Genomic DNA, 57,671 nt, shown 5'->3' with positions numbered 1-57,671 from the left:
ACCATTGTCGAAGCGCTCTAACGGCTGTACGCATGGGTGCTCATATCCGTCGCGGTAGAACGTCACACGCAGGAACTCCACGCTAACCACCGTTACCCGGTGGCCGTGTGAGTCTTTGTAGCGCTGTCCTGGTTGAGGCTTACCTGTTGGCTTAGTCATAGTCAGCCCCCAGGCGCTTGGTTAACCAGCGTTGCGATAGGCGCATTAACTCAGCCTTACGCGGCTCGTAGTCCATCCCCATATCAATCAGAGTGATGTTGGTGCTTTCCATGTAGGAGAGGTGTTCAAGCTGTTCGGCGTTCATGCTGTCGCGTGGTTCGCCGTCAATGCCGTTTATCTGCGCCCACTGTTTGGCCGTAAGACCGCCCAGCACAATCTTGGCGATCATATTGCTTTCGTTGTTGTAGTGGTGCTGTAGCGTCTGCTTGCCCTGTTCGGCGCGGGCAGCATCCAGCGCGGCGCACATTGGTTTAAATAGGTTAGCGGCACCTATGCGGGCTTTAAGTTGGCGGCGGAAGCGTGCTGCCACTTCTGGAGCACTGCGTTGTAATTCTTCTTCACACTGGATAAAGTAACGGCGAACGGCGCGCCCCTGCTCGTTGCGCTCTACCATTGCCAGTTCTTTAGCCATGCTCAGAGTAATTAGGTAATCATGTTCGATCTGTTGTCTGCCTTTTGTGCTCGCCCGTTTTGGCGCGCTCAAATTTTCAACCAACACGTAATCGATAGTAGCTATAAAACCATATTGGCTAACACGTCCTTTAATCCAGTTGGTGAAATCACGGCCCACACCCAGCGTTTTATGTAATGCCTTTGCACTCACAGTATTACTTTCACGCCCACCTATCCGACCGTAAAAAACCGGCACTAAAATAGAAAACTCATTACTATTAATAACTCTATGACTTTCTTTAGGGTGAGTTTGGCCCCAGCCAGTACTGGCCGATTTTTCAATTCCCATTGGTTATCCCTCGTTAAAGTTATTGATTGCTGCCGATGAGCACTGAGTAGAATTCACCGGAACAGCACGCAACAATGAACACCTGTTTTTCTTTATCAGGCGACCTCCTTGCGGGATTCAGCAATTCGTTGATTGACCCATTCGTCAATCTCACTTTCAACAAAGGCAATGGCCCGAGGACCTAATTTTACAGAGGCAGGAAATTTATTCTGCGACATGAGGCGATAGATCCAGGCTTTGCTGTAGCCAGTACGGCGCTGGACTTCGGTAAGGCGAATAAGAGTATTTGTCATGTTTACCTCGTAACGTCTATTGTGGTTTACGAGATAAATGATTACATAAAAAAATGCTTTTATTTCATACCCTCAGGCATGAGGTAGTTTTGGTAAGGGGAACACCCTCAGGTCTGAGGGCGCCATGGTGACTAAATCGCCAAATAACCCTGAGGGCTAGTCCGATCCTACCCTGAGGGTTAACAGTCAAAGCTAGTGTTAACCCTTAGGGCTAGAGGTAAGTCATCCACGTTTGATCGGGCAAGCAACCATTTCAATGGCCTTAGCCTGAATGTTAGAAAAACCTTTATCCTCGAGCTCTTGGATGATTGCCGATTGATTCCCTCGCGTTGCCCTATCATTTTCCTGGTCATATTTACTCCACTCACTATTCCGTATCTCTATAGCCAATAGCAACGGATCATCACTCCTATACTTTCCTAGAAGTGAAGGAGTAGACTCTTTAAGCTTTTTGTTTTGCTCTTTTAAAATTTCATTCTCTTGCATTAGTTTTTCTAACAAAACTGTTTCTTCGACGCAGCTAGACTCGTCATACTCAAGCCGAATACTTTCTTTAATCTCATCTAGAGGAATATGTAAAAAAACACCAGTACCCTCTAAAAAATCCGACAAATCGCCCCTTCTAAACCCATAGCTATCGAAGAGTTCTGCTTTTACATTTTCGCTATTACCCCAGCCACCAGCCATATTCTATTCTCCAAATCAAAATGGGATATCGTCATCAAAATCCATTGGTGGCTCTGATGAAGTTACAGTCACTAAACCGGTAGGTATTTTTTTAACAGCAGTATCCACTTTGATAATTGGTACGGTACCCTCTTCCAAAACAATGTCGATGAGGCTATCAAAGTCAGGATCATCGTTCCATTGAGTAGATTCAATATCCCCACGTCTGTTTCGCCAAACAAACTCAGGCGGCTGTTTGCTTTTTGTCAACCACGAAAGCCACTTTGCTATTTCAATATCAGTTACATGAGGTTGAAGAACTCGAATTCTCTCAAATAACTCCCTGACTGAAATGAACTCACGATCTTTTGCTTCTAGATCAGCAAGAATATTCAGATTTTTTTCCATTCGCCACCTCACGCCCTCTAATTTTTGGCGGCTATGCCAACCCGTAGAGGTGTACGGGGTTTCGGGAGCTACCCTAGACATAGCCTATTCTTTACTCGTCTAGATAAGTCTACTGCGGTCTATTAGCACTGTCTATACACCCAGTCATGCACGTTGTCCAAATGTGGTTTGCACAACATTCCCGCCCCGCTCCAGGCTCTCCATATAATCGGCGTACCACTGAAGCATACCCCGGCGACCATCCAGGTATTGGGCGTGATTGTAGGTTCCCCGGATGCTGTTCTTATCGACGTGGGCCAGTTGGGTTTCAATCCAAGCAGTGTTATAGCCCTGTTCGTGTAGGATGGTACTCATGGTATGGCGAAAGCCGTGACCGGTCGCTCTACCGTGATAGCCAATACGCTTTATCACTTGGTTAATGCTGGCCTCGCTCATCGGTTTGGTGCTGTCATTCCGCCCAGGGAAAACCAGCTTAAAGCGCCCTGTCATTTCTTCGAGCTGGCGAAGCAGAATCAAAACCTGCTCAGAAAGAGGCACCAAATGTGGACGGCGCATTTTCATTCTGCTCTTAGGGACTTCCCAAAGCCCCTTGTCCAGATCGAACTCAGCCCATTCAGCAGCGCGTAGTTCAATGGTGCGAACACCTGTCAGCAGCAATAGCCGGGTCGCAATTTTTGTTATTGGGCTGCCAGTGTACTCATTGAGGCATTGGAGAAACTCAGGGAACTCTGTCGCAACCAGGTGGGGGTAATGTGTATGCTTCTGAATGGCGAGCGCTCCAGCTAATTCGCTGGCTGGGTTGTTCTCGGCCCTACCGGTGACGATCGCATAACGGAACGTCTGGCTACAGGCTTGGCGAATTTTGCGCATCTTGTCGAGAACACCACGTTTCTCTAACTTGCGCAGCGCCTCTAAAACTTCAAGGGGTTTGATATCGGCAACGGGTCGTTTCCCGATGAAGGGAAAGATGTCTTTTTCGAAGGACTCCATCAGATCTTCAGCATAGCCCTTTGACCAGCTCGGCACTTTGTAGGCGTGCCACTCTCTGGCCAGTGCTTCAAAGGTGTTTTCAACGCTCACCTTCTTAGCCTGTTTCTCCGACTTCTTCTCTTCACCAGGATCGCCACCAGCAGCCAACAGGCGTTTGGCTTCATCACGCTTGGCTCTGGCATCAGCGAGCGGCACGTCTGGATACACGCCTATGGCTAAAAGCTTTTCTTTTCCAGCCACGCGATACTTCAGACGCCAGTAACGGGCCCCGGTCGGATTAACGAGCAAATACAAACCACCACCATCAGAAAGCTTGTAGGGCTTGTCCTTAGGCTTGGCGGTGTCTACTTGGCGGGCATTTAACTTCATTGGGGGTACCCCACTTCATTGAACCTGGACATACCACCAGATATACCCCCACATGCATGTAGATTTCAGTAGAACTAGGTAGACGTTGGGATACGGTGATATCAGCTGTATCAGGCATTATAGAGGGTTTTAGTAGATTTGAGTAGACGTTGGGAGAAGTAAAAATGGTACGCCCTACAGGGCTCGAACCTGTGACCTACGGCTTAGAAGGCCGTTGCTCTATCCAACTGAGCTAAGGGCGCATTGAAATGCGGATGCGGCAACCGAGGTTGCGGAGTTGGATTATACGGTCAGAGGTTATTGAGTCAATGCCTTTTGACTCTGTGGTGGCGGCAGAGGTGTCTTATGGCGATTTTTCGCACACAAAAGCTATGATAAGTCACCCTAACGCGATGATCTGGCTACGCTAATCCCCTGCCACAATACCGTCTCATCAACCCCCTGTGGTTCAACCGCGGGTGCCAATAGGCGTGGGTTTGGCCTCTGCCCTGCTTTTTGCGACATACAGGCACGTGCCGATCGCACCACGGCGTTGATATCCCCCCAATCGGCCTGCGGGGCATTTAGCACATTACAGGTCTGCGCCAGCATTGCCCTCGGCAATTCACTGGCTGCCAAGGTATTCATCGATGCCTGACAAAGTGGCGTAGCAAACAGCAATGCCAGCAACAAAGGAGCATTACGCATCATTGGTGGCCCCTTTTGTACCACTGCGCCATACGCTGGCTCCAGGAAGAACGGCTCTCCTTCGGCTTACAAAGCCGATGCAGCGCCTGCAACACCACCACCTGCGCCGGATGCAGGGAGGAATCAAACACCGTTTCACCAATATGCCGCTGTTCATCTGCTGGATGTCCACCAGGTTGATGCAATGGATAGAGCCGAGTAATCGCCTTCATGATCCTGCCTCCATAGACCCCAAACGTCAGGGGCAATGGGTAAAGCCTAAAAGACTGGAGGTAAAAAAAGCGTAGAGGATCATTCCGTTGGTGTAAAAAATGTATAAACCGCTACGCAATCGTGTGCTTATTCTCTGCATTAACCCGATCGAAAGCCTGACAGCGCGCCTCTCTTCTGCCAAAATAGCGCCATCCCCCGCTTTTCTTAAATGATGGATTTCCTCACTGATGGCAGCAAAGATTATTGATGGCAAAACGATTGCGCAGCAGGTTAGAAACGAAGTAGCTGAGCAAGTGAAACAACGTCTGGCGGCCGGCAAACGTGCGCCGGGCCTGGCGGTGGTACTGGTTGGTGAGAATCCGGCTTCGCAGATTTATGTCGCCAGCAAGCGCAAGGCCTGTGAGGAAGTGGGCTTTATTTCCCGCTCTTACGATCTGCCCGCCTCCACCACCGAGCCTGAACTGCTGGCGCTGATCGACAAATTAAACGCCGATAAAGAAATTGACGGCATTCTGGTGCAGCTCCCCTTGCCAGCAGGCATTGATAATGTGAAGGTGCTGGAGCGCATCAGCCCGGATAAAGACGTAGACGGTTTCCATCCTTACAACGTCGGCCGCCTGTGTCAGCGCGCACCTAAACTGCGCCCTTGTACCCCACGCGGCATTGTCACCCTGTTGGAACGCTATAACATCGATACCTATGGCCTGAACGCCGTGGTGGTGGGTGCCTCCAACATCGTTGGTCGCCCGATGAGTATGGAGCTGTTGCTGGCCGGGTGTACCACCACCGTCACGCACCGCTTTACCAAAAATCTGCGTCACCACGTCGAAAATGCCGATCTGTTGATCGTTGCCGTGGGCAAACCTGGGTTTATCCCAGGAGATTGGATCAAACCGGGTGCGATCGTGATCGATGTCGGCATCAACCGCTTGGAAAGTGGTAAAGTAGTCGGCGACGTAGACTTCGAAGCCGCAAGCGAACGTGCGGCCTTCATTACTCCGGTTCCAGGTGGCGTCGGCCCGATGACCGTTGCTACACTGATCCAAAATACCTTGCAAGCCTGCGAGGAATTTCACGACGTTCAACCTAACTAAGTTAAGGCAGTATGGAAATTTTTAATCTGGAAAGTCACCCTCATGTCGAACTGTGCGATCTGCTGAAGTTCCAGGGCTGGTGTGACAGCGGCGGTGCCGCGAAAGAAGTGATCGCCGAAGGGCAGGTCAAAGTAAACGGTCAGGTCGAAACGCGTAAGCGCTGCAAGATCGTTGATGGCCAGAAGGTCAGCTACAAAGGCATGAACGTCACGGTTAAAGCCTGATTGTTCAAGCGCCAGCAAAAAAATGCCGGGTCGGCTAAGCTACCCGGCATTTTTGATCCACTCAAACCCGCTAATGCTCCAATGCGACGAAGCACACGTGTTGCATAGCGCGCAGTGAGCCATACAGTTCGTCCAGGGTCGTCCTTTTCCTTACCGTCAGCTTAAAGTTAACTTCAATCTTGTGTTTTTTGACGTCACGTATGGTCATTGCATCAATCAGGTTTCTCTGCTGATTAAGCTGGGCCATCAAGCTGGCTAGCCCTGCCTGCTCATCAAGTATCAGCCGTACTTTGACCTTCCCAAGATATTGATTCCTCGATTGCAGCAGGAAAATATAGGGGCTGATCTTTATCGCCAGTAAAAACAGTGTGGTAGCCAAGAGTGCGTGCAAATAAAAACTGGCTCCACAGGCTATCCCCACTCCCGCCGATGCCCACACGATCGCGGCGGTCGTCAGGCCGGAAATGGCGTCATCACGCCGGTGCAAAATCACCCCTGCGCCCAGGAAGCCCACCCCACTGATAATTTGTGCGGCCAACCGCATGGGATCGCTGCGAATATTGACGGAGATCTCGGCGTAATACTCTGCAGACTGAATCGACACCACCGTTAATACGCAGCTGGCGACGGCAATGATCACGCAGGTTTTAAACCCAACAGGCTTGCCCTTGGATTCACGTTCCAGACCAATCACGCCCCCCAGAACAAACGCCGCGACTATCTTGCCTACCGTCGCCAGATGGAGCGGCCCCAACCCGCCCAGCACCGATAACCAGCTGTCCATGTTGCTTCCTATTGCTTCGCGGGTTTCATTGCCGCCGGTGTTTTCTGTTTAGAAAGATCGTCCTTGAAGAAAATAAAGAAGAAGACCGAGACAACGCCGGCGATAATCGCCGAGAACAGCCAGAAGCTTTCCCACTGCGGTAACGCCTGTGGCCCCTGCTCCGTCACCGTGCTGTTGAAGATCTGGCCGCAAATGGTGGACGCGAACAGCAAGCCAAAACCATTGGAGACGATAAAGCGCAGACTCTGGGCCTGGGCTTTGATTTCGGGCCGTGCTTTACGGTCAACATAGATATCCCCCACCGTAAAGAAGAAGTCCCAGCAGAAGCCTTGCAACATCAGGCCAATCAGGACAAACGTCATGTTGGCGTCAAGCGCAGCCTGGGAGAACAGCACCGAGCGGATGATCCAGCACACCGCGCCCATCATCAACGTCACCTTGAAGCCCGCTTTCAGTAGGAAGAACGAAAGCAGGAACATAAACACCACTTCGCAGGCGATCCCTACCTGCATCATGGAGGCGGCGTTATCAAACCCGAGCGCTTTGAGGAATACCGGAATATAGGCGGAATAGGCCGTTTTGGGGATCATCAACACAAAGATGCTCAGCATCAGAATGGAGAAGTTACGATCTTTAAATAGCGACAGCGCATCCAGGCACAGCAGATCGCGCAGGGTGAAGGTGCTGCCCTTGGCCTTCGGCGGTGTATCCGGCAAAGTAAAGCAGTACAGCCCCAATGCCACCCCAGCGGCCGAAGCAATGTACCAGGTCATGGTATCGCCGGAATATCCCATCTGCCCGATGATGAAACCTATCGCCATAAAACCGAAGGTGCCAAACACGCGGATCACCGGGAAGTACTTCACGCCGTTGATATGGCTAAAGCTGATGCTGTTGGCCAGCGCGGTAGTCGGATAGAACAGCAACCCGACCAGGAAGATCATCACCAGCGTCATGGTGGTGTCCTGCGCCTCGATAAACTGCGGCACACAAAGGATCACCCCGGCGTTGATCAGGTGCAAAATCGCCATGACTTTCTGCGAAGCAAAGAAGCGGTCTGCAACCATGCCGATAAACAGCGGCGAGAGTATGGTTGCCAATCCCAGCAGCGCATAAGATGAACCGATAATGGCTGCCATGCCGTAGGTGCTCAGCACCAGGCCCATGGTCATATTCCAGGCACCCTGCATGAAATACTGCACAAACATCATGATCAGCAGGCGAGGAGTCTTGTTAAAGTCCATGAGTTCTCCCCCTATGCCACGTTAACGGTCAGGCCGTCATACGCAACGGTGATGTTTTTATCGCGGCAGGCCGCCACCAACTCCTCATGCAGCAACTTGCCGCTGTGAGAAATATGCGACACCACGATCTGGCTGCCGGAATGCAAACACTCCATCGCACGCAGTTTCTCTTGGGCGGCAAACACGGTTTCCAGGCTCATATGATTGTCGGTACGATCGTCGCCGTTGAAACCGTAGGTGCATTCCAGCACCACCAAATCCAACACTTTGCCCTGTAGCCACTGCCAGGTGAGTTCCGGGAACCAGCCCGAATCATGGCCATAGAAAATCGTCTTGCCGTCTTTTTCGATCACATACACGTAGCAAAGCTCCCACTTGGCGTGGTTGGCCAGCAGCGGTGTGATCTTGTAGCCATGGCTTTCTACGGTGACAAAAGGCACCAGGCAGTGGAAACCAAAGCGCTGTTTGCTGTAGCCCGGCAATACCGCAGCACAGCCGTTGATCGCTCGATCGTTACCAAAAATCTCCAATGGATGGTCGATATTGAAACCGTAACCCTCCATGCGGCTAAATAGCTCACCGACGTTGAAATGGTCTGGATGAGTGTGAGTAAACAGCAGGTCGGTGATACCACTTGCGTCCAGCCCATCACGCAACAGCTGTTGGCTGAACTCCGGGGCGACGTCGATCAACATCACATCATCAATAATCGCCGAAGAGTGGGTACGCAGATCTTTCCCCTTGAGAAAACGGGCCTGTTGGCAATGTTCACAGCGGCAAAACGGATTGGGGATCCCTTCAGAGGCAGCCGATCCCAGGAAATGTATTTTCATTTTTTATCCTTTTTATTCAGTACATTACTGACCTATTACTCCTATCTCCTTCGTTAATGTGGTCGACGAAATTGATTTTGGAACGTGTCAATCATAATCCTGAGACCAAAAAACGGTTAACACTGCAATACATATTGGTGATCGGCTTCAAATATTTAATTTAATATTTATAAAAATCAACAAACTAAAAATAACCATTGGTAATTATTACGTTTTTCATCAATTTTGTGACACTGGATTAATTAAGGACAAACAACAACCAATTAATGATGGAACGATCCAAATTTTACGCTTGAAGAGAAATCGAGATAGCGAAGCGCCCAAGCCGGTGTTAGCATCAAAACAGGCGGCTCAAAGCGGTGGGAAAATGGCAACTATCAAGGATATAGCGAAGCTGGCGGGGGTATCACACGGCACCGCTTCCAACGTGCTCAACGGGCGCGGCAATGTCAGCGTTGAAAAGATCGAGGCGGTCAAACAGGCTGCCCAGCAAATGGGTTATCAGATCAATGCCCAGGCGCAGTCGCTACGCGCCAGCAAAAGCAGTGGCGTTGCGCTGATCCTGCCCGATATCAACAGCGAGCAGTATCACCAGCTCTACCGTGGGCTTCAGCAATCATTACGATCTTCTTTCCCGGGCGATCTGGATTTGTACGTCACTAACGATCTGCCCTCTGCCGAAAGGGATATCTTGCAGACGCTGGCCGCAAAATCCTACCAAACCATCGTTACGGTCTCCTGCCTTGCCGACAGCGAAAGCTATTATCAGACGCTCCGGCTGCCAGCGGAGCAGATCCTGTTTGTCTATCGCCATCCAGCGCAGGCCAAGGTCACATTCAACCTGAACTTTTGCCAGGCGGGCCAGGCCATTGCCAGCGAGATCGCCCGCGAACAACCCACGCACGTTGGCGTGCTTTGTGAGCCCCTCGCTTATACCAACGGCCAGTGTTTTGTCGAGGCATTGAAAGATACGCTGGCACAGTTAAGCCCATCAACCCAGTTAACGGTCGTTCCGTCACCGGCCAGTGAATGTCACACCGCCGCTTTTGCTTTTTTTGCTGGCCAGCCACCACAAGTCCTGATTGCTCAAGACAGCGAAAAAGCCCGTTGCCTGACGCAGGCGGCCTATCTGGGTAGCGCAGCCCCCTGCCCGCCGATCTGGCAACTCAGCGATAACGAACCCGCCGTGGTAGCCAATCAGTACCACTATCAGATGGATTACGCCCGGCTGGGCCTGGAAATTGCCCGATATATCTGCGGATTGGCAACACTGGCCGATGAGCAGATACTGGATAGCCGTGGCTTTGCTCTCGACGTTCAACCCATGTCCGCCGTTTCCGAACAGGGTGAAACGCTGAACATGCTGATCTTGCCTAGCCCCTCGACCGATGCGCTGAAGAAGCTGTTGCCACATTTCTATCGTCAGACCGGTATCAAGGTGAATCTCGCGGTTTATCCTTATGATGAAGTGTTTGAGATCCTCTCGAATCTGCATCTGCATCCTTATTACGATTTGCTGCGTATCGATATGGCCTGCCTCCCCTGGTTTGCGGCAAAGGCCCTCACGCCGTTGGCAGAGATCGCGCCAGCACTACCAGAACTGCTGGAAAACTTCTCGGCAGAGGTTGGCCATCATTTCAGCCAGATTGACGGCAAAGCCTATGCGTTGCCGTTTGATGCCAGCACCCAGTTGCTGTTCTATCGCCGAGATCTGTTCGAAGACCCCACGGTCAAACGCATGTTCTATGAGAAATCGGGCAAAGAGCTGAAGATCCCGACCAGTTTCGCCGAGTTTGATGACATTACGGCCTTTTTCACGGCGACTCATCAATCCGGCAACCCGCAACGTCCGATAGGTTCATCAACGACTCTCGGGAGTTCCGGGTTAATTGCTACCGAATATCTACTGCGCTATTACGCGTTAGGTGGGCGGCTAGTGCACCAAGACAAACCGGTCCAACTAGAGGCAACCTTGGCCATCGAAGCGTTGCGGCAATATCAGCAACAGCTTACCGTCACCACCAATCTCAACAGTGAATGGTGGAATGCTGCGGTGGCCCAGTTTGAGCAAGGCCAGTTGGCGATGCTGATCATGTATATGAATCTGTTCAACGACGTCGCCCACAGCCCTCTATCACCGGCGATTGGTTACGCGCCAGTTCCGGGCAACATGCCGCAGATGGGCGGTGGCTCGTTAGGCATGTCTCGTTTCAGTGATAAGAAAGCGCAGGTAGAGCAGTTCTTCCGTTGGCTGTATTCGGCTGAAATTACCGAGCATCTGGTGCTGTTGGGCGGTAACAGCGCCCACCGCAGCATCTATCAGAACCAGCGCATTCTGCATCTCTATCCGTGGTTTAACCTGCTGCGAGATAATCCTAGTATCGGCATCCGTGAATCTCGGGGTTTACAGGGCGAGTTGTTTAACCTGCGCCATGCGGAGATCATTATCGGCCAGGGCGTGACCAACGTCGTGAACAAGATAATGGATCCGCAGCCAGCTATTGATTACATCAACCAGCGCCTGCTCAGCGAAGCCCATGCTTAAGGCATAAAAAAACCGGGAAGCCACAGCAACCCGGTTTCATTAACTTAATAAGTTCTTAGTTTACTTACGACGCCAGCTAGTCCCTTGCGGGCCATCTTCCAGCACGATATTCATCTCGTTCAACCGATCGCGAGCGGCATCTGCCAGCGCCCAGTCTTTGGCGGCACGTGCGTCGTTACGCTGTTTGATCAACGCTTCAATCTCTGCCACTTCCGAGTCGTCCGCTTGCGCGCCACCTTGCAGGAACTGTTCTGGCTCCTGTTGCAGCAGGCCCAATACCTTGGCCAGTTTACGCAGCTCTGCCGCCAACCCATTTGCCGCCGCCATGTCTTCGCTCTTCAGACGGTTTACTTCACGCGCTAAATCGAACAACGCGGAATAAGCTTCTGGGGTGTTGAAGTCGTCGTCCATAGCTTCACGGAAGCGCGCTTCAAACGCTTCACCGCCAGCAGGTTGCGCATTGGCATCGGTGCCACGCAGTGCGGTGTACAAACGTTCCAGCGAGGCGCGCGCCTGCTTGAGGTTATCTTCGCTGTAGTTCAGTTGGCTACGGTAGTGGCCAGACATCAGGAAGTAACGCACGGTTTCGGCGTCGTAGTAGCCCAGCACGTCGCGGATGGTAAAGAAGTTGTTCAATGACTTGGACATCTTCTCTCTGTCGATCATTACCATCCCGGAGTGCATCCAGTAGTTGACGTACGGACCATCATGCGCACAGCTGGATTGGGCAATCTCGTTCTCGTGGTGCGGGAACATCAGATCTGAACCACCGCCGTGGATGTCAAAATGGGTGCCTAGCTGTTTGCAGTTCATGGCTGAGCATTCGATATGCCAGCCCGGGCGGCCTGGGCCCCACGGCGATTCCCAGCTTGGTTCGCCCGGCTTGGACATCTTCCACAGCACGAAATCCATCGGGTTGCGTTTCACGTCGTCGATTTCCACACGTGCACCGGCTTGCAGCTGCTCCAGATCCTGGCGGGACAGCAGGCCGTATTGCGGATCGCTATCGATGGAGAACATCACGTCGCCGTTGCTGGCCACATAGGCATGATCGCGCGCCAACAGGCGTTGGGTGATCTCGATGATTTCTTCGATATGGTGGGTGGCACGCGGTTCCTGATCCGGGCGTTCGATCAGCAGCGAATCAAAATCGGCGTGCATCTCTGCCAGCATACGCGTGGTCAGTTGATCGCAGGTTTCGCCGTTTTCTGCCGCGCGGCGGATGATTTTATCATCCACGTCGGTCACGTTACGCACGTAGTTCAGCGAATAGCCGAGGTAACGCAGGTAGCGCGCGACTACGTCGAAAGCAACAAAAGTACGCCCGTGGCCGATATGACACAGGTCATAAATGGTTACCCCGCACACGTACATACCGACTTTACCGGCATGAATGGGCTTAAATTCCTCTTTTTGACGACTCAGGGTATTAAATATCTTTAGCATCAGGGCTGTCCGTGGTGTGCGTGATAACAAACATATCCGCATATTGAAACCCGAAGGCTGCTCTATTGCAAGGTCAAGCCCAAGGATTGCTGAATTGATCGGCAGAAAATTGCGTGAGATCGGAATTAACCCAATCCAGACTAAGATAACAACACGTGTATTTCTGCCGCGGAACTACCACCCTAGCCACTGCTGACTGATTAATTGAGATATGTTATAAAGTCGGTCTGATTGCTCACACGCCTTCCTATGTGACAGCTCATTTCATCTTGCTAGGACTAAAACTATGGTTACTTTCCACACCAATCACGGCGATATCGTTATCAAGACCTTTGCTGACAAGGCACCGGTTACCGTTGAAAACTTCCTGAACTACTGCCGTGAAGGCTTCTACAACAACACCATCTTCCACCGTGTCATCAACGGCTTTATGGTTCAGGGCGGTGGTTTTGAACCTGGTATGCATCAGAAAGACACCAAAGCAACCATCAAGAACGAAGCTAACAACGGCCTGAAAAACACCCGTGGCACCCTGGCAATGGCTCGTACCAACGATCCACACTCTGCCACCGCCCAGTTCTTCATCAACGTGGTGGATAACGACTTCCTGAACTTCCGTGCTGAAAACTCCCAGGGTTGGGGTTACTGCGTATTTGCCGAAGTGGCAGAAGGTATGGACGTGGTCGAGAAGATCAAAGCGGTAAAAACTGGCCGCAGCGGCATGCACCAGGATGTACCGGTTGAAGATGTCGTGATCACCAGCGTTACCGTCAGCGAGTAATCGCGGCTGCATGAGCACGCTGTTCATCGCAGACCTGCATCTATGCGCACAGGAACCGGCAATTACTGCCGGTTTTCTGCGTTTTTTGCAGCGAGAAGCCGTTCACGCCGACGCATTATACATTCTGGGCGATCTGTTCGAAGCCTGGATTGGTGATGACGACCCCGAGCCGTTGCATAGCGAAATTGCCGCCGCACTCAAGGCGTTGCACCAGGCCGGAGTCCCCTGCTACTTCATTCACGGCAACCGCGATTTCCTGTTGGGTAAGCGCTTTGCCAAGCAGAGCGGTATGATCCTGCTACCTGAAGAGCAGGTCGTTGAGCTGTATGGCCGCAAGATCCTGATCCTGCATGGCGATACCCTATGCACCGACGATCAGGCCTATCAAGAATTCCGCAACAAAGTTCATAACACCTGGATCCAACGTGCTTTTCTCGCGCTCCCTCTACGCTGGCGCTTGAAGATCGCCGCTAAAATGCGTGCGCGCAGCCAACAAAGCAACCAATACAAATCCACCGCGATTATGGACGTCAACCCGCAGGCCGTTGAGCAGGCCATGTTGCGCCACAACGTCCACTGGATGATCCACGGCCACACCCATCGCCCGGCAATCCATCCGCTGGCATTACCTGACGGTGAAGCCCATCGCGCGGTGTTAGGAGCCTGGCATACACAAGGCTCAATGATTAAAGTCACGGCAGATGCCGTCGAACTGATCGAGTTCCCCTTCTAGGTCGTTTTCACGCTTTTGATGGCAAAAACCGTCGACGCAACCGTTTTCCTCGTCCTTTACCCATGGTATGCTCTACGCCCTCATACGGCCTGCCAGCCGACGTTTGTCCACATCACAGGAGCCATGCACTCATGGGAGCCACCGCTACTTCAGCCGCCAACGCTGGGGTTAAAATCGCAATCGTAATGGGTTCAAAAAGTGACTGGGCCACAATGCAGTCCGCGGCAGAAGTTCTGACCACGCTGGATGTCCCGTTCCATGTCGAAGTTGTCTCCGCCCACCGCACGCCGGATAAACTATTCAGCTTTGCCGAACATGCCAAGGCCATGGGTTTTGACGTGATCATCGCCGGTGCCGGTGGTGCTGCGCATCTGCCGGGCATGTTGGCGGCCAAAACGCTGGTTCCGGTGCTGGGTGTGCCGGTACAAAGCGCCGCGTTAAGCGGTGTCGATAGCCTGTATTCCATTGTGCAAATGCCACGTGGCATTCCGGTGGGTACGCTCGCCATCGGCAAAGCCGGTGCGGCCAACGCCGGGTTGCTGGCAGCACAAATTCTGGCACTGCACGATGCCGGGCTGGCACAGCGGTTGGCACAATGGCGTCAGGCCCAGACCGACGAGGTGCTGAACCACCCGGACCCACGGGAGGACGCATGAAGCCGGTTTGCGTACTGGGTAACGGCCAGTTAGGACGTATGCTGCGCCAGGCCGGTGAACCACTGGGAATTGCGGTTTATCCCGTCGGCCTGGATGCCGAGCCGGAAGCGGTGCCCTATCAAAATGCGGTGATCACCGCAGAGATCGAACGCTGGCCAGAAACCGCCCTGACCCGCGAATTGGCGACGCACAATAACTTCGTCAACCGCGATATCTTCCCGCGTTTGGCCGATCGCCTCACACAGAAACAACTGCTCGATCAACTTCATCTTGCCACCGCCCCTTGGCAATTGCTGGCAAATGCTGTCGAATGGCCGCAGGTATTTGCCACCTTGGGTGAGTTGGCGATCGTTAAACGCCGCGTGGGTGGGTATGACGGCCGTGGCCAGTGGCGTTTGCGCCCGGGCCAAGAGGCGGAGTTACCGGCGGATAACTATGGCGAATGCATCGTTGAGCAGGGGATTAATTTCTCTGGCGAAGTGTCGTTGGTGGGCGCTCGTGGTCACGATGGCCAGTCGGTATTCTATCCGCTGACTCACAACCTGCACGAAGAAGGCATTCTGCGTACTAGCGTAGCGCTGCCACAGCCCAATCAGGCGTTGCAGCAGCAGGCCGAGCAGATGTTGGCTGCGATCCTTGATGAGTTGAACTACGTAGGCGTGATGGCGATGGAGTGCTTTATCGTCGGCGACAGCCTGCTGATCAACGAGTTGGCTCCGCGTGTCCACAACAGTGGCCACTGGACGCAGAACGGCGCTTCTATCAGCCAGTTTGAGCTGCATTTGCGTGCCATCCTGGGGCTGCCGCTGCCTAAGCCGGTGGTGAATACGCCTTCGGTGATGGTCAACCTGATCGGCACGGCGGTGAATCAGCAATGGCTGGGCCTACCGCTGGTGCATTTGCACTGGTATGAGAAAGAGGTGCGTGAGGGGCGTAAAGTGGGTCACCTGAATCTCAACGATCCCGACGCAGCTTCTTTGCAACAGGCGTTGCAGGCATTAGCGCCGCTGCTGCCAGCCGAGTACCAAAGTGGCTTGGCCTGGGCGCAGCAAAAGCTGGGATAATCAGTTAAAACCGCAAATTGAGGGTTCAGCCACACTGAACCCTTTTTATTAGACGTTTAACCTTCGTAGCTGCGGAACAGCGCCCTGCCGCGCAGCAGGCGTACACCTAGCCAGCCGCCACACAGCGAGAGCAGCAAGGCACTCAGCAACGGTAACGCCCACCACAGCACCGGTGTAGGTGCCCACGGGAAGTCGAATACCTTGGTTTGCAACAGCCACAGTGCCGCTTCTGCCCCCACCGCCGCCGCGATGCCGGCCACCAGCCCCAGCAACGCAAACTCGCACCACAGCGTACCGCGCAACAGGCGTTTGCCTGCGCCTAGCGTGCGATAAACCACCAGTTCCTGCCTACGCTGCCGCATCCCTACCTGTACCTGTGCCAGTAACAGCAGACCACCGCAGATCACCACCAGCACCACCATCACCTCCAGCGCCCTGCTCACCTGCTGCAACACGCCGCCGACCTGCTTGAGGATCGAACCGATATCCAGCAGGCTCAGCGTTGGGAACTGGCGGTTAAGCTGGGTTAGCACCTTGCCGTCGCCGTCATAGCGGAAGCTGGTCAGCCAGGTTTGTGGCTGGCCGTCCAATGCACCCGGCGGGAAGATAAAGTAAAAGTTCGGCTTCAGGCTTTCCCAATCTACCTGCCGCAGGCTGGTAACTTTGGCGCTGAACGATTGGGTATCGCCGCTGAACGTCAAGGTATCGCCCAGTTGGATCTTGAGCCTGCCGGCGATCCCTTCATCCATTGAGACCTCGCCGGTTTTCGGCGGCCAGGTGCCTGCCGTCAGCGGGTTGTGGTCCGGCAGATCGCTTTGCCAGGTCAGATTCAGTTCACGGTTCACCGCCTCACCACCGGGATCGTCTTCATGCACCCGCTCCGTCGCCACCTGCTGGTTAATTTCTGACAGGCGCACACGTACGATGGGATAGAAGGTTTCCTCATGCAGTTGATGCTGTTGCAAGAAGGCTTTCACCTGCGGAACCTGTGCCGTGGTCATATTCAGCAGGAAATAGTTCGGGCTGTCTGGCGGTAACTGCTGTTGCCAACGATCGAGCAGATCGCCACGCAAGACCAGCAACAGTGCCAGCAACATGAACGACAGCGAGAATGCCGCTAGCTGGCTGATCGTCACCCAAGGCTGATGCAACAGGCGGTTCACCGCCAACCGCAGCGCCAGATTCTTAAGAGTGATGCGCCGCAGCAGCAACAGGCTGCCCCAGCCAATTCCCCCTAGCAGCAAGGCCAGCACCACCATACCGGCCAGAATGGCCCACAGTAGGGTACTTGCCCCCATTAACACCGTCAGTAGCCCGATTACAATCACCGCAGTGGCTGGCAGGAAGTAACGCAGCGGCCAGACGTTGGCTACCACATCCCGGCGCAGTACGCGCAGCGGCTGAGTCGCCAGCAGTTGCCGGTACGGGCGCAATCCAACCAGCAGCGAAATCATGACCAGAGCCCCCATCGCCCACAGCCACGGCCAGCCCCCGGCGGCGGGGAGTTCCCCCGGCAACACCGGTGCCAGCAAGCGGATCAGCACCGCTTCAAACCCGAGACCAATCATGCTACCGCAGATTCCCGCCAGCAGTAACACCGCCAGCCACTGGCCAATAATCAGCTTGCTGAGCGCCTTTCTGCCAGCGCCCAGGGTTTTCAGCACTGCAATCAGGTCATAGCGGCTGCGGCAATAATGGCTCATCGCCACCGCCACAGCGGCGATCGACAGCAGCAAGGTCAGCAGCGCCGAAAGCAGCAGGAACTGTTGAGAACGCTGTAGCGATTTACCCAGCGCGCTGCCGGACTCCTCTAATCCATACCAGCGCTGATCGGGTTTGAGCTGCGGTTTGAGGCGTTCTTCATAACGTTGAATATCGGTTGGCGCACCGGCAAACATATAACGGTAGGTCAGGCGACTGCCCGGCTGTACCGCTCCGGTTTTATCCACATCCGCCAGGTTGATGATAATGCCAGGCGCAGTCTGGAACGGATTGAAGCCAGAATCCGGCTCCTGCACAACTTCACCGGCTATGCGTAACGTGGTATCCCCCACATCCAGATTATCGCCGACCTTGATATCCAATAATGCCAACAGGCGCGGAGCCACCAACACGCTGCCTGGCACAGGTTTGAGATTGGCTGGCAGGGTTTCCAACTGCCCATACAGCGGATAGGCCGCATCGGTAGCCTTGACGTTGGCCAGTAGCGGACGATCCCCGGCGTAGGTCATGGTGGTAAAAGAGAGCTGGCGGCTAACTTTCAGCCCCTGTTGTTGGGCATCGAGCAGCCAGCCTTCCGGCACCGGACGCGCGGTACGCAATACCCGATCCCCGGCGATAAAGTCGCGGCTTTGCTGGCTCAAGCCTTTGTCCATGCGATCGCTGATGCTGCCCAGTGCCAACACGCAGGCGACCGACAGCGTCAGCGCCAGCCAGACGATCAGCAGCGAAGGCGAACGCCATTCACGCCAGAACCAACGCCAAATCATGCTTCCTCCCACAGCTTGCCTTCACGCAAGCGCAGCCGCCGCTGACAGCGCGCCGCCAGGGTCTCGTCATGGGTGACCAGGATCAGTGTGGTGGCGAAATCGCGGTTGAGGGAGAACAACAGATCGGCAATGCGCTCACCGGTCTGGCGATCGAGGTTGCCGGTAGGTTCATCGGCGAACAGCACCCGTGGGCGGCCACTGAACGCCCGTGCCAGTGCCACACGCTGTTGCTCCCCGCCGGAAAGTTGTGCTGGCAGATGGCTAAGACGCTTGCCTAACCCCAGCTGTTCCAGCAGTTGCACCGCTTGGTCCCGGCTTTGACGATCGCTTTCACCACGCAGCAGTGCAGGGAGTTGTACGTTTTCCAACGCGTTCAAGGTGGGGACCAGCATGAAAGACTGGAACACAAAACCGACGTTTTTTGCCCGCAGCGCAGCGCGCCCTTCTTCATTCAGTGCGGTCAGCGACTCCCCCAGCAGGCTAACTTCTCCTTCGCTGCCGTCGTCCAGCCCGGCAAGGATGCCCAACAAGGTCGATTTACCTGAACCGGACTCGCCGATCAGCGCAATTGTCTGTGCGGGTTTGACAACCAGCTCGACTCCGGTAAGGATGGTAAGCTGATGCTCACCCTGACCAACGTGTTTACTAAGATGATGAACTTCAAGAACGTTTTCCGCTGGCATCTTCCCTTCCTTTTGCTGTTGGGATTATTCAGTTTACGTGCTGTCGCGGCCGATACCTTGTTGATTTTAGGCGACAGTTTAAGTGCTGGCTATCGGTTGCCGATAGCGCAAGCCTGGGCAACTCGCCTGGCCGATGAGTGGCAGAAACAACCTGGCCACCCGATCGTGGTCAATGCCAGTATCAGCGGTGACACCGCCGCTCAGGGGCTGGCACGCTTGCCCGAGCTGTTGAAACAACATCAACCCCGCTGGGTGCTGATCGAACTGGGTGCCAACGATGGTCTGCGCGGCTTCCCGGCTGCGGATATTGAGCGCGATCTCAACCAGATTATCACGCTGGTTTTGCAGGCGGGGGCCAAACCGCTGCTGATGCAAATTCATATTCCGCCAAACTATGGCCGCCGCTACACCGAGGCCTTCGGTGAGATCTATCCGGCGTTGGCCAAGCAGTTCAACATTCCGCTGCTGCCGTTTTACATGGAACAGGTGGTGATCAAACCGGAATGGATGCAGGATGACGGTTTGCACCCCAATCAGGATGCCCAGCCGTTTATCGCCACCTGGATGGCGCAACAGCTGGAACCACTAGTTAAACATGAGTCTAACTGAATAGGGTTAGCTACTAGGTAAAGTTATGCAAAAAGCGGTATTGATAACCGGCTGTTCCAGCGGGATAGGATTGATTGCAGCGCAAGATCTGCGTAACCGTGGCTATCGTGTGCTGGCCGCCTGCCGTAAGCCGGAAGACGTGGAAAACATGTGCCAGCTTGGGCTGGAAGGCATTGAACTGGATCTGGACGATAGCGCCAGCGTAGAACGCGCCGCCGCACAGGTGATCGAGCTGACCAACGGGCGGCTGTACGGTCTGTTCAACAATGCCGGTTTCGGCGTTTACGGCCCACTCAGCTCGGTTTCACGCCAACAGCTGGAACGGCAATTCTCCGCCAACCTGTTTGGCACCCACCAGCTCACCCAGTTGCTGCTGCCAGCCATGCTGCCGCACGGTGAAGGGCGTATTATTCAGACCAGTTCAGTGATGGGGTTAATCTCCAGCGCCGGGCGTGGGGCCTATGCCGCCAGCAAATTTGCGCTGGAAGCCTGGTCGGACGCGTTGCGTATGGAACTGCACGGCAGCGGCATTCAGGTCAGCCTGATCGAGCCAGGCCCGCTGACGACCCATTTCACCCAGAACGTCAATCAGGCGCAGAGCGATAAACCGGTGCACAACCCGAGTATTGCCAAGCGTTTGACGCTGCCCGCCGAAGCGGTGTTACCGAAGCTGCGCCATGCGCTGGAAAGCCCCAAAGCCAAGCTGCGCTACCCGGTCACCCTGCTGGCGCATACCATGAGCATCCTGCGCCGCCTGTTGCCAGGCCGCGCGCTGGACTGGTTATTGCGCAGTAATGGTTAAGCAAACGGGGGCTAAGGGTTGAAGCGCGCCGCTTTGCCCCCATCTAGAATAGATTGGCTCCGCAAGATCAGATTAGAGAGAAACCATGCTAGCTCAAGCCGTTGTTGATATTAACGAAACTAACCTGCACCAAACGCTGGAACAGTCCATGTCCCAGCCGGTGCTGTTCTACTTCTGGTCGGATCGCAGCCAGCACTGTCTGCAACTCACCCCGATACTGGATAAACTGGCGGCGGAATACGCAGGTCAGTTCGTTCTGGCGAAGGTGGATTGCGATGCCGAGCAAGCGATCGCCGCCCAGTTTGGTCTGCGCTCCCTGCCAACCGTTTATCTGTTCAAGGATGGTCAGCCGGTTGATGGTTTCCAAGGGCCGCAGCCGGAAGAAATGATCCGCGAATTCCTGCAGCGTTTCCTGCCAAAAGCCGAAGACCTCAAGCTGGCAGAAGCCACTGAACTGTTGCAGGAAGACCGTGCTGCAGAGGCACTGCCTTTGCTGAAAGACGCCTGGAGCCTCAGCAATCAGCGCAGCGATATCGGCCTGACGCTGGCGGAAACCCAGATCGCCCTGAACAAGACGGATGATGCCGAAGCGGTGCTGGCGACCATCCCATTACAGGATCGCGATACCCGTTACCTCGGCCTGGTCGCGCAGATTGAGCTGATGAAGCAGGCCGCCGATACGCCGGAAATTCAGCAGTTGCAGCAGCAGGTTCAGCAACAGCCGGAAAACGTCGAACTTGCCGTGCAGCTAGCCTTGCAACTGCATCAGGTTGGCCGTAACGAAGAGGCGCTGGAATTGCTGATGGGTCATCTGAAAAAGGATTTGGCGGCGGCTAACGGTAGCGCCCGCAAGACCTTGATGGATATTCTGGCCGCACTGGGGACTGGCGATGCGCTGGCCGCCAAGTATCGCCGCCAGCTGTATTCACTGCTGTATTAATCGTACATGGGCGCAGCCGCACGGTTGCGCCCTGCATCAAACATCAAGCCTCCTGCGCCGGTTTCCCCTCTTTGACGAACAACATGGCGATAAAACCCACCACCGTGATCATCGCGGCAAAATAGAAGCCCGCATTCAACGTTCCCGTGCTGTCGGCAATGAAGCCGGTCACGTAAGGCGCAAAGATCGACGCCGCCATGCCAAAGAAGTTATACAGCCCGAAAGCGGTACTGAGCGCGGCACGAGGTGCGTTGTCTGCTACCAGGGCGATCAGTACCGGGTTGAGGCTGATTTTGCCGATAAACCCATACAGCACCAATACGCCAATCAACGCCGCTTCACTGGTGGAATAAACGATGCCGAAGATCGCCAACAGTGAGAAAGGCAGCATAAACAGCACCACCGGTTTTCTGCGGCCCAGCTTGTCGGAGATATAGCTGCAAATCAGCGTCCCGAGCACCGAGATCCACGGTACGATAGAGGCGATACTGGCTGCGTGCACAATATCCATGCCGCGTTCTTTTTGCAGATAATACGGCAGCCAGGTAATGATCACGAAGAAGCCATAGATCGAGCAAAAGATGGTGATGTAGGCCATCAGCAGGTTACGGTTTTTAAACAGATCCAGGAAACTGAATTCGCTCTTTGCTGCCGCCGCTACCGGAGCATCGCTGGCACTTTGCGGCGCTTTTTCCCGAATGAAAAACAGCATCAGCAGCGCCACAATCAATACCGGGACCGCCATCGCCAGGAACGGCATCTTCCACGAAGTATGAAAGTGTTCGATCATAAAGCTGGAAAGGTAATACCCCAGCGCGATACCGAACGACATCCCGCTGCCGATCACCGCACTGCCCAAGGTGATCCATTTCTTGGGGATGGCCTCGGATGAAAGCGCATACTGCGGGCCATAATAGACGCCTTGCGAAGCACCGGTCAGCATCCACAGCACGATGAAAATCAGAAAGTTGGATGAGATACTGACGGCAGCGATAAACAGCGCAAACAGCATAAAGCCGCTGACCAGAATGCGTTTTCTCCCCAAGCGGTCACCCAATAGCCCCGCAGGCACCTGTAAAATGGTGTAGGTCAGAAAGAACAGGCTGCTGATTAAGCCCAGATGGCTTTTTGACAGCCCGAACTCGGTTTGGATCTGCGGCATGATGGGGCTAAGTACCGAACGCCCGGCATAGATAACGACCCAGCCGAGGAAGAAGATCACTACGGTTTTAATCCAATAGGGCATTCGCTCTGTTTTTATAGTTTGCATATTCATTTTCCCTTGGTTGATGGGCCGCTCGGCCCATCCAGTATTACGGCGTAATTAATGTCCCTGCGGTGCCTGCCAGTACCGACTCGATATCTTGCAGGGCACCGATATGTGCCACCTTACCGCTGCGCTGCACAAAGCGGCTGACCGCCATGATTTTTGGCCCCATCGAACCATCGGCTACGGCCATCGGGGCCAGTTCTTTGGTGGTGGCAGAACGAATGGCTTTTTGCTGCGGGGTGCCCCAGTGCTGATACACCGCATCAGCATCAGTGAGGATCACCAGGTGATCGGCGTCCAGGGCTTCGGCCAGTAACGCAGAGGCCAGATCCTTGTCGATCACCGCTTCGCTACCGATCATTCCCTGTGCGCTGGCCACCATCGGAACACCGCCACCGCCGTTGCAAATCACGATGTGGTTTTTCGCCAGTAGCAGATTGATCGCTTCAATATCGATGATCTTTTTCGGTTCAGGGGAAGGCACCACCCGGCGCAGGTATTTCCCATCCAGCTTCATGCTCCAGCCATACTTTTTTTCCAGCTCGGCTTGCTGTTGCGGCTCATAAACCGGCCCGATAAATTTGCTGGGTTCCCGATACGCCGGATCTTCGCTGTCTACCAAGACGCGAGTCAGCAACGTGGACACCGGCTGAGCAGGATGGAACGCCCCTAGCTGCTGGGCCAGCATATAGCCGATCATGCCCTGGCTTTCCGCCACCAGAATATCCAGCGGATAAGGGGGAACATCGCGATAGGCCAGGTTTTGCAGCGCCAACAACCCCACTTGTGGGCCGTTACCGTGCACGATGGCGATGCGGTATTTCTTGGCCAGCTTGCCAATGGCATCGGCAATTAACGCAATGCTCTGATACTGATTCTCTGCAGATAACACCGCGCCACGCTTTAACAGGGCGTTGCCCCCCAAGGCAATAACTAACGTTTCCATTCAGGTACCCATTTTTCAAGTAATAGCAGCCCATACCGAACGGCATTCGGCATGGTTTTCCGCTGATAAATTAATAAAGACGATTGATTGCCATCGCGCCCAACCAGACGCCCAATAGCGTGTCCGCACCGGAAAAATGCCCGGTTGCCAACATGTCGTTGATGGCTGCGGGTAATTCTTGTGGTCTGAGTAAGGCGCGTGCCAGGAGTTGTACCGGGGTGGAGAAGATCCCCTGCTCGGCAAACTGCAAATAGTGGACGCTGACCAAGGTGGTCAACTGGCTTAAGGGTTGGCTGGCGGCAAAAAAGGACGACAACCTTGCGACATCCACGCGGCTATCGAGATGAGCCGCCAGCAACATGCCCAGCACCGTGTCATCATTGCTTGGCGTCAAGCCAGGGCCTTTGCCAAGCACGGCGCTCCAGTCTACTTTCTGCCCCAACAACCAGGCGGTAAAGTGCTGCCGTAGTTCGCGAATTTCCAGACAATGCGGCTGGTCAACGAGGTTGTCCAGGCGGCCAAACAGGCCGGTCTGGGCATCAACATCGGCCAGCGCGGTAGCCAATGGCGGCAACGCAATTTCTCCGCTCACCTTCAGACAGAGATCCAAGCACCTCCCCTGGCGGTAGATGGCAATATCCTCCAGTTCGATCCCCGCCGGTGAAAGCTGGCAATGCTGGGCCGCAGGCAGGCTGTCAAAGATTTCGTCGAAGTCATCGTCGCCAATTTCCCAGCCCATTGGGCTAAGCCCACGCCCTTCACGGTGCAACGTCAGTAGCCGATCGTTAGGCGAGAGGAAGTTGATGGCATTGTTGAAACGCCCCACGCAGCGTAACGGGCCGTAATCTTGCGTGGCATAGCGGCTAATGGCTAACGCGGTGATGTCCATAACTTGCTCCCTAGCCCGGAGTCTCCTCCGGGCTAACCGGTTGTTACGCGCTGATACCCAGCTTTTCTGCCAGTGCTTCGATGGCTTTTTCAAAGCAGCCCAATGGAGCACGCACGGTACCGGCACCAATCTGCCCAACCCCGGCTTCACGGTGGGCAATCCCAGTGTTGATCAACGGAGTAATGCCGGTTTCCACCACCCGGCGGGCGTCCAGCCCCAGGCAAGCGCCCTGGAAGTCCCAGGTTGGGATTTGCAGCATCATGTTGCGTTCCAGGTAAATCTCGGCCATCTCTTCGGAGATATCGGTCGCGGCACTCATGCCACCGGCGGCACCGACAAAGCGTGTCACACCAGGCGCGGCGACCATGGCCGCACCGCCAATGCCGAAGGTTTCGGTAATGGCGCTGTCGCCAATATCCGGGTTGGCGTCAGCCTGGCTATAGCCGGAGAAGAACAGGCCTTCCGGCGTATTGACCGGCGCGGTAAACCATTGGTCGCCCATGCCGCTGATCTTGACGCCAAAGTTTTTGCCGTTACGGGTCATCACCGTCACGATGGTGCCTTGCTTAATCTCGGCCCCGGCGTCCATGGCCGCCTTGCAATAGGCCATCGCCAGGTTGAGGAAGAACTGATCGGTGATGCTGAGGAATTGCATGACCTTGGCCAGCTCAACGTTGTCCCGCTCAAGCAGGCTGATTTTAGGGGCTAACAAACGCATCAGCAGCGCCGACGCCGCGATATTACGCTGGTGGAACTCGTCCCCCATGGTGATGGCCTGGGCCATAACGGCGGTGAGGTCAATCCCCTCATCAAAGGTGGCAAGCACCTCTTTCAGTACCGGTGCCAGTGAGTCACGCATCCAGCGCAGGCGCGCCTGCACGTCTGGCCCATAGGCACCAAAGCGCATCACCTTACCGATCCCTTCGTTCAGGTTGCAGTAGGCATGGTTACCATGAACGGTGTTTTTCACCACCACCAGCGGCATATGCGCCGAGGTGATGCCCCCCATCGGGCCAACGGCACTGACGTTATGGCAAGGGATGAATTCAATCTCACCATTTTCCAGCAGTGCCAGCGCCTGCTGCTCACTTTCAGCCCACTGTTCAAACAGGCATGCCCCAATGCAGGCACCGCGTACCGGGCCACTCATTTCCGCCCAGGTCACCGGCGGCCCGGCATGCAGCAGTTTTCTCCCCTGCGCCAACTGCGGGATCAGGTTTTTCGCTAAATCAACATCCTGCCAATGAGGGCGGGCTTCACGGATCCTGGCGATAACGGCAGCGTTTGCTTGTTCAATAGTTGCGGTCATATCAATCCCTTACTTTAAATTTTTCAGTATGTTAGCCAATCGTTGATTACCACCGGCCACCGGGGCCCATTGGTAATGCACCACTGAAATTTCGTTGGTTTGCAGATCGTCGGCAAAGCTACGCAAGCCTGCATTGATCACGGAAACACCAGCCAGCATGGCGGGTGCTGGTTCGTTAGTACCCAGCGCTGGAGGGGCGATTAACTGGCAGGCCAGCGCTACCGCTTCAGGCAGCGAATTCATCACGGCAATGCCCGCCTCGGTGAGCGTGGCAATCTGTTTGGAGCGCTGCTGGGGGTCTTGTTCGGTGCCTGTCACCGTGGCGATAACTGCCAACGGATGGGCCGCACCACGTTTTTCGCGTACGCGTTTGACTTCGGTAGCCAAGGAATCTGCGGGATCTTCCTGCGCGCCATAGCCAATCACCACATCCAGCAGCAACACGCCAATCTGCGGCTGCTGAGCAAGGCGAGCGATTTCCTGATTACGGGTGGACGGATCGATCATCGGGTGTGGTTTGCCCTGGGTGTAGAAATCGTCCCCCATATCGATAATGCGGTGTCCGTCGGCGTTGAGCATTGAGCCGTGCTGATGCTTGCTGTCGGCCTCCACGCCCAGCCGATCGGCCAGCAACATGGCGCATTCCGCCGCCAGCGTGCCACCGGCGTACAGGCCGGATATTTTGCCACCGCATACCGCAGGTTGCTGTGCGGCCATTTGCTGCACGTTTGCCAACATCGCAGCCAGGCGGGCGGCTTCATCCAACGTCGCGGCGAAGGTGATATTCCCCTCTTGTTTCGCAGGCGCTTTAGCTCCCAGGAACAAAGCGACCACCGGTTTGCCAAGGGTCTTCATCTCACCGATAACCCGTTGACGTACCGCTTCGGCCGGAGGCTTGGAGACAAACGCCAACACCTGGCTTTGCGGATCGGCCGCCAACATTCGCAGTGCGCTGATAGCGCTGATACCACCGATTTCGGCAGTTAAATCACGCCCGCCCAAGCCAATGGCGTGAGAGATGCCTTGCCCAGCCAGGGTAATTTGTGAGGTCAGCTCCTGGATACCCGTTCCCGAGGCGCCAATGATGCCGATCATGCCTTTGGGCGCCACGTTGGCAAAGGCCAGCGGTGCCCCGGCAATATTGGCCGTGCCACAGTCTGGCCCCATCACGATCAGGCCCTTGTCACGCGCCTTGGTTTTTAGCGCCACTTCCTGCTCAACGCTGACGTTGTCGGAAAACATCATCACGTTGCAGCCATCGTCCAGTGCCTGATCGGCCAGCTGCGCGGCATATTCCCCCGCAATGGAGATCAGCACCATATTGGCATCCGGCAACTTCTGCCGCGCCATACGCCAACTGCGTGCCTTGAGCAGGCGTTTACCGCCCTGCTGCCCCTGGGCAATGGCTTTCAACGCCAGGTCTAACGCTTCACCGATCTGTGTGGTGATGCTGTCATCGGCAGATTCCGCCTTGATCGCCACGCAAATATCATTGGGGGTCGCTTCACTGAATTGCGGATGCCAGAAACCGGTCGCTTCAAGTAAGGATTTATTGGCCGGAGTCCCCATCATGACCGATATTTCTTCGACGTTGGGTGATTCGCTGAGCTTACGGGAAATTAGCATCAGGCTGACGGAATCCTGAAAGCTCCCTTTTTTTATAAAAGCATGGATCATAGTGATATCCTTAAAACAGCATGTGAACTTCGCAATGGGCGTTCTCAGATATTTTTAGTAACCTATTTATTTCAGACCCCATATTCTTATTGGCCAAGCTACAAATAAAACCCATTGACGAAGGTGAGTCTCATCACACTTTGCCCATTGTTAGAAAAAATCATCAAGTCCGGCGGGGATTAATTGAATTCAATCGTCAGAAAGACGGCGCTTTGTTAAAAATAATCTAACAATGGTAATGCCATTCAACGAAAATTTAAGCCAATAAAATAATAGCCGTCTGGATCACATTATTCCCTTGCTATGTTTATACAGTAGGAGACAGAGATAGTTTTAATAAACCGTGTACCCGTCGTCTTTCAAGCTGCAGCTTGAAATCCATAGGGTATATCAATGGAAGGACTGTCAATGAAAGTCTCTAAGCAGCAACTGCATCAACTGATTCAAAATAAAATTCATTCTGCAGGCCTAAGCCAGGAACACGCCGGGATTGTCGCGGACGTTTTGGTCCATGCAGATGCGCGCGGGATCCATTCCCATGGCGCGGTGAGGGTGGAATATTATTCTGAACGCATCAGCAAAGGCGGCACCAATAACGACCCGCATTTCACCTTTGAAAAAACCGGCCCTTGCAGCGCAGTTTTTGATGGCGACAACGGTGCCGGACATGTCGCAGCCAAGCTGGGTATGGACCACGCCATCGAAATGGCGAAAGAGAACGGCGTAGCGGTGGTAGGCGTTCGCCGCATCGGCCACAGTGGCGCGCTGTCTTACTTTGTGCAACAGGCCGCCCATGCGGGCATGATTGGCATCTCAGTGTGTCAGTCGGATCCGATGGTCGTCCCTTATGGCGGTGCAGAGGTCTATTACGGCACCAACCCTATCGCTTTCTCGGCACCGGCCGAAGGCGACGACATCATGACCTTCGATATGGCCACTACGGTTCAAGCCTGGGGCAAGGTGCTGGATGCTCGCTCACGCAACGTGCCAATCCCGGATACCTGGGCGGTAGACAGCGAAGGCAATAACACCACCGATCCTTTCGCCGTCAGCGGGCTGTTGCCTATCGCCGGGCCAAAAGGTTACGGCCTGATGATGATGGTCGATATTCTATCCGGCGTGTTGCTTGGCCTGCCGTTCGGTAAACACGTCAGCTCGATGTATCACGACTTAAGCGCAGGCCGGGAGTTGGGCCAGTTGCATATCGTGCTCAACCCAAGCTATTTCACCAACGAAGTGACCTTCCGTAAACATATCAGCCAGGTAATGAGAGAACTGAACGAAATCAAACCGGCACCTGGCGTGAAACAAGTGCTCTATCCTGGCCAGGGTAGCCATATGCGTGAAATAGAAAATGAAAAGAATGGCATCGATATTGTTGACGACATTTATCAATACCTGATTTCTGACGATATTTACCAGCGTTCCTACGACCATAAAGATCCGTTTGCCAGTTAATCGTCAGATTAATTAAATCAGGCGGAGAAAAGCTATTTTCGCCGCCATTTTCCTTATCAACCCTCCCGACAAAGCTGAGTTGGCGCATGTCTCAGGGACGTTACAAGCAGGCAGATAAATATGAAGAATTTCCAACAAGAAATTAGTGAAACTTCTGGCTGGTTATCCAAGATCGGGGCAGATCCCAGCGGCGGCATGACGCGCTTGCTGTATACCCCTGAGTGGGTGGAAGCCCAACAGGCGCTGAAGCAGGCTTTTGAAACCGCCGGTCTGGCGACCTCTTTTGATGCCGTCGGCAATTTATCCGGCCGCCTGCAGGGCAGCAAATATCCCGATCAGGTGATCCTTTCTGGCTCGCATATCGATACGGTCGTCAACGGCGGTAACCTTGATGGTCAGTTTGGTATCGAAGCCGCCTATCTGGCGATCAAACATCTGAAAGAAACCTACGGTGCGCCGTTGCGCACGCTGGAAGTCATCTCGCTGGCCGAGGAGGAAGGCAGCCGTTTCCCTTACGTTTTCTGGGGCAGTAAAAACATTATCGGTTCCGCTCGCCCGGAAGAAGTCAAAAGCATCTGTGATGCCAAAGGCGTGAATTTCGTTGACGCCATGCATAGCGCAGGCTTTGACTTCCGCCCGCAAGACCAGCCACTGCGCAAAGATATCGCCGCCTTCGTTGAACTGCATATCGAGCAGGGCAAAGTGTTGGAGACCGAAGGAAAAACCATTGGTGTGGTCACCAGCATCGTCGGCCAGCGCCGCTACGATATCAAACTCAAGGGCGAGGCCAACCACGCGGGCACCACGCCAATGGGTTACCGTAAGGACACCGTTTATGCCTTCAGCCGGATCTGCTGCGAATCCATCGCCAAGGCCAAAGCGGAAGGCGACCCGCTGGTGCTGACCTTTGGCAAGGTCGAGCCCAAGCCTAACACCGTCAACGTCGTGCCCGGATTCACTCATTTCACCCTGGATTGCCGCCACACCGACAAAGCGACGCTGCTGCGTTTTACCCAAGAGATCGAAGCCGATATTCAGCGCATCTGTGCCGAAATGGGCATTGAGGTCGAGATCGACCTGTGGATGGATGAAACGCCGATCCCCATGGACAAACAGCTACTGGCCTGCGTCAGCCACCTGTGTGAAAGCCATAAGCTGAACTACCGCATGATCCACAGCGGTGCTGGCCATGACTCACAGATTTTTGCCCCGCACGTGCCGACGGTGATGATGTTTGTGCCAAGCATTGCCGGTATCAGCCATAACCCGGCGGAAAAAACCGAACTGCCCGACCTGGCCGAAGGGGTGAAAATTCTGGCGCATACCTTATACCAACTGGCCTATACCGAGCAGGGAGCCCGCCTATGAGCAACAGCAAAACCTCCTCCAACACCGGATTTGATCCGCTGTATTGGAAAAAAATCGTGGTGGTCCTGTGCCTGGGCTGGGCGGTGATCTGGATTTACCGCACGGTACTGACACCGATCTTCCCTGAGATCCAAGCGACCATCGGCTCGCATTCCAACGCCGAGATGGGCCTGATCGCCAGCTTCTACTTCTTTGCCTATACCGGGATGCAAATCCCGGCCGGGATCCTGGTGGATAAGTTCGGCAAGAAGGTGGTGCTGATCCCAGGTTTTTGCCTGTTCATCATCGCCACCTTACTGATCGGCAACGCCACCAGCCTGACCATGATCTACGCCGGTAGCCTGCTGGCCGGAATGGGCTGTGGCTCTTACTACGGCTCGGCCTACTCGTTGTCATCAGAAAATATTCCGTTGGAACGCCGTGGTTTGGCCACCGCCATTATCAACAGCGGCTCTGCGCTGGGGATGGCCATTGGCCTGATCGCCTCCAGCCTGCTGGTGAAAAGCATGGGGATGGACTGGCAAATCATGCTGTTTATCATCACCGGCTTGCTGGTGGTAATGACGGTGGTGTTCTTCCTGGTGATCAAAGGGGGCTCCTATACCGCCTCTCTGGCCGCCAGCCCGGCTGCCTCCGCGGCCACTCCAGTGGAAGAGACCGAGGAAGCCAGTGGGTTGTTCAGCCTGCGGATGATTTCCGCCTACGTGATGTATTTCGCCACCTGCTATGGCTACTACATGATCGTGACCTGGCTGCCTTCCTTCCTGCAACAGGAACGTGGGTTCGAAGGCGTGGCCATCGGCTTCTCCGCCGCGCTGGTGGCTTTTGCCTCCGTTCCAGGGGCGCTGTTCTTCAGCCGCATGTCTGACCGTTTCCGCGCCAAGAAAGTGCAGTTGATCATCTTCTTGCAAATCTGTGCCGCAGTGACGCTGGTCTGCACCGTGATCTCACCGGACTCTACCACTCTGCTGGTCAGCCTGATCCTTTACGGCCTGCTCGGTAAGCTGGCAGTGGATCCAATCATGATCTCCTTCGTTGCAGATAACGCTCCGAAGAAAGGCTACGGCACCAGCTTTGGCGTGTTTAACTTTTTCGGCATGTCCTCTTCGGTGATTGCTCCATTCCTCACCGGGGTGATCTCCGACAGCACCGGCTCCAAGGTGATGGGCTTCTATATCTCGGCCGCCATCCTGCTGATCGGCACCGTGATCTTCTTTACCGTCAACGTGTTGATGAAGCAGAAAAACAATCGCCAAACGGCGGCACAGGCATAATTTTTGTTGTAGGGCTACGGCCCTGACTAATCAGGAGAATTAACGTGGGTTATATCAATAATCAGATTGGCTATCCAAAAGATATCCTAGCTTCGCGCTCCATTATCAAACGCGACAACTATGCCGTGATCCCACCGGATGGCCTGGTGCGTAACATCATTCCAGGCTTTGAGAACTGCGACGTTACCATTCTTGCCACCCCGAAACTGGGCGCCACTTTTGTCGATTATCTGGTGACACTGCATGATGGCGGCCGTAACCAGCAAGGCTTTGGCGGTGAGAATATTGAAACCTTGGTCTACGTTATCGAAGGCAACATCACCGCGTCAGCCGACAGCACCGATTATCCACTCACCACGGGCGGCTATCTGTATTGCCCTGCCGGTGTGATGCTGCGCCTGGAGAACACCAACGGCGGAAAACCAAGCCAGCTGTTCCTCTACAAGCGTGTCTACAACCGCATCAAGGGCTATGAAGCCCACGTGGTGAGCAACAACGTCAACAAGCTGGAAAGAATTCACTATGAAGGCATGAGTGATGTGATCCTGCAAGATCTGCTGCCGAAGGATCTGGGGTTCGATATGAACATCCATATCCTCTCCTTCAAGCCAGGCGCCAGCCATGGCTATATCGAGACTCACGTGCAGGAACATGGTGCTTATATTCTCAGCGGTGCTGGGATGTACAACCTGGATAACGAGTGGATCCCGGTCAAGAAAGGGGATTACATCTTTATGGCTGCCTATGTTCCGCAAGCCGGCTATGCGGTGGGCCAGGAAGAGTTCAGCTATATCTACTCGAAAGACTGCAACCGCGACGTCGACTTCTAAACCCGCCTAAAGGCCACGCTCTAAGTAGTGTGGCCTAATTGATTAAAGCAGAGTCTTCTTACTCATTCAGCAATCAATATTTCCCCTCACCCCAACCCTCTCCCACAGGGAGAGGGTGCCAGTTCAGCGCAACATTCAAGTGTAGAAGCCCATCGGTAAGACAAAGACTTTAATACGCTGGATTCAATCTATGGATTCGATACGCTGATGTTAATCGGTAACACGTTGCCAATCCTTAATTAAGGATCCCGGCAAAGGCATTAATACGATGGATTCAATCTATCGATTCGATACGCTGGAGTTAATACGTGGCACATTCGGTCCCCTCTCCCTGTGGGAGAGGGTTAGGGTGAGGGGCCAACACTGAGTCACCTGTTATTCATTCCACCCTACTCCACTTTTAATATCGCCACCATAACGTTCCCCTCTTCATCATTAACCAATAAAAAAACCATACCCTCAGCCAATGAAATAGATCACCACATAGGCAGAGAAAGCATGGTTTTTTATCAATCGGAGCAATTATCAATAACTGAACTTCTATTGACTATTATTTATTAACCAGTTTTGCCGGAACGCTATAGGTCAGTATAGCCCCCAGTATCATCATACTGGATAGCACACACATCGCGACTAGATTACTCTCCGTGGTGTTTTTAAAGTAACCAATAATATAAGGAGAAATAAAGCCACCTATATTGGCAATCGAGTTAATTAGCGCTATCCCAGCAGCAGCACAGGTACCGGTAAAGATAGCATTTGGCAAACTCCAGAACAGCGGTGAAGGGACCAGGCTGGAGGCGACAGCAATACATAATGCCACCATCACGATGACTTTATTGTCTGGGAACAGGCCGATAAAAATCAACGAAACCGCAGCAATACAGAAAGGAACAATGATATGCCAACGCCTTTCTCGATGTTTGTCAGAGCTGCGTGCAGCCATTAGCATAGCGACAACGGCCAGCATATACGGCAGCATGGTCAGCAAACCGATATCCATTACCGAGCTTACCCCCGTATCACGGATCATGGTTGGCACCCAGAAGGCCAATCCCCCTTGCCCCATCACCGTACAGAAACAGATCAACCACATTTTAGTGAAAGCAGAAGACTTCAGCATGGTCTTCATTGTCCACTCCTGCGCTGCACCATCAGCACCTATCTTTTTCGATGTTCCCTGCACCATATCTTGGGTGATCATCTCTTTTTCTTGTGGACTGAGCCATTTAGCACTCTGATAGGTATTATCCAGGAAGAAGAAAATGACGACCGCAATCAATAATGCACGCGGACCACTGATAAAGAATAACCATTGCCAGCCGGACAGCTCGAACATGCCATTCATGTTTTCAATAATCCAACCGCAAAGTGGCCCACCGATGATATTACTCACCGGTATCCCGCAAACAAACAGCGCCGTCATTTTTGCCCGCTGGCTTGAAGGGAACCACAGTGTCAGATAGAGGATCACCCCCGGATAAAAACCGGCTTCGGCTAACCCCAGCAGGAATCGTGCCAGATAAAACTGTGTGGGATTGGTAATGAAGATACTCAGCATTGAAATCGTGCCCCATACCAACATCAACAGGGCGATGACCTTCCGCGCACCATACTTACTCAGTAAGATATTACTTGGCACACCGGCGATAATATAACCAATAAAGAATACACCGGCACCGAGGCCATAAACCGCCTCCGCCATCGACACATTACCTTGCAGAATATCTGGCATCATCTGGAATTTTGAAAATGATATCCCAACACGATCAAGATAACCGACGATATAGCTAATCAGTAATATCGGCATAATTCGCCAGGCTATTTTACGGTAGAGTTTAGCCTTGTCGGGACTGGCCAGAATAGCTTGATCAATCGCAGCATTATTGGTCGCCATATCGGATCTCCTTGGTTGGCATCCTGCTATTTTCAGATTTTATTTCAGTGTCATTGGATTAACTCGCCCTGATTATCAAAGACAGGGCGGTGGGAATTTAAACAATATTGATTAATAGCTGTATTATAAATGCTAGCGTGGTTTCACCTTATCCCACGGAATACTATTCTCAACCAACACCGCCAGCAGTACGCCAATCAACAGGCCATTGCTGAATAGCGGCCTGATGGTGATCGGCACCCCCTGCCAAAAGGAGGAAGGCATACTCATCAGGAATACGCCCAAAAACAGCGGTAGCGCCAGCCGATAAATGTTGCGGCTATTCAGTTCGATCTTGTTGATAAACAGCACCGAGGAGAACAGCAAGGGCAGATAAGAGGCCAGCATGACGGCACTGCTGACCGTGAGCGGAATACTGCAGAAGAATTGCGCAAGCGGCGTCAACATCCCCACCAGCAGGAATACCACGCTACCGATAATAAACGAGCGCTGGCTGCTGTCTTGCGTCTGGGTCAGCAGGCCAATGGAAGAGACAAAAGGCGAGAAAGGCACCACGCCCAGTGGAGCAGCCAGGCAGGTCAGCCCACCTGAAACCATAAAGCTACGCCGGAACAGGCTTCTGCCCGCCGGGCCGTCCGCATAAAAAATATCGGTGCCACGAATGGCGGCAAAGTTATTCGACACGTTGACCAAACCGGTCAGGACGGCGCTGATCACAATCCCCCAATGCAATTCCTGCGGCCACCCGAGTGGGAACAGTACCCAATCGCTGCCCGTGAGCGGCTCACCGGTAGGTGCAAACCACCAGCTGTAAACGCCCCAGCCAACCAGAGTGCCGATTAACAACGCATATTTGCCGATCGCCCGCGGTAAAAAGGCAATAATGGCGATAATCAGCAGCAACACCGTCAATGCCCAGTAAAAGGCCGGATAGTTAATGGTCACGATGCCGGTATAAACGCCAAAAGGTAACCCCAGCATCCCTTTCATGAAGATGGTGATTAACTGCGCCCCCAGCAAAAACATAAACGTGGCCATCACCGCCGGACGGAACAGCCGTGCCAGGCGGAACCCCAAACCGCTAGCCCCAATAAGAATGGTCAAGATGCCAGAGATCAGGATCCCCACCGCAAGGCTGCCACCAATTTCTGGCAGCGGCGTACCGTTGGCCGCTTCCGCCAGGGTCAGGGTTAAGATGGTCACCCACCACAGGCCTGTTGGCCCTTCCATAATGGCTCGTCGATGGCCCAAAAATACCTGTGCCAGGCAGGCCAGCGCCGTTGAGATAAAGGTATATTGGGTAATACAAAAGGTCACACCGGCAGAGAGGTTGAATGCCGATTGCAGGGTAGGCGGGATCACTACCGTATTGCAGAAAATGAAAAAGAACCACTGCAAACCCGATAACCAACTGCTTCGACTGGCACATAACCCGTTCATGGGTGCTTCCTTCATATCCACTATCCCATCATTCACGCGCCCGCCCGGTGACGGGCGCTGATTAACTAGCGTTATTGCTGATGTTTAAGCACAAATTTACCGATCGGACGAACGCCAAAACCCGCCTTGAGATCGTAAATCACTTCGCCACGCAGGATGGTTTTGGCGACCCTTGCGTTGATTTTCCGCCCCACATAAGGGCTGACCTTATGGCGATACTCGAGATCGCCGGTTGCCAGTACGTAGCTGCTGTTGGGCTGAATGAACACCAGGTCGGCATCTTTCCCTACAGCAATGCGCCCCTTGTGCTTCAAACCAAAAATATCGGCGGCGTTGGTCGCCATCAATTTGGCAAACACCGGCAGCGACATGCCCCTTTTCTGCACCGCTTCATCGAACATGATATCGACGCAGTTTTGTATCCCGGCGATCCCGCCCCAGGCCTGCATGATATTGCCCGCTTTCATATCCGGTGGGCATGGCGAGTGGTCGGACACCAGGCAGTCAATCTCACCGTTAAACAGCTTATCCCACAGCCCTTTTTGGTTCTGCGCATCGCGGATCGGCGGTGAACACTTGGCCAAGGTGCCTATTTCCTCAAACTGGTCGGTATCCAGCACGAAGTAGTGCGGGCAGGACTCACAGGTGACCTGTTGCCCTTCCAGACGAGCGCGAGTCACTTCCGCCACCCCTTCTGGGCTACTGACGTGGCATATGTGCAAACGGCAACCCGCGACCTTGGCCAGATACAGCACCCGGCGGATCGCTTCAACCTCGGTGAATACCGGGCGAGAGGCGACATAATCGTGCGCCGTTACGCGCCCTTCCGCCTTGGCCTCTTCCCCCAACGCATCGCAAATCAGGGCGTTTTCGGCGTGCACCGCCACTAACTGATCCAGCTTGGCTAAGGTCTGCAAACCTTTGAAGTATTCGAAGTCATTCACGTCGCGGAAGTCATTGCTGACGCTGCGATCGCCGCAGGTCGCTACAAAGCATTTATAGGCCACCACGCCAATCTCATCGAGTTCATGCAGCCGATCCAGATTGTAGGAAACCAGGCCACCAAACTGGGCCGCATCGATGGTGAGCTTGCCTTCTGCCGCCGAGAACTTCATTTCTATCGAGGCTCTGTCCACCGTGGCTGGCAGTTGGTTCAGCGGCATTTCGACCATGGTGGTGATACCGCCCTTGGCCGCAGCACGCGTACCGGTTTCATACCCTTCCCAATGAGTACGGCCCGGCTCGGACATATGCGCATGGGCATCGATCATGCCCGGTGCCACCACCATTCCGCTGGCATCAATCTCCGTTTTGGCGCCGGTAAGACCATTGCCGATGGCGGCTATCTTGCCCTCTTTAACCGCAATATCAGTAATGATGGCATCATGTTCTAAAACAACCTTACCGTTCTTGATAATTAAATCGTATGACATGGTCATGCTCCTTCGTGAAATTAAAGTATCATATTATTACGCTTAGGGTTATTTACTTCTTTATCATATTCACTTCAGGTATATTCTTGCCGATTAACCACTGTTCTACTTTTGAGTAGCGCATATAAACAGAATGCGCTGATAACGCCAACAAACCAGGAAACCCGTGATAAAGGTTCGAGTATCTCAATGAACTTACCGCCCAATGACAGCAACACAGCAAACAGCGTTACAATAAACGCTACGCTGTTAAAGCCGTTATCGTAGTATTTATAATTACCGGGTTCGATATATAAGGTATCAAGGTCGATCTCACTGCGCATCACGATGAAATAATGCGCCATCATCACGCCGATCACCGGCCCTAAAATTCCGCCGATCACATCAAGGAACAGATAGATGCTTTCCTGATTCTCCATCAGTTTCCACGGGCAGATAATCAGGCTGATGATGCTGGCAATCACCACGCCATTTTTATAGGTGAGTTTTTTCGGGGCGATAGCGGCAATTTGGTAACCCGCAGGTATGATGTTACCGGTCGCATTGGTTGAGATAGTCGTCATCAGGATCACCAGCACCGCAAACACCGAGGCGAAAATACTGTCCCATTTTTGTACGATATCCAGCACGTTCCAGGTATCAACGCCGTAATGAATGCTGGCCCCGGCCAGGATACAGACGCTGGCGACGGCAAACAGCAGATAGCCAACCACCAATCCCAGCGTTTGCCCCCAGGCCTGCTGGCGGAAACTGCTGGCGTTCTGGGTAAAGTCCGAGGCGCTGACCGCCGGAGCGGCCCATACCGCCACCACCGCATTGATCACCACCAAAAACATGAAGCCGCCATTGTTAGTCGTTATAGCATTGGCCGGAACATAAGCGATGATGTTGTCCAGGCCAGCGATGGAAATAGCCCAAATGGCCATGCCGCCAAACACCACGTAGATGCAGGGGTTGAGGATCGCGGTAAACTTGTTGAGAATGCTGCCGCCTCCCAGGCCGATGGCCACGTTAACCGCCCAGAAAATCAGGAAGGCAATCAGCCCAGGCAGGCCGATCCCCAACAGGTTGAAATCCCCGCCCAAGGTCAAAAACTGTGGCCACAGTTTGCCAATCAGGATCAGGAAGGCCAGCGAGCCTGCGTAACACTGCAAGCCAAACCACATGATGGCGGCCACGCAACCTCTGAGGATCCCAGGAAACAACGCGCCACGCACGCCATAAGAAGCACGTAGGATCATGGCAAAAGGAATACCGTATTTCGAACCGGCAGCGCCGTTCATCACCATCACAAAGGCAATAATAAAGGCGCTGAGAATAATGGCGGCCATAATGCTTAAGGTGGAAAGCCCCAGAATAAAGAAGCCCCCGACGGCTACATAGTTGGGTACGTTATGTACCGAACCCATCCACAAGGTAAAATAGTTAATTCCCTTCCAGGTTTTCTTATCCGCTTCTTTGGGTAATAGGTCCTCATGATAGCCGCGCCGTTGGTAAATCTCTCTCTGCTTATTGCTAATAGATTCCATGACAGGTCCTTCTTATATTAAATAAGAAAATAGCGTAGGGTGTTTTTGTTTATTATCATTACAACAAACTGATGTTCTAATCTTTATATTAGTCAAATACCAATACGGCCAAGACAGACAGGAATATAACCATTAAACAACTAGACGATAACCAGAATCCAAGTTGCAGGCGAAAGGCACCTGCAACTTGTTAAGCCTTACTCTTTAGCCAGCCACTTTATGGTTAGCCATAATTTCCAACGCCTGTACCAACGCGGAATGGTCGAGATCTTTGGCACCATTGGCCGCACAGAGGTTGAACAGCTCTTGGCAACTGGCAGTATTAGGCAAACTGAGCGCCAACGACTTCGCACCCTGTAACGCCAGATTGAGATCCTTTTGATGCAGGGAGATACGGAAGCCCGGCTCAAATGTCCGTTTGATCATCCGCTCACCGTGCACTTCCAGAATGCGCGATGAGGCAAAACCGCCCATCAGCGCTTCACGGACCCGAGCCGGATCGGCACCCGCTTTGGAAGCAAATATCAGCGCTTCGGAAACCGCTTCAATCGTCAGAGCCACAATAATCTGGTTGGCAACCTTGCAGGTCTGGCCGTCGCCATTGCCACCGACCAGCGTAATGTTTTTCCCCATCAGGGCCAGCAACGGTTTTACCCGCCCAAATACACCTTCGTCACCGCCGACCATAATGGTCAAGCTACCCTGCTTGGCCCCCACTTCACCACCAGATACCGGCGCGTCCAGATAATCGGCGCCCAGTTGGTTAATGCGTTTGGCAAACTCCTTCGTCTCCAGCGGCGAGATAGAACTCATATCTACCAGGATCTTGTTTTTGAGCGGTGCTTCGGCACAGCCATTGGCCGCAAATAACACCTCTTCCACCTGCGGCGTATCAGGCACCATAATAAAAATAACGTCAGCCTGCTCGGCCACCTGCTTGGGAGTAGCACAGGCGATGGCCCCTTTTTCCACCAGCTCCTGCGGAACCTGATGCAAAGTGTTGGCATACAGCTGATGGCCGCCTGCGATCAGCTTTTCAGCCATTGGCGTGCCCATGATCCCTAAACCAATAAAGCCTACTTTCATGATATGTCCCTCAATGTTGATATTGCTTAATCCATGACAGGCCGGCCGCCGTCGTGGTCGCTGGTTTGTATTCACAGCCGATCCAACCGCGATAGCCCATCTTGTCCAGCGCGCGGAATAGATAGTCGTAATTGATTTCCCCGGTTCCTGGCTCATGGCGCCCCGGATTATCGGCAACCTGGATATGCGCGATTTTCTGCAACAGCGTTTCCATGGTGTGGGCCAGTTCGCCCTCCATGCGCTGCATGTGGTAGATATCGTATTGAATAAACAGGTTAGGACTCGCGACCCAATCCATCAGCTCCAACGCCTGACGAGTGGTTTGCAGATAGAAAGCGGGCATATCGTATTTATTGATCGGTTCAACCAACAGACGGATATTGGCCTTGGCCAACTCCCTTGCCGCATAGCTCAGGTTAGCGACCACAATCTCATCGGTCTTATGTTGGGCGACGGATTTATCCGGGTTCCCGATCAGGCAGTTGATCTGCGCACAGCCCAGCGCACGGGCATATTCCACCGCCAGACCTACGCCATCACGAAACTCGGCCTCGCGCCCAGGCAGGCAAGCGATACCACGCTCACCCGCAGCCCAATCCCCGGCAGGCAGGTTTTGTAATACCTGCGTGAGTTGATTCTCTTCCAGTGCGCCCCTCAACGCCTGCACGGAATAATCGTAGGGAAACATATATTCAATCGCCGTGAATCCCTGCTCTTTGGCGCAGCGAAAACGCTGCATAAAATCGACTTCATTAAACAACATCGATAAGTTGGCTGAAAACTTCGGCATGAGCCTGCTCCTTACTGATAGTTGAAGTAACTGACCGAGGTCGGCGCATCTTCTGGCGACTCGGCAACGGGTTCGAATTCAGTGACGTTATCCAGCTCTGTCCCCATCGAGATATTGGTGACCCGCTCGAGGATAATCTCCACCACCACCGGAACCTGATGCAGACGCATCAACTCTTGCGCCTGCTGGAAGGCCGGAGCGATTTCCTCAGGCTTAACGACGCGGATCGCTTTACATCCCAGCCCTTCGACTACCTTGACATGATCGACACCGTATTCGCCCCCTTCCGGGTTGTTGATGTTTTCATAGGACAGCTGGACGCAGTAATCCATATCGAAACCGCGCTGAGACTGACGGATCAACCCCAGATAGGCGTTGTTGACCACCACGTGGATATACGGCAGCTTGAACTGCGCGCCAACGGCCAACTCTTCGATCATGAACTGGAAGTCGTAGTCACCCGACAGCGCGATCACTTTGCGCTGCGGATCGGCGGCACAGACGCCCAAAGCAGAAGGAAGAGTCCAACCTAATGGGCCCGCCTGCCCGGCATTAATCCAATGGCGCGGTTTGAACACGTGCAGCATCTGCGCCGCCGCGATCTGCGAAAGCCCGATGGTGGTGACGTAGCAGGCATCACGCCCGAACGCCCGGTTCATCTCTTCGTAAACGCGCTGAGGTTTGATGGGCACGTTGTCGAAATGGGTTTTACGCAGCAGAGTTTGTTTGCGCTGGAGGCAGGTTTCCACCCACTGTGAACGATCCGGCAGCAGCCCTTGATCCGCACGTTCACGAGCTCTTGCCACTAACATTTGCAGGGCGATTTTGGCATCGGAAACAATGCCCAGATCCGGGCAGATCACGCGGCCAAGCTGGGTCGGTTCGATATCAATGTGGATCACCTTACGCCCGGCGGTGTATTTATCTACCGAACCGGTATGGCGGTTAGCCCAGCGGTTGCCGATGCCAAACACCAGATCCGAATCCAGCAGGTTGGCGTTACCGTAACGGTGTGAGGTTTGTAATCCGGCCATCCCTGCCATCAACGGATGATCGTCCGGGATACAGCCCCAGCCCATCAGCGTTGGGATCACCGGTACGTTGCAGGTCTCCGCCAGCTCTTGCAACAGGTCGGCCGCATCCGCGTTGAAGATCCCGCCACCGGCGATGAACAACGGTTTGCTTGCGGCACACAGCATGTCCAGGGCTTTGTCGATCTGCGCATCAGTGGCCGCCGGTTTGTAAGCCCCCAGCGAGGAGTAGGTGTCCGGATCAAACTCAATCTCGGCCATCTGCACGTCATAAGGCAAGTCGATCAGCACCGGGCCAGGGCGGCCAGAGCGCATCAAGTGGAAAGCCTGCTGCAACACGCGGGGCACCAGTGCCGGTTCCATGACCGTCACTGCCATTTTGGTCACCGGCTTGGCGATCGATTCAATATCTACCGCCTGAAAATCTTCCTTATGCAAACGCGCCCGGGGAGCTTGGCCAGTGATGCATAAAATGGGAATGGAATCGGCAGAGGCGGAGTAAAGTGCGGTGATCATGTCCGTTCCCGCTGGCCCCGAAGTCCCGAGACACACCCCGATATTGCCGGGTTTGGCCCTGGTGTAACCTTCCGCCATGTGGGAAGCGCCTTCAACATGACGCGCCAGATAGTGTTTGATGCCGCCGTGTTGACGCATCGCGTTATAGAAAGGATTGATCGCCGCGCCAGGCACGCCGAATGCGGTGTTCACGCCTTCCTTTGCCAACACGTACATTGCCGCATCTACTGCTCGCATAATTGCCATCTAAACGTTCTCCTAAATATTTGGAAAAATTTTCCAAAACTGAAGTAGGTTCAAAAAAACCCGTTTAGTAATAAACGGGGAGGTCACCTCATCCTGCAGCCGCGATCGCGGCTACAGGTTTTGCTTTAAACGTGCTATTTCTTGCTGCGCGACTCACCTAGCGCGGTACTGATGTCGTTGGCTACGTCACGCACCAACTCCCCCAGATCCTTGAAACGATCGCTGCTAACGCGCGAACTGGGCCCTGAAATGGAGATGGCCGCAATGACGTTGTTGTTACGGTCAAAAATCGCCGAAGCCAGGCAATTCAGGCCAAGGGCATGCTCTTCAGCATCAACGGTATAGCCCTGCGCCTGCGATTGCGCTAAATCCTTACGTAATAGATTTACGCTGGTCAGGGTCTTCGGGGTAAACGAGTGCAGCCCCGAACGTACGCACAAATCCAGCATCTCCTCTTCCGCTAGCGGATACAGCAGCGCTTTCCCCGCCCCGGATGCGTGCAGCGGTAAGCGGCTGCCAAGTGGCGCGCACATCCGCACCATCGCCTGGCACTCACATTGACGGATCAGCACGGCGTCAAAGTTATTCCTGATGGCCAGATTGGCAGTTTCGCCGGATAGCAACATCAGCCGCCGCATGTAAGGCCCCGCCACCGAAACCACATCCCGGTCATTCATATAGGCCGCACCGACGGTAAACGACTGGATGCCGATATGCCACCAGCCAAGCTGGGGATCCTGAAAAACGAATTCCGATTTCTCTAATACTTTCAATAATCTGAAAGTCGTTGATAGTGGTAATTCCAACTTCTCGGATAGCACGGAAACGGATGAACTTCCTCCGGCATTGGCCAGAAATTGCAGGATCTCCAACCCACGATCCAACGCCTGCGCGCCTTTCGTCGCCCCTGCTTCTGTCGTTGGTCTTCCCTTTCTGCGTACTTCGTTCATTCAGGCTTTCCTTATTTAGCTCAAGGTTTCTCCGCTATAATAAACAGCCTATGCGCTTGGGGACAGCGCTATCCAAGCACAACCCGGTAAGTCTCTGGCAATGTTTTGACAATACAGTTGTCGGCACCGCCACGATCGACCGTGAAAAAGTCGGTGATCGCACCGTAGGCAAACAGCGGGTGGTGCCATACATTGCGGTGATAATTCACCCCTTGCTTACCGTTGGTGATAAAGGCGCGCAAAGTATGTAACGGAATTTCGTCCCCTTCTCCGGCTTCAGCAACAATCACCACGAAACGTTCCCCCTTCATAGGCATAAAAGCCTGTGAAGACAAAGGATGTTTCTCCAACACTGAGAACTCCAACGGAAGATCACAAGGCTCAGAACGGTTGATGCTGACCAGCACCCGATGATCGTCGGCCACTTCTACATTGGCAAGATCATGATATCGTTCTGTTTTACCACCATTAATATGGAAAAAGGGCGCCCCCTCGATCTGCAATACATTCCCATAGGGTGCAAAGGCTTCAGGCGTTAACTCAACGGCAATCAGGTCCATCAGTTTCTCCAGGATCGTTTCAAAAAGGAACATTACTGAATGGGTTCACTCTAGACAGGTCGCCTGAAATTTAAAAGTTATTATTGGAAAAATTTTCCACAATACGATCTGCTGCACATTTTCTGTGCCACATTGAAAATATTTCATTAAAAATCAGCATATTAAAAAACACACCGCAACGATACAGTTCGTTAACAGAGCTGTTACTTTCAGCAGAGGAAGGGTAATAAAACGTGAGCGCGATCACGGGAAGCCGTTTTATGACTAACCCAAGGCAACTAAGGTAAGTAAATTCTTTTGCAACACTAGGAGAATGATGGCCGCACCGGTTAAGGAATCGATATGCTGGATCACGAAACAATTCGATCGTTTATCAAAGTCGCGGAATGCCAGAGTTTTTCCCGCGCCGCCGAATTACTGCACAAAACCACTGCCACCATCAGTTACCGCATCAAAACGTTGGAAGAAAGCATCGGCACCCAGCTATTTATCCGCACCACCCGCAGCGTCAACCTGACCCCCGCAGGTGAATACCTGCTGGAACGTTGCCGCCAATGGCACAACTGGCTCGACTCCATGCCCGATGAGCTACGCCAGATCAATGACGGCGTGGAGCATCAGGTCAATATCGTGATCAACAACCTGCTGTACAACCCGCTAAGCGTCGCCCGGCTGTTGGCCTACCTGCAACAGCGTTATCCCTTCACCCAGTTTCATATTTCGCGTCAGGTGTATATGGGGGTATGGGATTCGTTGTTGCACGGGGATTTTCAGCTGGCCATTGGCACCACCGGCTCTGAATCACTGGCTAATGACGTCAGCGTCTTGAAATTGGGGGGGATCAGTTGGGCCTTTGTGGTCACGCCAGATCATCCGCTTGCCGCCTGCCAGGACACGGCACTGCACGAAGATCGGCTGCGCAGCTACCCGGCGATCAACGTGGAAGATACTTCGCGCAACCTGACCAAACGCGTTGCCTGGCTGCTACCCGGCCAAAAAGAGATCAAGGTGCCAGACCTGCGCAGTAAACTCGAATGCCATCTGCAGGGGCTAGGCGTTGGGTTCTTGCCGAAAAATCTTTGCCAACCCTATCTGGATAGCGGCCAGTTGATCACCCGTGACGTCGTCAATCAGCGGCAACCGTCACCGCTCTCCCTGGCCTGGCGTAACGACTGTGGTAAAGCCGTGGAAGAAATTGTCACGCTGTTCCAACGGCGCGATGAACGCATCACCGGCTTTCTGCAAGGTATTGATTTACCAGCTTAGCACGCGATTTTATCGCTTCTGGGCCGCCACCTGGGCCCGGAGTTTCTTAATCGGCGGTGACGGCTCACGCTTCAGGACGTGCAGAAATTCATACGCCTTGTCATTGGTCGCGTACTCTGCTGGCACGCCAAAGTCCTGGATCATCATCCAGCGCTGGAACAGCTCCGGATCGGACTCTTTGATAAACCACAGCATTTTGACCGCAGTCGTGGCGATGGCCGGGATTGCAGTTACCGTGCCATTGACCCATTTATTCAGGGTGCTGCGCTGCACCCCCAAGAGTATGCACAGTGCAGGTTGCTCAATGCCTAATCGTTCCAGATAGCTTTTAAACTCTGCTTGATTATCCACCCTGCGATTTCCTCTTACTCTCTACAGACATGCCGCAGTTTAGCACATAAATTCCGTCCCCCACAGCTACGTAAATTCCGACACAGAGTTAACTTAACTCAAATTAAGGAGCTATTAGCTACATGTAAATAGCTTTTGAGATCTGTTCTCAGTAGCTGACAAAAATTGACATTAATCAACAGAATGGTTAAAACGTGATGCTTGTCTAAGAATATTCTGTAGCATCAGTTCGGTAAATCAACAAACCAGGCTAAAAACCGCTTTATTTAGTAGCTAATAGCTTCTAAAAAAATGCATAAATAAACACAGGAACACTCCGGTGCCATCCTGACTAACTCGAAGAACTAAAAATGATGATTAGGACACTGTCTACCGTGGTGATTGCCATCTTGCTGGCTGGCTGCACTTCTACGGCATCGCGCATGGCTGAATGTGAAGCACAGGGCGTTTCCAAAGATACCTGCTATCTGGCCGAACAAAACCGTCAGACCGCCATTTACGCTGCGGCAGAGAAGCAGGCGTTGGAAAATGCGGCAAAACAGTACGCGCAATCGGCAAAGAGCAAGACACTGCAGGCACGTATTGCCGGGATAGACATCAAGATCTCGCCGGATATCAAACAGGGCTACATTGAGCAAACGGCAGCCGCGTTGACCGAAGAAAACCAGTATGCACAGGTTTATCAGAAAGGTGTTTACACCGCCATCTGGTACCGGCAGAAACACAAGATTGTGTTGCTGCGTGATGGCCAAATCGTCGGCAGCGCCAAAGGATAGCTCTCTTGAAAAAATCCCAAACCGACAGATTCAAACATTTGCCCGAGATGCAGCAATTCGTTTGTCTTAAAGCGCTTCAACATATCGAGCAGACCGATCTGCAGTCCGGCGTGATCGGCATGGCGGTCAGCGTGTTGCTGACCGACGGCCACACCGTGACGCTGAGCAAATTCGACGCGGATCCTGAAGAAGTCTCCATTATCACTTCATGGCAACGTTAAGCCAGCTTGGTAAACCCGGTTAAAACGGCCCATTCACGGCGACATGCTGGCGTTTTCTGCAAAAAATGGCCTTACATTGGTGATACATTAGGCATTCCCCCTGTCGCTGGCGTAATATCTAGCAATATGTCTGACAGGAGGTTGTGCCATGTTTACCATTATTCCGATCGTGATCGTTGTCGCGTTGATTATCGTCTTCTCGAGCATCAAAATTGTCCCGCAGGGCTTCCAATGGACGGTAGAGCGCTTCGGCCGTTATACCAAAACGCTGATGCCGGGTTTAAACCTGGTAGTACCTTTTATGGATCGTATTGGCCGCAAGATCAATATGATGGAGCAGGTGCTGGATATCCCTTCCCAGGAAATTATCTCGCGCGATAACGCCAACGTGTCAATCGATGCCGTCTGCTTTATCCAGGTGGTCGATCCGGCCCGTGCCGCCTATGAGGTCAGTAACCTCGAGCAGGCGATCGTTAACCTGACCATGACCAACTTCCGTACCGTGCTCGGCTCCATGGAGCTCGACGAAATGCTGTCACAGCGCGATAGTATCAACAGCCGCCTGCTGCATATCGTCGATGAGGCCACCAACCCTTGGGGCGTCAAAATTACCCGTATCGAAATCCGTGACGTTCGTCCACCGGCCGAACTGATTGTGGCGATGAACGCCCAGATGAAGGCCGAACGAACCAAGCGTGCCGACATTCTGGAAGCGGAAGGGGTACGTCAAGCCGCGATCCTGCGCGCCGAAGGGGATAAGCAATCACAGATCCTGAAAGCCGAAGGCGAACGCCAGTCGGCGTTCTTGCAGGCAGAAGCGCGTGAACGTGCCGCCGAAGCAGAAGCACGGGCAACCCAGTTGGTATCTGACGCCATCGCCACCGGTAATATCCAGGCGATTAACTACTTCGTAGCCCAGAAATACACCGACGCATTGCAGAAGATTGGCTCGGCCAATAACAGCAAAGTGATCATGATGCCGCTGGATGCCAGCAGCCTGCTGGGCTCTATCGGCGGTATTACCGAATTGCTGAAAGACAGCAAAGGTAAGTAATTATGCTGGAACAGATCGCAGCAAACCCACAATGGTTCTGGATCTCGTTAGGCGGGCTGCTGTTAGCCGCGGAAATGCTCGGTGCCAGCGGCTATCTGCTGTGGAGCGGCGTTTCTGCGGTGATTGTCGGGGTAATTATCTGGCTGCTGCCGGAGTTGAGTTGGGAGTGGCAGGGTTCCCTGTTTGCCGTGATGACCATCGCCGTGGCCTATCTATGGTGGTACTGGCTGCGCAAGCGGCCAACGACAACCAGCGGTTCCCCGGTGCTCAACCAGCGTAACCGTCAACTGATCGGCACCCGTGCCACGCTGACCGAGGCGATGCATAACGGCCATGGCCGCATTAATATCGCCGACAGCAGCTGGCGCGCGCAAGCCAACGAGGATCTGCCGATCGGCACCGAAGTTGAAGTGGTGGCGGTCGAAGGCACCACCTTGGTGATCCGCGCCATTACGCGCTAGCCTTTGTGGCAGCAGCCTGCCAGATTATTAATGATCGGGCAGTCTGCGCCTTCATCGCCAGGGCATTGATCCGCCAGCGCCAGCAGCCGTTGGCGCATTTCCCCCAGTTCGCTGATGTGCTTTTCGATATCGGCGACTTTCTGCAGCGTGCGGGCTTTGACATCGGCACTGTGCCGCGCCGGATCGTTGAACAACGCGACCAGTTCACGGCACTCGTCAAGGTTGAATCCCACCTGGCGAGCCTGGCGCAATAACGTCAGTTCTTCAATATGCCTGGCGCTGTAGCTGCGGTAGCCGTTGTCCGTACGGATCGGGGCGGTCACCAATCCTTTCTCTTCATAAAAACGGATGGCTTTACTGGTCAAACCGGTTTTTTTGGCAACGTCGCTGATATTCACTTTATCTCCCTTGACCTTACCCTTGCTGGAAGGTTTAAGATCATTCTCAATGAAAAGAACCTAGGCGGTCAACCGCCATTATTTTGCGAGGAAAACCATCATGTCACAAACTACCGTGCTGGCGTTGCAGGGACTCTCCTGCATGAACTGCGCGCAAAAGGTGAAAAAAGCCTTGGAAAGTCGCGCAGATGTCGAACAGGCCAACGTCAACGTTCACTACGCTAAAATCACCGGCGCAGCCCCGGCTGCCGAGCTGATTGACAGCGTCGTTGCCGCGGGCTTCCAGGCAGAAGTCGCCCATCAGGCAGACACCGAGTTACAACTTTCCGGCCTCTCCTGCATGCATTGCGTGGGCAGCACCCGTAAAGCGCTGGAAGCGGTGCCGGGCGTGATCGCCGCCGATGTTACCATTGAGGGTGCCAAAGTCTATGGCGATGCCACACCAGAGCAGCTCATCGCTGCGGTCGAGGATGCGGGCTATCACGCCAGCCAGGCGGGAGCCAATAGCCACCCAAAAACTGAGCCGCTGACTGAATCTGCACCAACCTTGCCGGAACCCCAGGCAGCGGCCCCCTCTTCCCTTCCGGCAATCAAGACTGACGACGACAGCATCCAGCTGTTGCTCAACGGTATGACCTGTGCCAGCTGCGTCAATAAAGTTCAGACGGCATTACAGAACGTCCCCGGTGTTGAGTTGGCGCGGGTAAACCTGGCGGAGCGCAGCGCCCTGATCACCGGGAAGGCCACACCGCAGGCGTTGGTCGCTGCGGTGGAAAAAGCGGGCTATGGCGCCGAGATGATCCAGGACGAAACCAAACGTCGTGAACGCCAACAGCAAACCGCGCAGGCTAATATGAAACGCTTTCGCTGGCAGGCCGCATTAGGCTTGGCAGTGGGCGTACCGTTGATGGCCTGGGGCGTGTTTGGCGGCAGTATGTCACTGACGCCAGAAACCCAGAGGCCGTGGCTGATAGTCGGCATCATTACCCTGGCAGTAATGGTGTTTGCCGGTGGCCACTTCTACCGCAATGCCTGGCGATCGTTGATGAACGGCAGTGCCACCATGGATACGCTGGTCGCCTTGGGGACCGGTGCCGCCTGGCTGTATTCCATCAGCGTCAACCTGTGGCCAGACTTCTTCCCGATGGAGGCACGGCATCTGTATTACGAAGCCAGTGCGATGATCATCGGCCTGATCAACCTTGGTCATGCCATGGAGCAGCGCGCGCGGCAGCGTTCTTCCCAGGCGCTGGAACGGCTACTGGATCTCACTCCGCCAACCGCCAGGCTGGTCACCGAACAGGGGGAGCAAAGTATCCCGCTGGCAGAAGTGCAATTAGGCATGACGTTGCGCCTGACGACTGGCGATCGCATCCCGGTTGACGGCGAAATCGTGCAGGGCGAAGTGTGGATCGATGAAGCCATGCTGACCGGCGAAGCGTTGCCGCAGCAAAAAGGCGTCGGCGATACGGTGCATGCCGGTACGGTGGTAGACGACGGCAGCGTGCTGTTTCGCGCGGCCGCCATAGGCACTCAAACCACGCTGGCACGTATTATCAAGCTGGTGCGCCAGGCGCAAAGCAGCAAACCGGAAATCGGTAAGCTGGCAGACCGCATCTCGGCGGTATTTGTGCCCACCGTGGTCGCCATCGCTCTGTTCAGCGCCGCTATCTGGTACTTCTTTGGCCCACAACCGCAGTTGGTCTACACGCTGGTGATCGCCACCACGGTGCTGATTATTGCCTGCCCATGCGCTTTGGGGCTGGCAACGCCGATGTCAATTATCTCTGGCGTTGGCCGGGCCGCGGAGTTTGGCGTGCTGGTGCGTGACGCCGATGCGCTGCAGCAGGCCAGCAATCTCGATACGCTGGTGTTCGATAAAACCGGTACGCTAACGGAAGGCCAGCCGCGCGTGGTGGAAATCATCACCTTTAACCAGGTGGATGAGCAGCAGGCCTTACGTTGGGCCGCCGCGCTGGAACAAGGGGCTAACCACCCACTGGCGCGCGCCATCGTCGAACAGGCTAAAGGGCAGACATTGCCTACTGTAGAGCAGTTCCGGACGTTGCGCGGCTCCGGCGTCAGCGGTGAGGTTGAAGGTGTGCAGCTGTTGCTGGGTAACGCCAAGCTGTTGCAAGAGAATCAGATCGCGACCGATGAGCTCACGCAGCAGATACAGCAACAGGCTGAACGCGGTATCACGCCGGTGCTGCTGGCTGCCAATGGCAAGCCTGCCGCGCTGATCGCCATCCGCGATCCGTTACGCAGTGACAGCGTGAGCGCACTACAGCGCCTGCATCAACAAGGTTATCAACTGGTGATGTTAACGGGCGATAACCCGGTGACGGCCAACGCGATTGCCAAAGAGGCCGGTATTGACCGCGTGATTGCTGGCGTGTTGCCCGATGGTAAGGCCGAAGCGATCAAACAGTTGCAGGCACTTGGCCACCGGGTCGCGATGGTTGGTGACGGCATCAATGACGCCCCCGCGCTGGCTCAGGCCGATGTCGGGATCGCCATGGGCGGCGGCAGTGATATCGCCATTGAAACCGCGGCGATCACCCTGATGCGTCACAGCCTGAACGGCGTGGCGGACGCGCTGGCCTTGTCGAAGGCAACGCTGCGTAATATGAAGCAGAACCTGCTCGGGGCATTTATCTATAACGCACTTGGCATTCCCATTGCCGCCGGTGTGCTGTACCCGCTGACAGGTACCCTGCTCAGCCCAGTAGTCGCTGGCGCAGCTATGGCTCTCTCCTCCATTACCGTGGTCAGCAACGCCAACCGATTACTGCGTTTTAAACCCAAGCAGTAACCCTCCACCGGGGCGCAACCCATCGCGCTCCGGCCTTTTGAGATAATTCCCCTGCCCTCGGGCTTTATTGTCAGCCACTTAGCGTTTAGCATGGGGAAAAGCCAGCAGCCATCCTGCACGCTGGTGGAAAGGATCAGGAGCCACGCTGTATGGGTCAACTGTTACGCCGCATTGCTACCTTTCTCGGTATTATTTCCCCGCAGAGCTACACCTACCCGGCCCTGGACATCAGGCTTACGGGAAATCGCCAACTGCATTTGGTCGGCAGCATTCATATGGGCACCGTCGATATGTCGCCCCTGCCTGCCCGGTTAGCAGCACGCCTGCGCCAGGCCGATGCGTTAATTGTTGAGGCCGATATCACCGGTTCCTCTTCGCCATTTGGCCACGCTGAGCCGCAACTCGAACTTGAACAACGCCTTGGTAATGAAGAATTCCAAAGGTTGCAGGTGCTATGCCAGGAGTTAGGGGCGGATGTTGAGAGCTTCTCTGCCCTTCCTGGCTGGCAGGTTGCGCTGATGATGCAAGCGCGGCAGGCACAGCGGCTGGGTTTACGCGCCGAATACGGGATTGATTACCAGCTATTGCAAGCCGCTAAAGTGCAGCAGATGCCAGTGATCGAACTGGAAGGAGCCGAGGAACAGCTGAGCATGCTGGAACAACTGCCAGAAGGCGGTATGGCCCTGCTGCACGATACGTTAGAGCACTGGCACACCAACGCCCGTTTGCTGCAAACCATGGTGAGCTGGTGGCTGGACGCCAAGCCGCACGCCACGTTGGAAACGCTGCCCTCCACCTTCAGTGCCGAGTTGTACGATGTATTGATGCACCGCCGCAATCGCCACTGGCAGCAAAAGCTGGAAGCGTTACCGCCGGGAAACTATGTGGTGGCGGTCGGTGCTTTGCATCTGTATGGCGAAAACAATTTACCGGCCATGCTGCAGGCACGATAAAAAAGTGGCCAATATCGCTATTGGCCAGTCAAAGAGGAATTTTTCATATTTTAGTTATACGCATTGTAACCGTGTTAACGATTACAATAGACAGGGTAGCAACCTGACGAACCTATTGGCAACTGCCTTTCATCCTCCTTGGCACAGGTTGCTCATTCGGCTCCATTTTTATCGTTTCGTTGCCACCGATGACAACGTCCCACAGTTTTGGAAAAGAGATTATGACACCCGCAGTGGTTCTGCTTGAAAAACAAAAGGTGGCCTTCACCCTCCACGCGTATCACCACGATAGCGAAGAAACCAACTTTGGCGACGAGGTGGTAAAAAAGCTGGGGCTGAACGCCGAACAGGTCTACAAAACGCTGTTGGTGTCCCTCAATGGCGATGCGAAAAATCTGGCCGTAGCGGTCACGCCGGTCTCGACCCAGTTGGATTTGAAGAAGGTGGCGAAAGCGCTAGGGGCCAAGAAAGCCGAAATGGCCGATCCGACAGTCGCTCAACGTGTGACGGGTTATCTGGTTGGCGGGATCAGCCCACTCGGGCAAAAGAAACGCTTGCCCACGGTGATCGACAGCCCAGCGCAACAGTTTGCCACCATTTTCGTTTCCGGCGGCAAACGCGGGTTGGATATTGAATTGGCGGCTAGCGATCTGTGCCGCTTGCTGTCCGGCACCTTCGCCGAGATCGCCAAGCGGGACTGAAAAAGTAGGCCGTTAGCTTCCTCTGCAACGGCCTATGTCACCTTACTTGTAAACGATCTCGCCTTTAGGCTCGTACGCCGCCGCATCCAGCGGTGAGTGCTTCTCGATATACTGCTTGAGCACTTCCGCATCGATAAAGCCGGTATTGACGTAGCTTGGCAGGGTATCGATCTTCGGATAACCGTCGCCGCCCAGGGCGTTGAAGTTCAGCGTCGCCATACGATAGGTCTTGTCTGCCTGTAAAGGTTCACCCTTGATCTTGACGTCGCTAACGCCTTTGCCGTCCGCCACCAAGCTGACGTTGGCGAACTGCGCATAGGCACCGGAATCCACCTTCATATTGGCTACCGCTGCCAGATACGGCTCAACCTCGCTGCCTTTCATATCGACATACACCAGCGTGTTGCCAAACGGCTGCACCTTGAGCACGTTTTTATAGGTGATATCACCAGCCTCGATCGAGTCACGCACACCACCACCGCTCATCACGGCGAAGTCTGCGTTGGCGCGTTCCATCTGCGCGGCTAGCAGCACGCGCGAAAGGTTGGTCTGCACGAAGCGGACTTTACTGCGATCCCCTTCCAGTTTGCCGTTGACGCTGCCCACTTTCACTTCCAACTGGGCCTTGCCCTTGTCCTGGAACGGCGTCAGCAGCTTCATCATCGACGGATCTTCCTGGATCTGCTGGGTGTAATAGACCCGCTCGCTGGTGCCGTCGGCTTTCTCTACCTTTTTCTTCAGGTTGATCGGGATCAGCTGGTAATGCATCAATTTCAGTTCGCCGTTGCGGAACTGGAAGTCGGCACGACCAACGTATTTACCCCATTCGTGAGCCTGGACGATCCAGGTCCCGTTTTGGCGATCTGGCGAGCAAGGCGTGCCCGGTACATAATCCACCTGTTTGTGGTTTTCACTCGCCATACAGACCGGATCTTGCGAATGCCCACCGACAATCATATCCAGATAGCCCGCAGGCAGGCTACGTGCCATCTCTACGTCCCCCGGCGCGTTGGAGCCATGGTTACCATCGTCGTAGTGGCCCATGTGGGTGGCAGCGATAATCACGTCCGGCTTTTCATCTTTGCGCAACTGCTCCACCACCTGCTTGGCTTCTTGCGCCGGGACACGGAATTCGATATCGGTAAAGTATTCCGGGTTGCCGATTTTTGCGGTGTCATCGGTGGTCAGGCCGATCACCGCAATCTTCACCCCTTGCTTTTCAAACAGGGCATAAGGCTTGAACAGGCGTTGCTGGGTGCTTTTTTGATAAATGTTGGCGGACAGTAGCGGGAAAGAAGCCCACTTCTCCTGCTGGCGCAACACGCTGAGCGGGTTGTCGAATTCGTGGTTGCCGATCGCCATCGCGTCGTAGCCGATCAGCGTCATGCCACGGAAGTCGGGTTCTGCATCCTGCAAATCCGACTCTGGCACGCCGGTGTTGATGTCCCCACCGGACAGCAGCAGCACGCTGCCGCCTTTCGCCGCCACTTCCTGACGGATACTGTCCACCAGCGTCTTTTGCGCCCCTAGGCCGTACTCGCCATGATCGTTCTGCCAGAAATGGCCGTGATGATCGTTGGTGTGCAGGATGGTGATATCGTAGGTTTTATCCTTTTCCCAGGCACTGACCGTTCCTGAAAACAACGTCAGGGAAACAGCCAACGCACATGCGGTGGTGTGAAGCGAAAAGCGCATGGCAGATCTCCATTGTTAATAATGGGTATTTTTTGATGAGGACGAAATTGTAACGCGAATCGGCTGCAACTAATTTCAAATTTTTGCGACATACGTCAAATTATGTCGGAAAGGCACGGCCGGTCAGAATTTGATCGGCGCTCCCGATAGCACATAATGATCGAGAGAGAATCAGCTACCCCGTTGTCGGACGAAAGATGAACGTTATAAGATGTCGGCTCTCTCCTCTCACTTACCAGGCTAATAATAATATGACTGACCGTAGTGAAACGGATATTCCACCGGTAACCAGCAGCGCGGCCAAAGGCACAGCGTTCTCTATTCTCGGTGCTATCAGCGTTTCTCACCTGCTCAACGATATGATGCAATCGCTGATCGTGGCGATTTACCCGATTTTGCAAGCCGATTTTAGCCTCAGCTTTGTGCAGATCGGGATGATCACCCTGACCTATCAGCTCACCGCATCGCTGCTACAACCGCTGATTGGTTATTATACAGACAAGCACCCGCAGCCTTATTCGCTACCCATCGGCATGGGATTCACCCTGTCGGGCTTACTGCTGCTTTCGGTGGCCAACACCTTCCCTCTGGTGCTGCTGGCGGCCGCGTTGGTGGGCACCGGTTCCTCGGTATTCCATCCTGAGTCATCCCGCGTTGCTCGCATGGCATCCGGTGGACGGCACGGTTTGGCCCAGTCGCTGTTCCAGGTGGGGGGCAACTTCGGCAGTTCACTCGGCCCGCTGTTGGCCGCGCTGATTATCGCCCCCTACGGCAAGGGAAATATCGCCTGGTTCTCACTGGCTGCGCTGCTGGCCATTGTGGTCCTGTTGCAAGTCAGTAAATGGTATCAGCAGCAACATCGGGCAGCCCAAGGCAAGCCAAAAACCGCTTCCCTGGTCAAACCGCTGCCAAAACGTACCGTCGTGTTCTCCTTAAGCATCCTGCTGGTGCTGATATTCTCCAAATACTTCTACTTGGCGAGTATTAGCAGCTATTACACCTTTTATCTCATACATAAGTTCGGCGTTTCGATACAGAATGCCCAATTCCATTTGTTTGCCTTCCTGTTTGCCGTGGCAGCAGGAACCATCATTGGCGGGCCTTTGGGAGATAAGTTCGGGCGTAAATATGTAATTTGGGGTTCTATCCTGGGCGCTGCCCCATTTACCCTGGCTTTACCCCATGCTTCTCTCTACTGGACCGGGATTTTGACGGTGATCATCGGGGTTATTCTGGCCTCGGCCTTCTCGGCCATTCTGGTGTATGCGCAAGAGCTGATCCCCGGCAAAGTGGGGATGGTTTCCGGGCTATTCTTCGGTTTTGCTTTCGGTATGGGCGGGTTAGGCGCGGCAGTTCTTGGTTATGTCGCCGATTTGACCAGTATCGAGCTGGTTTATCAAATCTGTGCATTCCTGCCGCTTATCGGCATTATCACCGCATTGCTACCAAATATGGAGCATAACCAGCATTAACCCTGACATCACCCCGGTTTAGCGCAGAAGTTAAACCGGGTTATCTACTCCGAAACCCCATTTAATCCGGTCAATTACACCATAATTCCCCTTCCTTCTGCCATAATAGACGAATAGTCTGGTTTTTTACACAAAACCCTAAATTAGCTAAGCAATGAAAGCACAAATGCAATAAACTAAATGTATCCTTTCGTAACATCCGTGAGCACAACCAGAGGAGTATGGATGCATAATTCAACACCCTTGATCACCACTATTGTTGGAGGGTTAGTACTCGCCTTCCTCTTCGGAATGCTGGCAAACCGCCTGCGCATCTCCCCATTGGTAGGGTATCTGGCCGCAGGCGTACTTGCCGGCCCGTTTACCCCCGGTTTCGTCGCTGATACCTCGTTGGCGCCGGAACTCGCGGAGATTGGGGTGATCCTGCTGATGTTCGGTGTTGGTCTCCATTTCTCGCTTAAAGATCTCCTCGCAGTAAAAAATATCGCTATCCCAGGGGCCATTGCCCAAATCGCCGTCGCGACGGTGTTGGGGATGGGGCTGTCCAAACTGATGGGCTGGGATTTGGTTTCCGGCCTGGTGTTCGGCCTGTGTCTGTCCACCGCCAGTACCGTGGTACTGCTGCGCGCCCTGGAAGAACGGCAACTGATCGACAGCCAACGTGGGCAGATCGCCATCGGCTGGCTGATTGTCGAAGATTTGGCCATGGTGTTGGCCCTGGTGCTGCTGCCGGCGTTTGCCAATATGCTCAACAGCGATACCGCCAGCACCACGCAACTGCTCACCGAGTTGGCCATCACCATTGGCAAGGTTATCGCCTTTATCGCGCTGATGATTATCGTCGGCCGCCGTGTGGTGCCATGGATCCTGGCAAAAACCGCCAGTACCGGCTCGCGCGAGCTGTTTACGCTGGCGGTATTGGCACTGGCGCTGGGTATTGCCTACGGCGCTGTCGGCCTGTTTGACGTCTCATTTGCCCTGGGTGCCTTCTTTGCCGGTATGGTGCTGAACGAATCGGAACTGAGCCACCGCGCAGCGCACGATACGCTGCCGCTGCGTGACGCCTTTGCGGTGCTGTTCTTTGTCTCGGTCGGTATGCTGTTCGACCCGATGATCCTGATCAACCAACCGCTGGCGGTGTTGGCAACGCTGGCGATTATCCTGTTTGGTAAATCGGTGGCAGCCTTCGCACTGGTCAAAATGTTCGGTCACTCCAAGCGTACCGCGCTAACCATTTCCGCCAGCCTGGCGCAGATTGGTGAGTTCGCCTTTATCCTGGCCGGATTGGGGGTCACGCTGGGCATGATGGATCAGCATGGCCGCAATCTGGTGCTGGCCGGAGCGATCCTGTCAATCATGCTCAACCCGCTGCTGTTTACCTTGCTGGAGCGCTATCTGGCCAAGACGGAAACCATCGAGGATCAGATCCTGGAAGAAGCGGTGGAGGAAGAGAAGCAGATCCCGGTCGATATCTGCAATCACGCCGTCGTCGTGG

General features: G+C 54.0%; 55 protein-coding genes and 1 tRNA gene (2 of these 56 running past the window's edge). 24 read left to right on the top strand and 32 right to left on the bottom strand.

Annotation, left to right across the window (positions count from 1 at the left end):
- The 9 genes from A6U95_RS24070 to A6U95_RS24035 form a co-directional block, all read right to left on the bottom strand.
- Positions 1–159, bottom strand: the 5' portion of a protein-coding gene (locus tag A6U95_RS24070; protein ID WP_065686326.1) for a DUF4222 domain-containing protein. The gene continues 33 nt to the left of window position 1, outside the view; only the first 159 of its 192 coding nucleotides appear in the window; the start codon lies at positions 157–159; its stop codon lies beyond the left edge, outside the window.
- Complete coding sequence (locus tag A6U95_RS24065) at positions 152–961, bottom strand: antA/AntB antirepressor family protein (RefSeq protein ID WP_065686325.1); 810 nt, start codon at positions 959–961, stop codon at positions 152–154. Before A6U95_RS24065 ends, A6U95_RS24070 begins: the two co-directional genes overlap by 8 nt.
- A 95-nt stretch (positions 962–1,056) precedes the next feature.
- Entirely contained in the window at positions 1,057–1,254 is a 198-nt protein-coding gene (locus tag A6U95_RS30190) for an AlpA family transcriptional regulator (protein ID WP_074423397.1), read from the bottom strand.
- Positions 1,255–1,476: 222 nt separating this feature from the next.
- Positions 1,477–1,941, bottom strand: a complete 465-nt coding sequence (locus A6U95_RS24060; RefSeq protein ID WP_065686324.1) for a hypothetical protein — start codon at positions 1,939–1,941, stop codon at positions 1,477–1,479.
- Between the two features lie 15 nt (positions 1,942–1,956).
- Positions 1,957–2,328, bottom strand: a complete 372-nt coding sequence (locus tag A6U95_RS24055; RefSeq protein WP_065686477.1) for a hypothetical protein — start codon at positions 2,326–2,328, stop codon at positions 1,957–1,959.
- Positions 2,329–2,472: 144 nt separating this feature from the next.
- On the bottom strand, positions 2,473–3,687 hold the full coding sequence (locus A6U95_RS24050; protein WP_065686323.1) for an integrase arm-type DNA-binding domain-containing protein: 1,215 nt from the start codon (positions 3,685–3,687) through the stop codon (positions 2,473–2,475).
- 165 nt (positions 3,688–3,852) lie between these two features.
- Positions 3,853–3,929, bottom strand: a tRNA-Arg gene (locus tag A6U95_RS24045).
- Between the two features lie 142 nt (positions 3,930–4,071).
- Entirely contained in the window at positions 4,072–4,377 is a 306-nt protein-coding gene (locus A6U95_RS24040) for a hypothetical protein (RefSeq protein WP_065686322.1), read from the bottom strand.
- A complete protein-coding gene (locus tag A6U95_RS24035; RefSeq protein ID WP_065686321.1) occupies positions 4,374–4,586 on the bottom strand; it encodes a hypothetical protein in 213 nt (70 codons plus the stop codon). The genes A6U95_RS24040 and A6U95_RS24035 overlap by 4 nt, the downstream gene beginning before the upstream one ends.
- Before the next feature lie 228 nt (positions 4,587–4,814).
- Here A6U95_RS24035 and folD point away from each other — a divergent pair, with 228 nt between their 5' ends.
- Positions 4,815–5,681 carry a bifunctional methylenetetrahydrofolate dehydrogenase/methenyltetrahydrofolate cyclohydrolase FolD gene (folD, locus tag A6U95_RS24030; protein ID WP_021805409.1) on the top strand — a complete coding sequence of 289 codons (867 nt, stop codon included), beginning with the start codon at positions 4,815–4,817 and terminating at the stop codon, positions 5,679–5,681.
- 11 nt (positions 5,682–5,692) lie between these two features.
- Complete coding sequence (gene ybcJ / locus A6U95_RS24025) at positions 5,693–5,905, top strand: ribosome-associated protein YbcJ (RefSeq protein ID WP_065686320.1); 213 nt, start codon at positions 5,693–5,695, stop codon at positions 5,903–5,905.
- 70 nt (positions 5,906–5,975) lie between these two features.
- Here the strand turns inward: ybcJ and A6U95_RS24020 are convergent, their stop codons facing one another.
- From A6U95_RS24020 to A6U95_RS24010, 3 genes are read right to left on the bottom strand one after another with little or no spacing between them, the layout of a single operon-like run.
- Positions 5,976–6,689 carry an MgtC/SapB family protein gene (locus tag A6U95_RS24020; protein ID WP_065686319.1) on the bottom strand — a complete coding sequence of 238 codons (714 nt, stop codon included), beginning with the start codon at positions 6,687–6,689 and terminating at the stop codon, positions 5,976–5,978.
- An 8-nt stretch (positions 6,690–6,697) separates the two neighbouring features.
- Positions 6,698–7,933 carry an MFS transporter gene (locus A6U95_RS24015; RefSeq protein ID WP_024528449.1) on the bottom strand — a complete coding sequence of 412 codons (1,236 nt, stop codon included), beginning with the start codon at positions 7,931–7,933 and terminating at the stop codon, positions 6,698–6,700.
- A gap of 11 nt (positions 7,934–7,944) precedes the next feature.
- Positions 7,945–8,766 (bottom strand): MBL fold metallo-hydrolase, encoded by an 822-nt coding sequence (locus A6U95_RS24010; protein WP_065686318.1) that lies wholly within the window; start codon positions 8,764–8,766, stop codon positions 7,945–7,947.
- A 367-nt stretch (positions 8,767–9,133) separates the two neighbouring features.
- Between A6U95_RS24010 and A6U95_RS24005 the strand changes: the two genes are divergently transcribed.
- Positions 9,134–11,311, top strand: coding sequence for an extracellular solute-binding protein (locus tag A6U95_RS24005; protein WP_065686317.1), 2,178 nt, complete (start codon positions 9,134–9,136; stop codon positions 11,309–11,311).
- 60 nt (positions 11,312–11,371) lie between these two features.
- On the opposite strand, the gene cysS is transcribed toward A6U95_RS24005, so the two are convergent.
- Positions 11,372–12,757, bottom strand: a complete 1,386-nt coding sequence (gene cysS, locus A6U95_RS24000) for a cysteine--tRNA ligase (protein ID WP_065686316.1) — start codon at positions 12,755–12,757, stop codon at positions 11,372–11,374.
- A gap of 286 nt (positions 12,758–13,043) precedes the next feature.
- On the opposite strand from cysS, the gene ppiB reads away from it, so the two are divergent.
- From ppiB to purK, 4 genes are all read left to right on the top strand, one after another.
- The gene (ppiB, locus tag A6U95_RS23995; protein WP_024486088.1) at positions 13,044–13,538 is read left to right on the top strand and encodes a peptidylprolyl isomerase B; all 495 of its coding nucleotides are present in this window, start codon (positions 13,044–13,046) and stop codon (positions 13,536–13,538) included.
- A 10-nt stretch (positions 13,539–13,548) separates the two neighbouring features.
- The gene (locus tag A6U95_RS23990) at positions 13,549–14,271 is read left to right on the top strand and encodes a UDP-2,3-diacylglucosamine diphosphatase (RefSeq protein ID WP_065686315.1); all 723 of its coding nucleotides are present in this window, start codon (positions 13,549–13,551) and stop codon (positions 14,269–14,271) included.
- Between the two features lie 131 nt (positions 14,272–14,402).
- The gene (gene purE, locus A6U95_RS23985) at positions 14,403–14,927 is read left to right on the top strand and encodes a 5-(carboxyamino)imidazole ribonucleotide mutase (protein ID WP_024486090.1); all 525 of its coding nucleotides are present in this window, start codon (positions 14,403–14,405) and stop codon (positions 14,925–14,927) included.
- The gene (gene purK / locus A6U95_RS23980) at positions 14,924–15,991 is read left to right on the top strand and encodes a 5-(carboxyamino)imidazole ribonucleotide synthase (RefSeq protein WP_065686314.1); all 1,068 of its coding nucleotides are present in this window, start codon (positions 14,924–14,926) and stop codon (positions 15,989–15,991) included. The genes purE and purK overlap by 4 nt, the downstream gene beginning before the upstream one ends.
- 56 nt (positions 15,992–16,047) lie before the next feature.
- Here purK and ybbP read toward each other — a convergent pair whose 3' ends face one another.
- On the bottom strand, positions 16,048–18,480 hold the full coding sequence (ybbP, locus tag A6U95_RS23975) for a putative ABC transporter permease subunit YbbP (RefSeq protein WP_065686313.1): 2,433 nt from the start codon (positions 18,478–18,480) through the stop codon (positions 16,048–16,050).
- Positions 18,477–19,163 (bottom strand): putative ABC transporter ATP-binding protein YbbA, encoded by a 687-nt coding sequence (gene ybbA, locus A6U95_RS23970; protein ID WP_065686312.1) that lies wholly within the window; start codon positions 19,161–19,163, stop codon positions 18,477–18,479. Before ybbA ends, ybbP begins: the two co-directional genes overlap by 4 nt.
- Between ybbA and tesA the strand changes: the two genes are divergently transcribed.
- From tesA to A6U95_RS23955, 3 genes are all read left to right on the top strand, one after another.
- Complete coding sequence (tesA, locus tag A6U95_RS23965) at positions 19,134–19,772, top strand: multifunctional acyl-CoA thioesterase I/protease I/lysophospholipase L1 (RefSeq protein ID WP_065686311.1); 639 nt, start codon at positions 19,134–19,136, stop codon at positions 19,770–19,772. The genes ybbA and tesA overlap by 30 nt on opposite strands.
- 25 nt (positions 19,773–19,797) lie before the next feature.
- Complete coding sequence (locus A6U95_RS23960; RefSeq protein WP_065686310.1) at positions 19,798–20,574, top strand: SDR family oxidoreductase; 777 nt, start codon at positions 19,798–19,800, stop codon at positions 20,572–20,574.
- Positions 20,575–20,659: 85 nt separating this feature from the next.
- Positions 20,660–21,514 carry a co-chaperone YbbN gene (locus tag A6U95_RS23955; RefSeq protein WP_021805422.1) on the top strand — a complete coding sequence of 285 codons (855 nt, stop codon included), beginning with the start codon at positions 20,660–20,662 and terminating at the stop codon, positions 21,512–21,514.
- Between the two features lie 43 nt (positions 21,515–21,557).
- Here A6U95_RS23955 and A6U95_RS23950 read toward each other — a convergent pair whose 3' ends face one another.
- The 5 genes from A6U95_RS23950 to A6U95_RS23930 all read right to left on the bottom strand — a co-directional run bounded on the left by A6U95_RS23950 (position 21,558) and on the right by A6U95_RS23930 (position 27,605).
- Complete coding sequence (locus tag A6U95_RS23950) at positions 21,558–22,784, bottom strand: MFS transporter (protein WP_029711056.1); 1,227 nt, start codon at positions 22,782–22,784, stop codon at positions 21,558–21,560.
- Positions 22,785–22,827: 43 nt separating this feature from the next.
- Positions 22,828–23,730, bottom strand: a complete 903-nt coding sequence (locus tag A6U95_RS23945) for a carbamate kinase (protein WP_024528439.1) — start codon at positions 23,728–23,730, stop codon at positions 22,828–22,830.
- 70 nt (positions 23,731–23,800) lie between these two features.
- Positions 23,801–24,619 (bottom strand): DUF2877 domain-containing protein, encoded by an 819-nt coding sequence (locus A6U95_RS23940; protein WP_065686309.1) that lies wholly within the window; start codon positions 24,617–24,619, stop codon positions 23,801–23,803.
- Between the two features lie 43 nt (positions 24,620–24,662).
- Positions 24,663–25,928, bottom strand: coding sequence for a DUF1116 domain-containing protein (locus A6U95_RS23935; protein ID WP_024528437.1), 1,266 nt, complete (start codon positions 25,926–25,928; stop codon positions 24,663–24,665).
- 9 nt (positions 25,929–25,937) lie between these two features.
- Positions 25,938–27,605 carry an acyl-CoA synthetase FdrA gene (locus A6U95_RS23930; RefSeq protein ID WP_065686308.1) on the bottom strand — a complete coding sequence of 556 codons (1,668 nt, stop codon included), beginning with the start codon at positions 27,603–27,605 and terminating at the stop codon, positions 25,938–25,940.
- A gap of 408 nt (positions 27,606–28,013) precedes the next feature.
- Here A6U95_RS23930 and allD point away from each other — a divergent pair, with 408 nt between their 5' ends.
- The 4 genes from allD to allE all read left to right on the top strand — a co-directional run bounded on the left by allD (position 28,014) and on the right by allE (position 32,535).
- Positions 28,014–29,063 (top strand): ureidoglycolate dehydrogenase, encoded by a 1,050-nt coding sequence (gene allD / locus A6U95_RS23925; RefSeq protein ID WP_024486472.1) that lies wholly within the window; start codon positions 28,014–28,016, stop codon positions 29,061–29,063.
- 120 nt (positions 29,064–29,183) lie between these two features.
- The gene (allC, locus tag A6U95_RS23920; protein WP_065686307.1) at positions 29,184–30,431 is read left to right on the top strand and encodes an allantoate deiminase; all 1,248 of its coding nucleotides are present in this window, start codon (positions 29,184–29,186) and stop codon (positions 30,429–30,431) included.
- Entirely contained in the window at positions 30,428–31,705 is a 1,278-nt protein-coding gene (locus A6U95_RS23915; RefSeq protein WP_065686306.1) for an MFS transporter, read from the top strand. The genes allC and A6U95_RS23915 overlap by 4 nt, the downstream gene beginning before the upstream one ends.
- Before the next feature lie 44 nt (positions 31,706–31,749).
- Positions 31,750–32,535 carry a (S)-ureidoglycine aminohydrolase gene (gene allE, locus A6U95_RS23910; RefSeq protein WP_065686305.1) on the top strand — a complete coding sequence of 262 codons (786 nt, stop codon included), beginning with the start codon at positions 31,750–31,752 and terminating at the stop codon, positions 32,533–32,535.
- 550 nt (positions 32,536–33,085) lie between these two features.
- On the opposite strand, the gene A6U95_RS23905 is transcribed toward allE, so the two are convergent.
- The 9 genes from A6U95_RS23905 to A6U95_RS23865 all read right to left on the bottom strand — a co-directional run bounded on the left by A6U95_RS23905 (position 33,086) and on the right by A6U95_RS23865 (position 44,013).
- Entirely contained in the window at positions 33,086–34,432 is a 1,347-nt protein-coding gene (locus A6U95_RS23905; RefSeq protein WP_024528432.1) for an MFS transporter, read from the bottom strand.
- Between the two features lie 132 nt (positions 34,433–34,564).
- Positions 34,565–35,872 (bottom strand): uracil/xanthine transporter, encoded by a 1,308-nt coding sequence (locus A6U95_RS23900; RefSeq protein WP_065686304.1) that lies wholly within the window; start codon positions 35,870–35,872, stop codon positions 34,565–34,567.
- Positions 35,873–35,943: 71 nt separating this feature from the next.
- On the bottom strand, positions 35,944–37,305 hold the full coding sequence (gene allB, locus A6U95_RS23895) for an allantoinase AllB (protein WP_024484433.1): 1,362 nt from the start codon (positions 37,303–37,305) through the stop codon (positions 35,944–35,946).
- A gap of 74 nt (positions 37,306–37,379) precedes the next feature.
- Positions 37,380–38,834, bottom strand: a complete 1,455-nt coding sequence (locus A6U95_RS23890) for a putative allantoin permease (protein ID WP_024528430.1) — start codon at positions 38,832–38,834, stop codon at positions 37,380–37,382.
- Positions 38,835–39,038: 204 nt separating this feature from the next.
- Entirely contained in the window at positions 39,039–39,920 is an 882-nt protein-coding gene (gene glxR, locus A6U95_RS23885) for a 2-hydroxy-3-oxopropionate reductase (RefSeq protein ID WP_065686303.1), read from the bottom strand.
- Between the two features lie 10 nt (positions 39,921–39,930).
- Positions 39,931–40,710, bottom strand: a complete 780-nt coding sequence (gene hyi / locus A6U95_RS23880; protein ID WP_065686302.1) for a hydroxypyruvate isomerase — start codon at positions 40,708–40,710, stop codon at positions 39,931–39,933.
- 11 nt (positions 40,711–40,721) lie between these two features.
- The gene (gene gcl / locus A6U95_RS23875; RefSeq protein ID WP_065686301.1) at positions 40,722–42,503 is read right to left on the bottom strand and encodes a glyoxylate carboligase; all 1,782 of its coding nucleotides are present in this window, start codon (positions 42,501–42,503) and stop codon (positions 40,722–40,724) included.
- 134 nt (positions 42,504–42,637) lie between these two features.
- On the bottom strand, positions 42,638–43,453 hold the full coding sequence (allR, locus tag A6U95_RS23870) for an HTH-type transcriptional repressor AllR (RefSeq protein ID WP_024528426.1): 816 nt from the start codon (positions 43,451–43,453) through the stop codon (positions 42,638–42,640).
- Positions 43,454–43,521: 68 nt separating this feature from the next.
- Positions 43,522–44,013: an ureidoglycolate lyase gene (locus A6U95_RS23865; RefSeq protein WP_065686476.1), complete on the bottom strand. Its 492-nt coding sequence runs from the start codon at positions 44,011–44,013 to the stop codon at positions 43,522–43,524.
- Positions 44,014–44,355: 342 nt separating this feature from the next.
- Here A6U95_RS23865 and allS point away from each other — a divergent pair, with 342 nt between their 5' ends.
- A complete protein-coding gene (gene allS / locus A6U95_RS23860; protein ID WP_065686300.1) occupies positions 44,356–45,279 on the top strand; it encodes an HTH-type transcriptional activator AllS in 924 nt (307 codons plus the stop codon).
- 9 nt (positions 45,280–45,288) lie between these two features.
- On the opposite strand, the gene A6U95_RS23855 is transcribed toward allS, so the two are convergent.
- Complete coding sequence (locus tag A6U95_RS23855; protein ID WP_024528423.1) at positions 45,289–45,630, bottom strand: hypothetical protein; 342 nt, start codon at positions 45,628–45,630, stop codon at positions 45,289–45,291.
- A 350-nt stretch (positions 45,631–45,980) separates the two neighbouring features.
- Here A6U95_RS23855 and A6U95_RS23850 point away from each other — a divergent pair, with 350 nt between their 5' ends.
- From A6U95_RS23850 to A6U95_RS23835, 4 genes are all read left to right on the top strand, one after another.
- Positions 45,981–46,406 carry a hypothetical protein gene (locus A6U95_RS23850; RefSeq protein ID WP_024484425.1) on the top strand — a complete coding sequence of 142 codons (426 nt, stop codon included), beginning with the start codon at positions 45,981–45,983 and terminating at the stop codon, positions 46,404–46,406.
- 5 nt (positions 46,407–46,411) lie between these two features.
- Positions 46,412–46,627, top strand: a complete 216-nt coding sequence (locus A6U95_RS23845; protein WP_024528421.1) for a hypothetical protein — start codon at positions 46,412–46,414, stop codon at positions 46,625–46,627.
- A 148-nt stretch (positions 46,628–46,775) separates the two neighbouring features.
- Positions 46,776–47,681, top strand: a complete 906-nt coding sequence (locus A6U95_RS23840) for an SPFH domain-containing protein (protein WP_021180096.1) — start codon at positions 46,776–46,778, stop codon at positions 47,679–47,681.
- Between the two features lie 2 nt (positions 47,682–47,683).
- A complete protein-coding gene (locus tag A6U95_RS23835) occupies positions 47,684–48,142 on the top strand; it encodes an NfeD family protein (RefSeq protein WP_065686299.1) in 459 nt (152 codons plus the stop codon).
- On the opposite strand, the gene cueR is transcribed toward A6U95_RS23835, so the two are convergent.
- Positions 48,139–48,540 carry a Cu(I)-responsive transcriptional regulator gene (cueR, locus tag A6U95_RS23830; RefSeq protein ID WP_065686298.1) on the bottom strand — a complete coding sequence of 134 codons (402 nt, stop codon included), beginning with the start codon at positions 48,538–48,540 and terminating at the stop codon, positions 48,139–48,141. The two genes, A6U95_RS23835 and cueR, sit on opposite strands and share 4 nt — an antisense overlap.
- A 100-nt stretch (positions 48,541–48,640) precedes the next feature.
- On the opposite strand from cueR, the gene copA reads away from it, so the two are divergent.
- From copA to ybaK, 3 genes are all read left to right on the top strand, one after another.
- The gene (gene copA / locus A6U95_RS23825) at positions 48,641–51,355 is read left to right on the top strand and encodes a copper-exporting P-type ATPase CopA (RefSeq protein ID WP_065686297.1); all 2,715 of its coding nucleotides are present in this window, start codon (positions 48,641–48,643) and stop codon (positions 51,353–51,355) included.
- 149 nt (positions 51,356–51,504) lie between these two features.
- Positions 51,505–52,308 (top strand): TraB/GumN family protein, encoded by an 804-nt coding sequence (locus A6U95_RS23820; protein WP_065686296.1) that lies wholly within the window; start codon positions 51,505–51,507, stop codon positions 52,306–52,308.
- Between the two features lie 221 nt (positions 52,309–52,529).
- A complete protein-coding gene (ybaK, locus tag A6U95_RS23815; RefSeq protein ID WP_065686295.1) occupies positions 52,530–53,009 on the top strand; it encodes a Cys-tRNA(Pro)/Cys-tRNA(Cys) deacylase YbaK in 480 nt (159 codons plus the stop codon).
- 42 nt (positions 53,010–53,051) lie between these two features.
- Here the strand turns inward: ybaK and ushA are convergent, their stop codons facing one another.
- Positions 53,052–54,704, bottom strand: a complete 1,653-nt coding sequence (gene ushA / locus A6U95_RS23810) for a bifunctional UDP-sugar hydrolase/5'-nucleotidase UshA (protein WP_024528414.1) — start codon at positions 54,702–54,704, stop codon at positions 53,052–53,054.
- A 251-nt stretch (positions 54,705–54,955) separates the two neighbouring features.
- On the opposite strand from ushA, the gene A6U95_RS23805 reads away from it, so the two are divergent.
- Positions 54,956–56,176: an MFS transporter gene (locus A6U95_RS23805; RefSeq protein ID WP_065686294.1), complete on the top strand. Its 1,221-nt coding sequence runs from the start codon at positions 54,956–54,958 to the stop codon at positions 56,174–56,176.
- 225 nt (positions 56,177–56,401) lie between these two features.
- A protein-coding gene (gene ybaL, locus A6U95_RS23800) for a YbaL family putative K(+) efflux transporter (protein ID WP_065686293.1) crosses the window boundary here: on the top strand, positions 56,402–57,671 show its 5' portion. The gene runs 422 nt beyond the window's last position; 1,270 of the gene's 1,692 nt are visible here — the first part of the coding sequence; it begins with the start codon at positions 56,402–56,404; its stop codon lies beyond the right edge, outside the window.

This window comes from Serratia sp. 14-2641 (assembly GCF_001692375.1).
GTDB classification, from domain to species: domain Bacteria; phylum Pseudomonadota; class Gammaproteobacteria; order Enterobacterales; family Enterobacteriaceae; genus Chania; species Chania fonticola_C.
This window is presented reverse-complemented; position numbering and strand designations above follow the sequence as displayed.

Excerpts from the sequence above, each read along its gene's own strand:
- A6U95_RS24065 (WP_065686325.1), bottom strand. The coding sequence starts at position 961 with ATGGGAATTGAAAAATCGGCCAGTACTGGCTGGGGCCAAACTCACCCT.
- A6U95_RS30190 (WP_074423397.1), bottom strand. The coding sequence starts at position 1,254 with ATGACAAATACTCTTATTCGCCTTACCGAAGTCCAGCGCCGTACTGGC.
- A6U95_RS24060 (WP_065686324.1), bottom strand. The coding sequence starts at position 1,941 with ATGGCTGGTGGCTGGGGTAATAGCGAAAATGTAAAAGCAGAACTCTTC.
- A6U95_RS24055 (WP_065686477.1), bottom strand. The coding sequence starts at position 2,328 with ATGGAAAAAAATCTGAATATTCTTGCTGATCTAGAAGCAAAAGATCGT.
- A6U95_RS24050 (WP_065686323.1), bottom strand. The coding sequence starts at position 3,687 with ATGAAGTTAAATGCCCGCCAAGTAGACACCGCCAAGCCTAAGGACAAG.
- A6U95_RS24040 (WP_065686322.1), bottom strand. The coding sequence starts at position 4,377 with ATGATGCGTAATGCTCCTTTGTTGCTGGCATTGCTGTTTGCTACGCCA.
- A6U95_RS24035 (WP_065686321.1), bottom strand. The coding sequence starts at position 4,586 with ATGAAGGCGATTACTCGGCTCTATCCATTGCATCAACCTGGTGGACAT.
- folD (WP_021805409.1), top strand. The coding sequence starts at position 4,815 with ATGGCAGCAAAGATTATTGATGGCAAAACGATTGCGCAGCAGGTTAGA.
- ybcJ (WP_065686320.1), top strand. The coding sequence starts at position 5,693 with ATGGAAATTTTTAATCTGGAAAGTCACCCTCATGTCGAACTGTGCGAT.
- A6U95_RS24020 (WP_065686319.1), bottom strand. The coding sequence starts at position 6,689 with ATGGACAGCTGGTTATCGGTGCTGGGCGGGTTGGGGCCGCTCCATCTG.
- A6U95_RS24015 (WP_024528449.1), bottom strand. The coding sequence starts at position 7,933 with ATGGACTTTAACAAGACTCCTCGCCTGCTGATCATGATGTTTGTGCAG.
- A6U95_RS24010 (WP_065686318.1), bottom strand. The coding sequence starts at position 8,766 with ATGAAAATACATTTCCTGGGATCGGCTGCCTCTGAAGGGATCCCCAAT.
- A6U95_RS24005 (WP_065686317.1), top strand. The coding sequence starts at position 9,134 with ATGGCAACTATCAAGGATATAGCGAAGCTGGCGGGGGTATCACACGGC.
- cysS (WP_065686316.1), bottom strand. The coding sequence starts at position 12,757 with ATGCTAAAGATATTTAATACCCTGAGTCGTCAAAAAGAGGAATTTAAG.
- ppiB (WP_024486088.1), top strand. The coding sequence starts at position 13,044 with ATGGTTACTTTCCACACCAATCACGGCGATATCGTTATCAAGACCTTT.
- A6U95_RS23990 (WP_065686315.1), top strand. The coding sequence starts at position 13,549 with ATGAGCACGCTGTTCATCGCAGACCTGCATCTATGCGCACAGGAACCG.
- purE (WP_024486090.1), top strand. The coding sequence starts at position 14,403 with ATGGGAGCCACCGCTACTTCAGCCGCCAACGCTGGGGTTAAAATCGCA.
- purK (WP_065686314.1), top strand. The coding sequence starts at position 14,924 with ATGAAGCCGGTTTGCGTACTGGGTAACGGCCAGTTAGGACGTATGCTG.
- ybbP (WP_065686313.1), bottom strand. The coding sequence starts at position 18,480 with ATGATTTGGCGTTGGTTCTGGCGTGAATGGCGTTCGCCTTCGCTGCTG.
- tesA (WP_065686311.1), top strand. The coding sequence starts at position 19,134 with ATGAACTTCAAGAACGTTTTCCGCTGGCATCTTCCCTTCCTTTTGCTG.
- ybbA (WP_065686312.1), bottom strand. The coding sequence starts at position 19,163 with ATGCCAGCGGAAAACGTTCTTGAAGTTCATCATCTTAGTAAACACGTT.
- A6U95_RS23960 (WP_065686310.1), top strand. The coding sequence starts at position 19,798 with ATGCAAAAAGCGGTATTGATAACCGGCTGTTCCAGCGGGATAGGATTG.
- A6U95_RS23955 (WP_021805422.1), top strand. The coding sequence starts at position 20,660 with ATGCTAGCTCAAGCCGTTGTTGATATTAACGAAACTAACCTGCACCAA.
- A6U95_RS23950 (WP_029711056.1), bottom strand. The coding sequence starts at position 22,784 with ATGCAAACTATAAAAACAGAGCGAATGCCCTATTGGATTAAAACCGTA.
- A6U95_RS23945 (WP_024528439.1), bottom strand. The coding sequence starts at position 23,730 with ATGGAAACGTTAGTTATTGCCTTGGGGGGCAACGCCCTGTTAAAGCGT.
- A6U95_RS23940 (WP_065686309.1), bottom strand. The coding sequence starts at position 24,619 with ATGGACATCACCGCGTTAGCCATTAGCCGCTATGCCACGCAAGATTAC.
- A6U95_RS23935 (WP_024528437.1), bottom strand. The coding sequence starts at position 25,928 with ATGACCGCAACTATTGAACAAGCAAACGCTGCCGTTATCGCCAGGATC.
- A6U95_RS23930 (WP_065686308.1), bottom strand. The coding sequence starts at position 27,605 with ATGATCCATGCTTTTATAAAAAAAGGGAGCTTTCAGGATTCCGTCAGC.
- allD (WP_024486472.1), top strand. The coding sequence starts at position 28,014 with ATGAAAGTCTCTAAGCAGCAACTGCATCAACTGATTCAAAATAAAATT.
- allC (WP_065686307.1), top strand. The coding sequence starts at position 29,184 with ATGAAGAATTTCCAACAAGAAATTAGTGAAACTTCTGGCTGGTTATCC.
- A6U95_RS23915 (WP_065686306.1), top strand. The coding sequence starts at position 30,428 with ATGAGCAACAGCAAAACCTCCTCCAACACCGGATTTGATCCGCTGTAT.
- A6U95_RS23905 (WP_024528432.1), bottom strand. The coding sequence starts at position 34,432 with ATGGCGACCAATAATGCTGCGATTGATCAAGCTATTCTGGCCAGTCCC.
- A6U95_RS23900 (WP_065686304.1), bottom strand. The coding sequence starts at position 35,872 with ATGAACGGGTTATGTGCCAGTCGAAGCAGTTGGTTATCGGGTTTGCAG.
- allB (WP_024484433.1), bottom strand. The coding sequence starts at position 37,305 with ATGTCATACGATTTAATTATCAAGAACGGTAAGGTTGTTTTAGAACAT.
- A6U95_RS23890 (WP_024528430.1), bottom strand. The coding sequence starts at position 38,834 with ATGGAATCTATTAGCAATAAGCAGAGAGAGATTTACCAACGGCGCGGC.
- glxR (WP_065686303.1), bottom strand. The coding sequence starts at position 39,920 with ATGAAAGTAGGCTTTATTGGTTTAGGGATCATGGGCACGCCAATGGCT.
- hyi (WP_065686302.1), bottom strand. The coding sequence starts at position 40,710 with ATGCCGAAGTTTTCAGCCAACTTATCGATGTTGTTTAATGAAGTCGAT.
- gcl (WP_065686301.1), bottom strand. The coding sequence starts at position 42,503 with ATGGCAATTATGCGAGCAGTAGATGCGGCAATGTACGTGTTGGCAAAG.
- allR (WP_024528426.1), bottom strand. The coding sequence starts at position 43,453 with ATGAACGAAGTACGCAGAAAGGGAAGACCAACGACAGAAGCAGGGGCG.
- A6U95_RS23865 (WP_065686476.1), bottom strand. The coding sequence starts at position 44,013 with ATGGACCTGATTGCCGTTGAGTTAACGCCTGAAGCCTTTGCACCCTAT.
- allS (WP_065686300.1), top strand. The coding sequence starts at position 44,356 with ATGCTGGATCACGAAACAATTCGATCGTTTATCAAAGTCGCGGAATGC.
- A6U95_RS23850 (WP_024484425.1), top strand. The coding sequence starts at position 45,981 with ATGATGATTAGGACACTGTCTACCGTGGTGATTGCCATCTTGCTGGCT.
- A6U95_RS23840 (WP_021180096.1), top strand. The coding sequence starts at position 46,776 with ATGTTTACCATTATTCCGATCGTGATCGTTGTCGCGTTGATTATCGTC.
- A6U95_RS23835 (WP_065686299.1), top strand. The coding sequence starts at position 47,684 with ATGCTGGAACAGATCGCAGCAAACCCACAATGGTTCTGGATCTCGTTA.
- copA (WP_065686297.1), top strand. The coding sequence starts at position 48,641 with ATGTCACAAACTACCGTGCTGGCGTTGCAGGGACTCTCCTGCATGAAC.
- A6U95_RS23820 (WP_065686296.1), top strand. The coding sequence starts at position 51,505 with ATGGGTCAACTGTTACGCCGCATTGCTACCTTTCTCGGTATTATTTCC.
- ybaK (WP_065686295.1), top strand. The coding sequence starts at position 52,530 with ATGACACCCGCAGTGGTTCTGCTTGAAAAACAAAAGGTGGCCTTCACC.
- ushA (WP_024528414.1), bottom strand. The coding sequence starts at position 54,704 with ATGCGCTTTTCGCTTCACACCACCGCATGTGCGTTGGCTGTTTCCCTG.
- A6U95_RS23805 (WP_065686294.1), top strand. The coding sequence starts at position 54,956 with ATGACTGACCGTAGTGAAACGGATATTCCACCGGTAACCAGCAGCGCG.